Source organism: Acetobacterium sp. (assembly GCF_036508315.1).
GTDB lineage: Bacteria > Bacillota > Clostridia > Eubacteriales > Eubacteriaceae > Acetobacterium.
Map to the genome: position 1 here is coordinate 1 of NZ_DATCHP010000104.1, position 57,671 is coordinate 57,671.

61 protein-coding genes, 1 tRNA gene and 1 riboswitch (1 of these 63 running past the window's edge) are annotated in these 57,671 nt (G+C 39.2%); of the genes, 44 read left to right on the forward strand and 18 right to left on the reverse strand.

Annotated features, from left to right (window positions below; genetic code table 11):
• Nucleotides 1-345: 345 nt before the first annotated feature.
• A complete protein-coding gene (pdxA, locus tag VIK44_RS12365; RefSeq protein WP_331554198.1) occupies nucleotides 346-1,344 on the forward strand; it encodes a 4-hydroxythreonine-4-phosphate dehydrogenase PdxA in 999 nt (332 codons plus the stop codon).
• Nucleotides 1,345-1,481: 137 nt separating this feature from the next.
• Here the strand turns inward: pdxA and VIK44_RS12370 are convergent, their stop codons facing one another.
• Nucleotides 1,482-1,682, reverse strand: a complete 201-nt coding sequence (locus VIK44_RS12370) for a cold shock domain-containing protein (RefSeq protein WP_331554199.1) — start codon at nucleotides 1,680-1,682, stop codon at nucleotides 1,482-1,484.
• A 400-nt stretch (nucleotides 1,683-2,082) separates the two neighbouring features.
• On the opposite strand from VIK44_RS12370, the gene VIK44_RS12375 reads away from it, so the two are divergent.
• From VIK44_RS12375 to VIK44_RS12405, 7 genes are all read left to right on the forward strand, one after another.
• On the forward strand, nucleotides 2,083-3,096 hold the full coding sequence (locus VIK44_RS12375; protein ID WP_331554200.1) for an energy-coupling factor ABC transporter permease: 1,014 nt from the start codon (nucleotides 2,083-2,085) through the stop codon (nucleotides 3,094-3,096).
• A gap of 82 nt (nucleotides 3,097-3,178) precedes the next feature.
• Nucleotides 3,179-3,979: a cobalt ECF transporter T component CbiQ gene (cbiQ, locus tag VIK44_RS12380; protein ID WP_331554201.1), complete on the forward strand. Its 801-nt coding sequence runs from the start codon at nucleotides 3,179-3,181 to the stop codon at nucleotides 3,977-3,979.
• A gap of 6 nt (nucleotides 3,980-3,985) precedes the next feature.
• Nucleotides 3,986-4,726 (forward strand): energy-coupling factor ABC transporter ATP-binding protein, encoded by a 741-nt coding sequence (locus VIK44_RS12385; protein ID WP_414637080.1) that lies wholly within the window; start codon nucleotides 3,986-3,988, stop codon nucleotides 4,724-4,726.
• Nucleotides 4,727-4,959: 233 nt separating this feature from the next.
• Nucleotides 4,960-6,240: a 5-bromo-4-chloroindolyl phosphate hydrolysis family protein gene (locus VIK44_RS12390; protein ID WP_331554202.1), complete on the forward strand. Its 1,281-nt coding sequence runs from the start codon at nucleotides 4,960-4,962 to the stop codon at nucleotides 6,238-6,240.
• 2 nt (nucleotides 6,241-6,242) lie between these two features.
• Nucleotides 6,243-7,394, forward strand: a complete 1,152-nt coding sequence (locus tag VIK44_RS12395; RefSeq protein WP_331554203.1) for a toxic anion resistance protein — start codon at nucleotides 6,243-6,245, stop codon at nucleotides 7,392-7,394.
• A 126-nt stretch (nucleotides 7,395-7,520) separates the two neighbouring features.
• Entirely contained in the window at nucleotides 7,521-8,669 is a 1,149-nt protein-coding gene (locus VIK44_RS12400; RefSeq protein WP_331554204.1) for a glycerate kinase, read from the forward strand.
• 221 nt (nucleotides 8,670-8,890) lie between these two features.
• On the forward strand, nucleotides 8,891-9,097 hold the full coding sequence (locus tag VIK44_RS12405) for a TOBE domain-containing protein (protein WP_331554205.1): 207 nt from the start codon (nucleotides 8,891-8,893) through the stop codon (nucleotides 9,095-9,097).
• Nucleotides 9,098-9,169: 72 nt separating this feature from the next.
• On the opposite strand, the gene VIK44_RS12410 is transcribed toward VIK44_RS12405, so the two are convergent.
• From VIK44_RS12410 to thiC, 6 genes are all read right to left on the reverse strand, one after another.
• Entirely contained in the window at nucleotides 9,170-10,654 is a 1,485-nt protein-coding gene (locus tag VIK44_RS12410) for a radical SAM protein (RefSeq protein ID WP_331554206.1), read from the reverse strand.
• Nucleotides 10,651-11,979: a B12 lower ligand biosynthesis radical SAM protein BzaD gene (gene bzaD, locus VIK44_RS12415; RefSeq protein ID WP_331554207.1), complete on the reverse strand. Its 1,329-nt coding sequence runs from the start codon at nucleotides 11,977-11,979 to the stop codon at nucleotides 10,651-10,653. The genes VIK44_RS12410 and bzaD overlap by 4 nt, the downstream gene beginning before the upstream one ends.
• A gap of 109 nt (nucleotides 11,980-12,088) precedes the next feature.
• The gene (locus VIK44_RS12420) at nucleotides 12,089-13,636 is read right to left on the reverse strand and encodes a DUF2284 domain-containing protein (protein WP_331554208.1); all 1,548 of its coding nucleotides are present in this window, start codon (nucleotides 13,634-13,636) and stop codon (nucleotides 12,089-12,091) included.
• A complete protein-coding gene (gene cobT / locus VIK44_RS12425) occupies nucleotides 13,617-14,705 on the reverse strand; it encodes a nicotinate-nucleotide--dimethylbenzimidazole phosphoribosyltransferase (protein WP_331554209.1) in 1,089 nt (362 codons plus the stop codon). Before cobT ends, VIK44_RS12420 begins: the two co-directional genes overlap by 20 nt.
• Nucleotides 14,706-14,733: 28 nt before the next feature.
• Entirely contained in the window at nucleotides 14,734-16,017 is a 1,284-nt protein-coding gene (gene bzaB / locus VIK44_RS12430; RefSeq protein WP_331554210.1) for a B12 lower ligand biosynthesis ThiC-like protein BzaB, read from the reverse strand.
• Nucleotides 16,017-17,321 carry a phosphomethylpyrimidine synthase ThiC gene (gene thiC / locus VIK44_RS12435; protein ID WP_331554211.1) on the reverse strand — a complete coding sequence of 435 codons (1,305 nt, stop codon included), beginning with the start codon at nucleotides 17,319-17,321 and terminating at the stop codon, nucleotides 16,017-16,019. Before thiC ends, bzaB begins: the two co-directional genes overlap by 1 nt.
• Nucleotides 17,322-17,416: 95 nt before the next feature.
• Nucleotides 17,417-17,593: riboswitch (cobalamin riboswitch) on the reverse strand.
• 138 nt (nucleotides 17,594-17,731) lie between these two features.
• Here thiC and VIK44_RS12440 point away from each other — a divergent pair.
• Nucleotides 17,732-19,504, forward strand: a complete 1,773-nt coding sequence (locus tag VIK44_RS12440; RefSeq protein WP_331554212.1) for an ABC transporter ATP-binding protein — start codon at nucleotides 17,732-17,734, stop codon at nucleotides 19,502-19,504.
• Nucleotides 19,505-19,517: 13 nt separating this feature from the next.
• On the opposite strand, the gene larE is transcribed toward VIK44_RS12440, so the two are convergent.
• Nucleotides 19,518-20,333, reverse strand: coding sequence for an ATP-dependent sacrificial sulfur transferase LarE (gene larE / locus VIK44_RS12445; protein WP_331554213.1), 816 nt, complete (start codon nucleotides 20,331-20,333; stop codon nucleotides 19,518-19,520).
• 145 nt (nucleotides 20,334-20,478) lie between these two features.
• On the opposite strand from larE, the gene VIK44_RS12450 reads away from it, so the two are divergent.
• A complete protein-coding gene (locus VIK44_RS12450) occupies nucleotides 20,479-21,213 on the forward strand; it encodes a GH25 family lysozyme (RefSeq protein ID WP_331554214.1) in 735 nt (244 codons plus the stop codon).
• A 65-nt stretch (nucleotides 21,214-21,278) separates the two neighbouring features.
• On the opposite strand, the gene VIK44_RS12455 is transcribed toward VIK44_RS12450, so the two are convergent.
• The gene (locus VIK44_RS12455; protein ID WP_331554215.1) at nucleotides 21,279-21,665 is read right to left on the reverse strand and encodes a desulfoferrodoxin family protein; all 387 of its coding nucleotides are present in this window, start codon (nucleotides 21,663-21,665) and stop codon (nucleotides 21,279-21,281) included.
• 172 nt (nucleotides 21,666-21,837) lie between these two features.
• Between VIK44_RS12455 and VIK44_RS12460 the strand changes: the two genes are divergently transcribed.
• Nucleotides 21,838-22,455, forward strand: a complete 618-nt coding sequence (locus VIK44_RS12460; RefSeq protein WP_331554216.1) for an NUDIX hydrolase — start codon at nucleotides 21,838-21,840, stop codon at nucleotides 22,453-22,455.
• A gap of 78 nt (nucleotides 22,456-22,533) precedes the next feature.
• Here VIK44_RS12460 and VIK44_RS12465 read toward each other — a convergent pair whose 3' ends face one another.
• From VIK44_RS12465 to VIK44_RS12495, 7 genes are all read right to left on the reverse strand, one after another.
• Complete coding sequence (locus VIK44_RS12465; protein ID WP_331554217.1) at nucleotides 22,534-23,247, reverse strand: hypothetical protein; 714 nt, start codon at nucleotides 23,245-23,247, stop codon at nucleotides 22,534-22,536.
• 285 nt (nucleotides 23,248-23,532) lie between these two features.
• Nucleotides 23,533-24,615, reverse strand: a complete 1,083-nt coding sequence (locus VIK44_RS12470) for an ABC transporter substrate-binding protein (protein WP_331554218.1) — start codon at nucleotides 24,613-24,615, stop codon at nucleotides 23,533-23,535.
• Between the two features lie 42 nt (nucleotides 24,616-24,657).
• Nucleotides 24,658-25,467: an ABC transporter ATP-binding protein gene (locus VIK44_RS12475; RefSeq protein ID WP_331554219.1), complete on the reverse strand. Its 810-nt coding sequence runs from the start codon at nucleotides 25,465-25,467 to the stop codon at nucleotides 24,658-24,660.
• Entirely contained in the window at nucleotides 25,467-26,480 is a 1,014-nt protein-coding gene (locus VIK44_RS12480) for an iron ABC transporter permease (RefSeq protein WP_331554220.1), read from the reverse strand. The genes VIK44_RS12475 and VIK44_RS12480 overlap by 1 nt, the downstream gene beginning before the upstream one ends.
• Nucleotides 26,481-27,161 (reverse strand): Ig-like domain-containing protein, encoded by a 681-nt coding sequence (locus tag VIK44_RS12485; protein WP_331554221.1) that lies wholly within the window; start codon nucleotides 27,159-27,161, stop codon nucleotides 26,481-26,483.
• A 65-nt stretch (nucleotides 27,162-27,226) separates the two neighbouring features.
• Nucleotides 27,227-27,427, reverse strand: a complete 201-nt coding sequence (locus VIK44_RS12490) for a hypothetical protein (protein ID WP_331554222.1) — start codon at nucleotides 27,425-27,427, stop codon at nucleotides 27,227-27,229.
• A complete protein-coding gene (locus VIK44_RS12495) occupies nucleotides 27,420-28,172 on the reverse strand; it encodes a hypothetical protein (protein WP_331554223.1) in 753 nt (250 codons plus the stop codon). The genes VIK44_RS12490 and VIK44_RS12495 overlap by 8 nt, the downstream gene beginning before the upstream one ends.
• A 134-nt stretch (nucleotides 28,173-28,306) precedes the next feature.
• Between VIK44_RS12495 and VIK44_RS12500 the strand changes: the two genes are divergently transcribed.
• Nucleotides 28,307-29,191, forward strand: a complete 885-nt coding sequence (locus VIK44_RS12500) for a hypothetical protein (RefSeq protein ID WP_331554224.1) — start codon at nucleotides 28,307-28,309, stop codon at nucleotides 29,189-29,191.
• An 80-nt stretch (nucleotides 29,192-29,271) separates the two neighbouring features.
• Nucleotides 29,272-29,348 (forward strand) — tRNA-Arg (locus VIK44_RS12505).
• Here the strand turns inward: VIK44_RS12505 and VIK44_RS12510 are convergent.
• Together VIK44_RS12510 and VIK44_RS12515 are read right to left on the reverse strand one after the other, a co-directional pair.
• The gene (locus VIK44_RS12510) at nucleotides 29,336-30,826 is read right to left on the reverse strand and encodes a recombinase family protein (protein WP_331554225.1); all 1,491 of its coding nucleotides are present in this window, start codon (nucleotides 30,824-30,826) and stop codon (nucleotides 29,336-29,338) included. The genes VIK44_RS12505 and VIK44_RS12510 overlap by 13 nt on opposite strands.
• 434 nt (nucleotides 30,827-31,260) lie before the next feature.
• Nucleotides 31,261-31,671: a helix-turn-helix transcriptional regulator gene (locus VIK44_RS12515; RefSeq protein WP_331554226.1), complete on the reverse strand. Its 411-nt coding sequence runs from the start codon at nucleotides 31,669-31,671 to the stop codon at nucleotides 31,261-31,263.
• 146 nt (nucleotides 31,672-31,817) lie between these two features.
• Here VIK44_RS12515 and VIK44_RS12520 point away from each other — a divergent pair, with 146 nt between their 5' ends.
• The 31 genes from VIK44_RS12520 to VIK44_RS12670 all read left to right on the forward strand — a co-directional run.
• Nucleotides 31,818-32,009, forward strand: a complete 192-nt coding sequence (locus VIK44_RS12520; protein ID WP_331554227.1) for a helix-turn-helix transcriptional regulator — start codon at nucleotides 31,818-31,820, stop codon at nucleotides 32,007-32,009.
• A 291-nt stretch (nucleotides 32,010-32,300) separates the two neighbouring features.
• Nucleotides 32,301-32,486 (forward strand): hypothetical protein, encoded by a 186-nt coding sequence (locus VIK44_RS12525; protein WP_331554228.1) that lies wholly within the window; start codon nucleotides 32,301-32,303, stop codon nucleotides 32,484-32,486.
• Nucleotides 32,487-33,718: 1,232 nt separating this feature from the next.
• Nucleotides 33,719-34,654, forward strand: coding sequence for a replication initiator protein A (locus tag VIK44_RS12530; protein WP_331554229.1), 936 nt, complete (start codon nucleotides 33,719-33,721; stop codon nucleotides 34,652-34,654).
• A 383-nt stretch (nucleotides 34,655-35,037) separates the two neighbouring features.
• Nucleotides 35,038-35,454, forward strand: coding sequence for a hypothetical protein (locus VIK44_RS12535; protein ID WP_331554230.1), 417 nt, complete (start codon nucleotides 35,038-35,040; stop codon nucleotides 35,452-35,454).
• Nucleotides 35,447-36,295: a ParA family protein gene (locus VIK44_RS12540; protein ID WP_331554231.1), complete on the forward strand. Its 849-nt coding sequence runs from the start codon at nucleotides 35,447-35,449 to the stop codon at nucleotides 36,293-36,295. The genes VIK44_RS12535 and VIK44_RS12540 overlap by 8 nt, the downstream gene beginning before the upstream one ends.
• Nucleotides 36,282-37,187 (forward strand): ParB/RepB/Spo0J family partition protein, encoded by a 906-nt coding sequence (locus VIK44_RS12545; protein ID WP_331554232.1) that lies wholly within the window; start codon nucleotides 36,282-36,284, stop codon nucleotides 37,185-37,187. The genes VIK44_RS12540 and VIK44_RS12545 overlap by 14 nt, the downstream gene beginning before the upstream one ends.
• Complete coding sequence (locus VIK44_RS12550; RefSeq protein ID WP_331554233.1) at nucleotides 37,188-38,186, forward strand: relaxase/mobilization nuclease domain-containing protein; 999 nt, start codon at nucleotides 37,188-37,190, stop codon at nucleotides 38,184-38,186.
• 151 nt (nucleotides 38,187-38,337) lie between these two features.
• On the forward strand, nucleotides 38,338-38,565 hold the full coding sequence (locus tag VIK44_RS12555) for a hypothetical protein (protein WP_331554234.1): 228 nt from the start codon (nucleotides 38,338-38,340) through the stop codon (nucleotides 38,563-38,565).
• Between the two features lie 13 nt (nucleotides 38,566-38,578).
• The gene (locus VIK44_RS12560; protein WP_331554235.1) at nucleotides 38,579-39,454 is read left to right on the forward strand and encodes a hypothetical protein; all 876 of its coding nucleotides are present in this window, start codon (nucleotides 38,579-38,581) and stop codon (nucleotides 39,452-39,454) included.
• Between the two features lie 242 nt (nucleotides 39,455-39,696).
• Nucleotides 39,697-39,846, forward strand: a complete 150-nt coding sequence (locus VIK44_RS12565; protein WP_331554236.1) for a hypothetical protein — start codon at nucleotides 39,697-39,699, stop codon at nucleotides 39,844-39,846.
• 93 nt (nucleotides 39,847-39,939) lie between these two features.
• On the forward strand, nucleotides 39,940-40,380 hold the full coding sequence (locus tag VIK44_RS12570; protein WP_331554237.1) for a plasmid mobilization protein: 441 nt from the start codon (nucleotides 39,940-39,942) through the stop codon (nucleotides 40,378-40,380).
• 37 nt (nucleotides 40,381-40,417) lie between these two features.
• A complete protein-coding gene (locus VIK44_RS12575; protein ID WP_331554238.1) occupies nucleotides 40,418-40,852 on the forward strand; it encodes a single-stranded DNA-binding protein in 435 nt (144 codons plus the stop codon).
• Nucleotides 40,853-40,961: 109 nt separating this feature from the next.
• The gene (locus tag VIK44_RS12580; protein ID WP_331554239.1) at nucleotides 40,962-41,537 is read left to right on the forward strand and encodes a DUF4406 domain-containing protein; all 576 of its coding nucleotides are present in this window, start codon (nucleotides 40,962-40,964) and stop codon (nucleotides 41,535-41,537) included.
• 2 nt (nucleotides 41,538-41,539) lie between these two features.
• Nucleotides 41,540-42,544, forward strand: a complete 1,005-nt coding sequence (locus VIK44_RS12585) for a DUF3991 domain-containing protein (protein ID WP_331554240.1) — start codon at nucleotides 41,540-41,542, stop codon at nucleotides 42,542-42,544.
• Nucleotides 42,545-42,645: 101 nt separating this feature from the next.
• The gene (locus tag VIK44_RS12590; protein WP_331554241.1) at nucleotides 42,646-43,338 is read left to right on the forward strand and encodes a hypothetical protein; all 693 of its coding nucleotides are present in this window, start codon (nucleotides 42,646-42,648) and stop codon (nucleotides 43,336-43,338) included.
• 5 nt (nucleotides 43,339-43,343) lie between these two features.
• Complete coding sequence (locus VIK44_RS12595; protein WP_331554242.1) at nucleotides 43,344-45,293, forward strand: VirD4-like conjugal transfer protein, CD1115 family; 1,950 nt, start codon at nucleotides 43,344-43,346, stop codon at nucleotides 45,291-45,293.
• 33 nt (nucleotides 45,294-45,326) lie between these two features.
• Nucleotides 45,327-45,569, forward strand: a complete 243-nt coding sequence (locus VIK44_RS12600; RefSeq protein WP_331554243.1) for an Mbov_0395 family pilin-like conjugal transfer protein — start codon at nucleotides 45,327-45,329, stop codon at nucleotides 45,567-45,569.
• Nucleotides 45,570-45,675: 106 nt separating this feature from the next.
• Nucleotides 45,676-45,930, forward strand: a complete 255-nt coding sequence (locus tag VIK44_RS12605) for a DUF6133 family protein (RefSeq protein WP_331554244.1) — start codon at nucleotides 45,676-45,678, stop codon at nucleotides 45,928-45,930.
• Nucleotides 45,931-46,005: 75 nt separating this feature from the next.
• A complete protein-coding gene (locus VIK44_RS12610) occupies nucleotides 46,006-46,854 on the forward strand; it encodes a conjugal transfer protein TrbL family protein (protein WP_331554245.1) in 849 nt (282 codons plus the stop codon).
• 11 nt (nucleotides 46,855-46,865) lie between these two features.
• Nucleotides 46,866-47,090: a hypothetical protein gene (locus tag VIK44_RS12615; RefSeq protein WP_331554246.1), complete on the forward strand. Its 225-nt coding sequence runs from the start codon at nucleotides 46,866-46,868 to the stop codon at nucleotides 47,088-47,090.
• A 16-nt stretch (nucleotides 47,091-47,106) separates the two neighbouring features.
• Nucleotides 47,107-47,421: a hypothetical protein gene (locus VIK44_RS12620; protein WP_331554247.1), complete on the forward strand. Its 315-nt coding sequence runs from the start codon at nucleotides 47,107-47,109 to the stop codon at nucleotides 47,419-47,421.
• A 12-nt stretch (nucleotides 47,422-47,433) separates the two neighbouring features.
• Nucleotides 47,434-48,018, forward strand: coding sequence for a prepilin peptidase (locus VIK44_RS12625; RefSeq protein WP_331554248.1), 585 nt, complete (start codon nucleotides 47,434-47,436; stop codon nucleotides 48,016-48,018).
• 27 nt (nucleotides 48,019-48,045) lie between these two features.
• A complete protein-coding gene (gene cpaB / locus VIK44_RS12630) occupies nucleotides 48,046-48,780 on the forward strand; it encodes a Flp pilus assembly protein CpaB (RefSeq protein ID WP_331554249.1) in 735 nt (244 codons plus the stop codon).
• A gap of 23 nt (nucleotides 48,781-48,803) precedes the next feature.
• Entirely contained in the window at nucleotides 48,804-49,634 is an 831-nt protein-coding gene (locus VIK44_RS12635) for an ATP-binding protein (RefSeq protein WP_331554250.1), read from the forward strand.
• Nucleotides 49,627-50,952 carry a CpaF/VirB11 family protein gene (locus tag VIK44_RS12640; RefSeq protein WP_331554251.1) on the forward strand — a complete coding sequence of 442 codons (1,326 nt, stop codon included), beginning with the start codon at nucleotides 49,627-49,629 and terminating at the stop codon, nucleotides 50,950-50,952. The genes VIK44_RS12635 and VIK44_RS12640 overlap by 8 nt, the downstream gene beginning before the upstream one ends.
• Nucleotides 50,949-51,887 (forward strand): hypothetical protein, encoded by a 939-nt coding sequence (locus tag VIK44_RS12645; protein ID WP_331554252.1) that lies wholly within the window; start codon nucleotides 50,949-50,951, stop codon nucleotides 51,885-51,887. The genes VIK44_RS12640 and VIK44_RS12645 overlap by 4 nt, the downstream gene beginning before the upstream one ends.
• Before the next feature lie 2 nt (nucleotides 51,888-51,889).
• The gene (locus VIK44_RS12650; RefSeq protein ID WP_331554253.1) at nucleotides 51,890-52,771 is read left to right on the forward strand and encodes a secretion protein F; all 882 of its coding nucleotides are present in this window, start codon (nucleotides 51,890-51,892) and stop codon (nucleotides 52,769-52,771) included.
• 12 nt (nucleotides 52,772-52,783) lie between these two features.
• Nucleotides 52,784-53,203, forward strand: a complete 420-nt coding sequence (locus tag VIK44_RS12655) for a DUF4320 family protein (RefSeq protein WP_331554254.1) — start codon at nucleotides 52,784-52,786, stop codon at nucleotides 53,201-53,203.
• The gene (locus tag VIK44_RS12660; RefSeq protein WP_331554255.1) at nucleotides 53,200-53,760 is read left to right on the forward strand and encodes a hypothetical protein; all 561 of its coding nucleotides are present in this window, start codon (nucleotides 53,200-53,202) and stop codon (nucleotides 53,758-53,760) included. Before VIK44_RS12655 ends, VIK44_RS12660 begins: the two co-directional genes overlap by 4 nt.
• Nucleotides 53,761-54,009: 249 nt before the next feature.
• A complete protein-coding gene (locus VIK44_RS12665; RefSeq protein ID WP_331554256.1) occupies nucleotides 54,010-54,555 on the forward strand; it encodes a hypothetical protein in 546 nt (181 codons plus the stop codon).
• A gap of 80 nt (nucleotides 54,556-54,635) precedes the next feature.
• On the forward strand, nucleotides 54,636-57,671 hold the 5' portion of the coding sequence (locus tag VIK44_RS12670; protein WP_331554257.1) for a hypothetical protein. It continues 489 nt past the right edge of the window; only the first 3,036 of its 3,525 coding nucleotides appear in the window; the start codon lies at nucleotides 54,636-54,638; the stop codon falls past the right edge of the window.

Consider the following 57,671-nt stretch of genomic DNA (forward strand, 5'->3'; position numbering starts at 1 on the left):
AAAGTTGATTGTTGAGCCAGAAGACCTGTATGTAGTGAATTCTTAAAACCTCCGATTTAGAGGATTATAAGAGCATTATATTTAAAATTAAATATGATTCTGTTATCCTTCTCCACTGGAGAAGGATTTTTTATTTCTAAAAACTCCTAACCGACGGAATCTCTTTGAATACCCAGGACATCTCCAAGTCAGTATTTAATATTCCTCACCGGGGATAGTGCTTAACATCCCCGGTGAGGAATTGCTTTCATTAATTTAAATTTATGATACAGTAATCCATAATACAGAGAAACTTTGGTGGAAACCTTATTCAAGTGAAAAACATTTACAATGAGGAGATAAATAATGAAGCCTATGATAGCAGTTTCCATGGGGGATGCAGCCGGCATTGGTCCGGAAATTACAGTAAAAGCCTTAGCAGATGCGATGGTACAGGAAAAAGCCAATTGTATCATAATCGGAGATAAAAAAGTATTGCAAAGGGCCATTGATTTTTGCAAACTTGATTTGATTATAAATGTTGTCGATGAACCTGCGGATGGAAAATATGAACCTGGTATTTTAAATTTAATTGATCTTCAGAATATTTCCATGGATCAATTAAAAATGGGTGAAGTCCAGGGGATGACAGGTCGGGCGTCCTATGAATACATCAAAAAAGCCACAGAATTATGCCTGGACGGTAAAGCCGATGTTTTAACAACAACAGCCATTAACAAGGAATCCCTAAAAGCGGGAAAAGTACCTTTTATTGGACATACAGAAATGATTGGCGCTTTAACAAATACAAAGAATCCTTTGACTATGTTTCAAGTACACAATCTGAGAGTCTTCTTTTTAAGCCGTCATTTATCGTTGCGAAAGGCCTGTGATTTCGTAACAAAAGATAATCTGGCCGTATTTATTGATCAGTGTGTTGATGCCTTAGAAACTCTGGGTGTCGAGAATCCCCATATTGCAATGGCAGGGCTAAATCCCCACAGTGGCGAACATGGGCTGTTTGGCAGGGAAGAAGTTGATGGTGTGATACCGGCGATTGAAGAAGCAAGAGCAAAGGGAATTAATATTGATGGACCCATTGGGGCAGATAGTGTTTTTCATTTTGCCCTAAAAGGTGCTTATGATGGTGTTTTATCTTTATATCATGATCAGGGACATATTGCCACAAAAATGGTTGATTTCGAAAAGACCGTTTCCATCACCATTGGGATGCCTGTTTTAAGAACCTCGGTGGATCATGGTACTGCCTTCGATATTGCCGGAAAGGGAATCGCCAGTCCTGTGAGTCTGATTGAAGCCATTCGTTTAGCCGTTGAGTATGCGCCGAAATTCAAGAAAAAATAGTGTGTATGATTTTGAAAAACCCATTTTTCAATTGTTCTTGACCCAGGATCACATGAAACCTAGGTTGTCATATCAAAAAAAGTGCGAAAAAAAACCGGATATAAAATCCGGTTTTTTTCATTTAAGTTCTTAAGTGACTATGCAACCATAACGTTAGTAGCTTGTAAGCCGCGATCAGTTTTTTCTGTGTCAAAAGTAACACGTTGTCCTTCTACAAGGTTTTTACGACCTTCAGCGATAATTGCTGAGAAATGTACAAATACATCTTCGCCACCATCAATCGAAATAAAACCAAAACCTTTTTCCTCGTTAAACCATTTTACTGTACCAGTATTCATTATTGGTACCTCCTGTTTCTAAAATTAATCTTGATGCAAAAATAAAAAAAACACATATTTTTGTAAACCATTTAAAACGCAAATGACTTACAAAAATATGTGAAATCAATCAATACACTTTAATCTACTTCCAATGATACAGCAATAAACCTTATTTGTCAAATAATTTCAATAAAAAATCAATATGCATTAAGAATATCGTAAGATTTATTTTTTTCTTGACAGTACAATCACTTGGGGTTACAATAAATAAATACAAACGAATTGCGAAATAAAAATTGAATTATCATAAACTAACTAATGATGCCATGAAGGTATTGCTTTTACAGAAGTAAAAGACGTACTTCGTGGCCTTTTTTTGAGCCTGTATATAATTATATTATATGAGGAGGATTTTATTATGCATATGGCAGATGCTTTACTTTCACCAGCAGTTGGTGGAATCATGCTTGCAGCAAGTGCTGGAGCGATCGCTTATTCCGCGTATAAGTGTAAAGATGATTTGGACGAAAAGAAGATTCCATTAATGGGAGTTATGGGTGCGGTTATTTTTGCCGGTCAGATGATTAACTTCACCATTCCAGGTACCGGATCTTCAGGACATATCGGCGGTGGTATTTTACTGGCAGCTTTGTTGGGACCGTTTCCTGCATTTCTTGTGATTTCAACTGTACTTCTCATCCAGGCCCTGTTTTTCGCAGATGGTGGATTGTTGGCTTTAGGGGCTAATATTTGGAATATGGGTTTTTACGCATGTTTGCTGGTATACCCCTTAATATTCAAACCCATTGTCAAGAAAGGCTTTACCCCGAGGCGCATTGCCGTGGCAGCCATCCTTTCGGTAACAATCGCTTTATTAGGAGGGGCTTTTTCTGTAGTAATAGAAACGCTTGCTTCGGGAATTACTGAATTGCCTTTTACAGCCTTCCTTGGATTAATGATGCCCATACATTTGGCCATTGGCATTGTTGAAGGAATTGTAACCGCAGGTGTTTTAGTATTTGTTTATAAAATGCGTCCCGAAATCTTAGAATCGTCATTAATTAATAAAAAAATATCCTCTGGGCTTTCTCTAAAAAAAGTATCAGTCACGCTGTTAATATTTGCTGCTCTCCTTGGTGGTGGTTTCTCATTATTTGCATCCTCCAATCCTGATGGTTTGGAATGGGCTATGAATGGGGTAGCAGGAACGACACAAATTATTGCAACAGGCGGAGTTCATGAGAATGCTGCAGATGTTCAAAAAACAACGGCCGTTTTGCCAGGCTATGGTTTTAAATCAACTGATGGACAAGGTTCAGCTGCAGGTAAAAGTGTAGCAGGACTTCTGGGAGGTGGACTTACATTATTATTGGCAGGCGGAACTGGTTACATCATTTACGCGGTTAAACGTAAAAAAGAAAAATCAGCTTAAAAATTAAAAACAAATAATTATTAGAATAATCTCTGTTAATAACAGAGATTATTCTTTATTATAAGCTTGGAAGGAAAATCAAATGTCAGCATTAACGGATTCTATGAATACAATTCACTCCCTGGAAGAAATGGCAGAAGCCAAAACAATTATCCACAGACTCCATCCCATGGTTAAATTAGTGACAACGTTCCTGTATATCATTCTGGTGGTTTCTTTTGACCCCTATAATGTCACGGGTCTGGTTGTTTTTTTATTTTATCCGGTAATTCTTATGGCACTGGCGGAAATCCCGTATAAACCTTTATTAAAACGACTACTCGTTGCACTGCCCTTTTCTTTTTTTGCAGGCATTTCGAATATTTATTTCAATCAAAATGCCGCCTTTATGGTGGGGAACACGCCCATCACATATGGTGTTATTTCATTTTTTTCGATTATGATCAAAACAGTTTTTACCGTGATGGGTGTACTTATTCTTATTGCCACAACGCCATTGCCTCAGATTTCCTATCAGTTGCTGGTTATTAAAGTGCCGAAAATTATTGTGGAACAGATCATGTTAACCTATCGCTACATTTCGGTACTATTAGAACAGGTCTCCAACATGTATACGGCTTATATATTAAGGGCACCGGACGCAAAAGGCATTAAGATGAAAGACATGGGTATTTTTGTTGGACAATTGTTATTAAAAAGCTTTGATCGTGCTGAAAATATTTATTTTGCTATGAAATGTCGCGGATATGATGGCCATTATCTTTATGCCAAACCCGACCCCATGAAAAAAAGCGATTGGATTTTTATGCTGAGCACCTGCGGGATGCTGATACTTCTGAGATTTTTTAATTTAAGCCAGTTCATTGGCAGTTTTCTACAATAAGGAGTTATGATGATATATTTTAAAGATTTAAGCTATTCGTATCCGGATGGTCATGCGGCCATTAAAAATGTAAATTTAGAAATAAAAGACGGTGAAAGTATTGCTCTCGTAGGAGCAAACGGCGCCGGAAAATCAAGCTTATTTAAATTGATTGTTGGTATTTCAGACATTGGTGAAGGGTCGATTCAGGTTGATGGTGTTTCAGTGGAAAAGAAAACCCTAAAAGACATTCGAAGAAAGGTTGGCATGGTTTTTCAAAATCCGGATGATCAGCTTTTTATGACAAAGGTATATGATGATGTGGCCTTTGGACCTAGAAACGAACTCTTATCTGAGACTGAGGTAGAGCAAAGGGTCAACCAGGCACTGGAAGTCCTCGGGATTATCCATCTTAAAGATCGCATGCCGCATCGATTATCTGGTGGGGAAAAACGTATTATTGCCATAGCATCCGTGCTGTCAATGGATCCTAACATTATTCTATTTGATGAACCCACATCGTTTCTGGATCCCAAGGCGCGGCGTAATGTTATGGAAACTTTAGGTAAACTGGCAATGACAAAAATCATTGCCACCCATGATTTAGACATGGCCCTTGATATTTGTGACCGAGTGATTATCCTCCATCATGGCAGCGTTTTTGCTGATGGCAGTGTCAAAGATATTTTACTCAATGAAGAGCTGCTATTGAATTGTCATCTGGAATTACCGTTGTGCATGCAGCGCTGTAAAACCTGTAAAAATTAGAAGCTGCGTTTTCATTAGAAAATATGGTGCTCACAAGGATAATGGATGAACAGTTGCAATGATTACCCATAAAACGAGAGGTTTATATAACCGTTTTATGGGTATTTCTTATATAATGAGATGATTTAACAATGCTTCTGAATGAATTTAAGTTTGGGATGAAGTTTTGGATTCACAATTGAAATTTTTGGTTTTATAAGATATAATTATTCTAATGTTTGGGAGGTTAGGTAATGAAAAAAAAAGATTATTCGAACATTGGGGATGATATTAAAAACATCATTCAAGATGCACTAAATTCCACTGAATTCAATCAGTTAAATAATAATATTTCAAAAACAGTGAACCGGGCACTGGAAGAAGTGAAAAAAGGCAGTCATAATTGGAAACAGCAGATGCAAAATCATAATAAAAATTATGAAAATCCATCCGATGAAAAGCCGAAAACTGCTCAGGAAAATAAAAAAGAAACCAGTAAGGTACAAAATAGAGACTATACAAAACAAAGCATAAGTAATCCATTTAATAAAAATAAAAAAGTGTTGGTGTCAAAATCACCTCATGGTCGAATAGCGGGTCCATTGTTAATCGTTTTCGGTGATATTGGTATTGGATTAACGTTATTGTTTTATATCGGGTGGCTCTTTGTGGCAAATGTTTTTTTTGCGGGTTTATCTTCCCTGGTCGTACCATTATTAGCGCTGTTGCCGATCCTATTGTTATCCGTTTTTATGGTTGCGAAAGGAACCGGACTGCGAAGAAGGGTAAAGCGGTTTTATCAGTATGTGAAAGGGTTAAGCGGACGAACTTTCTGTGAAATCAAAGAGCTGGCGGATCCGATGGGACGAAGTTCGAAATATGTGGTTAAAGACCTTCGAAAAATGATCGCTGTTTTTATGTTTCCGGAAGGAATAATTGATGAAAAAGAAACTTTTCTCTTTATCAGCGATGAGTCCTATAAGGCTTACCTGAAAATGGAAGAGCAAAAGCGGTATTTGGAAGAAATAGAAAAGGATCGAATTGAAATTGCGCAACGTCAGAAAATGATGGATGTACAGAATCCCGAGATGAAAGCGGTTCGGGAAGTGATCACCGAAGGAAAAGACACCATCATAAAAATCAGAGAAGCCAATGAAGCTATTCTGGGAGAAAGTATTTCCGAGAAATTAGAGCGCCTGGAAAAAGTAATCAGTAAAATATTTGAGCACATTAAAGAAAACCCTGAAGAGTTACCGGAAATACGAAAATTTTTGGGGTACTACTTACCAACAACCCTAAAGCTTGTAAAAGTTTATCAGGATTTAGATGGAGAATTGATTCAGGGCGCAAATATTGTAGCAACAAAAAAAGAGATTGAAGAGACACTGGATACGATAAATGATGCCTTTGAAAATCTTTTAGATAGTTTTTATGAAGATACTGCCATAGACGTTTCAACTGATATTTCAGTTTTAAATACCATACTCGCCCAAGAAGGATTAACGAAAAGAGACTTTGAAAATAAAGGAGAATAGATATGGATGACAACGCAAATGATTATTCCCAGGTAACGCCAAGTTTGACTTTTGATCCATTTGAAGAAGAAAAAATGGTTGTTGCAGCTCAACACCAGGAATTAGCACCGGAAAAACAGGTTTTTGATGAAAGTCGATTATCCCCTGAAGAACGTAAAATGGTGGATGATTTTGCCAGTAAAATAGATCTCAACAATTCGAGTCTTATTATGCAGTTTGGAGTAGGGGCACAAAAGAAAATAGCGGATTTTTCTGAAACAGCATTAAACAGCGTTCGAACAAAAGATCTCGGAGAAGTGGGGAAGATGCTTGGAGATATGGTTTCGGAACTGAAAAACTTTGATGTGGAAGAAGAAGATAAAGGGTTTTTCGGCATGTTTAAAAAGAATATCAATAAATTAAATTCCCTGCAGATTAAATACGCAGCAGCTGAGACCAATATTAATCACATCTGCGAATCTTTAGAATTCCATCAGGTCCAACTCTTAAAAGACGTAGCCATGTTGGATAAATTGTATGAAGCGAACAAAACCTATTTTAAAGAATTATCCATGTATATTTTAGCAGGAAAAAAGAAGCTTAAGATTGTTGAAGATACTGATTTGCCGGCCTTGATAAAAAAATCCGAACTGAGCGGCTTACCGGAAGACGCTCAAGCCGTGAATGATTTATCAGCAATGCTCAATCGTTTTGAGAAAAAAATCCACGACCTTGAGCTGACACGGTTAATTTCAATTCAAATGGCTCCTCAGATCCGACTGGTTCAACATAACGATACATTAATGGCTGAGAAGGTTCAATCCTCCATTGTCAATACCATCCCATTATGGAAGAGTCAAATGGTTTTAGCACTTGGGGTTGTTCATTCCGGACAAGCCGCAAAAGCTCAGCGCGAAGTAACCGATATGACCAACAAATTATTACGCAAAAATGCAGAAACATTAAAGGTCGAATCTATTGCCATTGCCAGGGAATCAGAAAGAGGAATTGTAGATATTGATACGCTTCGTTATTCAAATGAAGCCTTGATTTCCACCTTTGATGAAGTACTCCAGATCCAGGCTGAAGGCCGACAAAAGAGGAAAGAAGTAGAAGCTGAGCTGCAGAAGCTTGAGAATGATTTGAAAATAAAAATGCAGGAAATCAGACGATAGTAAGTTAATCAAAGAACCTTAAACAGATCAGTTGATTTGTTTGGGTTCTTTCTTTTATGGGCAGCATTTGTTACCACTGGTCATTACTGCGTTAATTGGAATCGTATTAAGAAAGCGAGCAAAACTATGAAAATTATTATCGCGCCGGATTCGTTTAAAGGGTCTTTATCTGCTGCAGAGGTTTGTGATATCATGGAAAAAGCAATTCTAACAGTACTTCCGTTAACGGAAATTATAAAAATACCAATTTCTGATGGCGGAGAAGGGCTCGTGAATACTCTATTAAATTTAGAAGACGGTAGAAAGATAATAGTTCCGGTGAAAGATCCATTATTCCGGAAAACTAATGCAGCCTATGGCATTTTAAATGGTAAAACAGCAGTGATTGAAATGGCAGCTGCATCGGGTCTGACCTTGCTGACTAATGAGGAACGAAACCCAATGCTAACCACGACTTTTGGAACGGGTGAATTGATTATTGATGCCATAAAAAACCAGGGATGTGACACGGTTATTTTAGGCATTGGCGGCAGTGCAACCAATGACGGTGGAATGGGGGTTGCCACTGCCCTTGGGGTTAAGTTTTATGACAAAAATCATGATGTGCTCAGCCCTTGTGGACAAAGCCTTGAAAAGATAGTCTCCATTGATACCGCACACATAGATCCGATAATATTTCAAAAGGATATTATCATTGCCTGTGATGTTGATAACCCTTTATTTGGGACACAGGGAGCAGCTCAGGTATACGGACCGCAAAAAGGCGCATCCGAAGAAATGACGATATCCCTGGACAAGGGTCTCAAGCACTTGGGAATATTATTGGAAAAGGTATCAGGAAAAGAGCTGATTGATTTACCAGGGTTAGGCGCCGCCGGAGGAATGGCGTTACCTTTAGTGGCATTATTTGACGCCCAATTAAAATCAGGGTTGGAAATTGTATTAGACAGGATAAACTTTAATGAGCTTATCCAAGGTGCGGATCTTATTATCACAGGTGAAGGAAAAACCGACAAACAAAGTACCAGGGGTAAGGTGATTTCAGGGGTAGGAAAAAGGGGAGAAGACCAAAAAATTCCTGTAATCGTTATTTCCGGTGCCCTGGAAAAAGGGTATGAAGTGCTTTTTGATCAAGGGATCACTGCTGCGTTTGCAACTTACAATAATTCAAAAAATCTGGAGTGGCATATGGATCACGCCAAAGAAGAACTGGAAGCCACTGTGATTAACTTATTTCGAAGTTTAGCGGCACTCGATGGTAAAACAAACTCATAAATCCACCAGAATAACTTGTAGGTGAAATCTGGGATGAACATGATGAGGTTATTGATGCCATTCTAAAAGCCGATAACCGGCATGTGATTGCAATAAATGTTATTTGAAGTTGAGTGTAATAGAGAGAGTGATGTACAGTTAGAAAAATAGTTAACTTTTCTTAAGTCAAAATTAAGATTAAGGAAATATAATGATGTAAAATATTTCAATAGGAGGTAAAAATGAAATTAAGTGCAAGAAATCAGTTAAAAGGTAAAGTTGTCGGCATTCAAGAAGGTGCAGTCAATGCCATTGTTACAATCGATATTGGTAATGGCAATGTGATTACTGCAGATATTACAATTGCAGCTGTAAAAGACCTTGGCCTTGCTGTTGGTAAAGAAGCTACCGCAGTAGTTAAATCTACCTCTGTTATGGTATTGGTTTAATTCCGACTAATTAAATTTTAAAATGCTCCTGATGGTAACCCATCAGGAGCATTTTCTGTTTTTAGGCAGAAACTAAGCCATTATTTTATCCACTGCCTCATTAAAATCCTTCACAAAGCTATCACGCTTTTCTTCAGTAAAATCTGCTTTTTTGAGCAATTCTAAAAATGCATGAAAGTTTTCAACTAATAAAGCATTAACCCGTGTGTATTTTTTAAGAATCACAGGATCACCATTAAAACTCAGTGTCCAGGTATTTCTCATATACGCAAAAATATGGTTTGTCATATCCCGCATCATGGAAGCCAGGTTGGCAACCTTTGGGTTGAGGTAATCAGTTTCCGCCTCGTAGGTGGAATGTTCGGAAATATTTAATCGCCCTTGATCCTGAAGTTCTTTATATGATGAACTTCCCTGGAGGATAATCATATGATGGTAGAGAACATTAACGCTGATTTCAAGTTTATCCAATAAATGGTTGCGCCTAAGAAAATCGAAGTTCACCTGGAGATCTTCAAGATCTGAATCCGGTTCGAACATAATAAAACCGACGCTGGGCTCAATGCCATACTTGCGTAAAATGACAAGGGCATTTTCATTATCCTCTACTGTGGTTAATTTATTCAGCCGCTTTAAGGTTTCATTCCGGCCACTTTCCAAACCGATGAGAATCTGCCTGAGTCCGGCATCCACCAGAGCTGCAATGGTTTCATCCTCAATATCGTTGGCCCTGGCTTCAATGCCAAAGGTAATATTTTTATTCTTTAGTAAAGCGGCCAGTTTAAGAACACGATTTTTTCCTCCACGGCCGGGGCCGTAAAAGTTGGGGTCCATAAAATAAAAATAACGAAGGTCAGTTTCAGCCATAACAGCTTCAATTTCGGCAATAATATTTTCAGGACTACGGCCACGCCATTTTCGTTTAGCGTCCCCGTAATAGGGGTTAATGTAGCAAAAAGTGCAACCACCATAACAGCCCCGGCTTCCGGAGATGTTCACTTCACCAAAAGAGTAAGCGCCTTTACTGCGAAGTGGAAAAGGGAGCAGGTTAACATCCGAAATCACTTCTCCTCTGGTGGCAACAATAGCATTGCCATCGCGGTATGCAACACCCTTGAGATGATCTTCCGGGAAATTTTCCACTAACTTTAGAAATGTCAGTTCATTTTCTCCTAAAAGGGCAGAGTCAATGGCTGGACATCGGTTTAAAATTTCTTCATAGGCAAAGGTGGGATAAAAGCCAAAAACCGTGACGTAAGAAATCCCGTAGGTTGACTTAACATGTTCGATAAACTGGTAGAGTGTTTGATTGTTTTCCCAATGATACACTAGGTGTATCCCAAGAATTGTCGGGCGTATTCTGGCGATTTCTGCTTCAATGGCCGGGTAATCCAGTTTTTCAAGGTAACCATCCACAATGGTCACGTCGATATTTTTGGAAGCCAGCATCCCTCCGATATACCCGGTATTTAAACAGGCAGATAAAGGGGCATTGGCAATGTCATTGCAACGGTCGTCCCCGAAGGAACGGGGATGTTCTAAAAGTAAAACTTTCATGAAGTGACCTCCTGCCACATAAAGATATTTTTCTTGGTATGATAGATTTCCAAATCGTAACGCACCCGGTCAAAAGGTTCAGGATTATAATAAGTAGGATAGAGCAAATCAGTTTTAGCAGTGATTACACCATTGTCAAGGGCCTGCTGTTCAATTTTCGTACCGGGGAGAATGCGTATGTTGTTTAATACAATGGTTCCCAAAGTCCTTGACTGATGGTGAATCTCATAGATTGCATCAATCAGATCTCTTGCTTCCTGCATGGTTTCCTCAGTATCTCCAGGCGTGTTTACCAGGAAATGATAAACAGTGACCACACCACTGTTTGCCAGAACCCGGGCCGTGTTCAGGATATCCGCAACCAGCATGTGTTTGTCCATGGCATCCAGCGAGGTTTGGCTGAGGCCATCCGGAGACAGGGAAAAGCATTCACAACCGGATTTCGTATATAAAGCCACATTTTCCTCGGTTAAAAGGTTTTCGCGAAAGAAACCGCTCCAATTTATTTTAAGTCCACGGTTTAGGATTTCCTGACAGATATTATCGAGATGATCCACCGGAATATTGACTACCGAATCGGTGAAATGAATCCGGGTGACCCCATAATGTTTATATAAATACTCAATTTCGTCGACCACCGAATTCGGCGTGCGACACCGCATTTTCTTCCCCTGGAGCAAGGGGTAGGAGCAATAGCCACAGGAAAAACAGCAGCCCCGTTTTGATTCCACGCCAATACTTTCCACGTATTTATTGACTTCCAGATACGGGCGGGGATCCAACAGATCACGGTTTGGCATAATGTAATCCGTCATATTGTAGTCACCGCTGGCAGGTACAACCTTGACAGTGCCATTTTCACGATAGCATAGACCTGGCAGAAGGGGAGGATTATCAAGGTTTTCCAAAAGAGGGGCGATGATTTTTTCGGCCTCTCCGGTCACACCATAATCAATTTCTTCATATTCAGTCATAAGGCGTTTCGGGAATAATGAGAAACCCGTGCCTCCGGCTAAAATTCGTGCGTCCGGGCAATATTTTTTTATAAATGCTAAAGTGACTGCAAAGGGAGGAATCAGTGATGAGGTTTTGTTTCCCAAAGGGTCTACATTCCGAAGGGAAATACAAACCACATCCGGCTTTTGAGTATCCAACTCTTTTCGAAGTTCACTATAGGGGTCCATGGCCATGTTCATATCAAAAAGGTGGAGATCATGGTTGGTTTCACGCTCGACCTGTGATGCCAGAACCACAATACCAATGGGATAGACCCGCTCGATATCGATACCCTCCATTGAGAGGGCCTGAATGAATAATATTTTCATGTTTGCTCCTTGAAATCTATTTTATATAAGCAATTGCGAAAGTGCCATAAACTGCCATCAAAGCTATCTACGGTTGCGTTTATGAATTTTGCAATTAACTTTTGTGTTTTTACTCCAATAATAAGAGGCCATAATATTTCACAATGGCATCTCTGGTGCTAAGGGTTTCCAGGACTTCACCGTTATTTCGAACGGTTTCAAAAACATCAATGCCGGCACCTTCCATTGAAGGACGGCGATTTTTCGTATTTTCACAGGGAATTTCGGGATCACATTTGGAACAAATGCTGCAAGGTCCTGCGAAAAAAACAAATGCTTTGTGATAACCGTTTATAAAAGCAAGCTTTTCAGCTTCCAGTAATTTTTTCTGAAAATCACCGGTGGGAGGTTCACCTTTTAGCAGGAAGGCTTTTTTATAACCGGACAAAAGCTTTGTCGTTTCTTCCAGACTCATGTCATTGGCTTCACAATGTTTCTGATCATAGGACCTGCACCCAAAACGACATTTGTTTTTCGGGAATTCCGAAACGATGACTGATTCAGGAGAAATTTCCAGAACATCATCAAAGCCGAGAGCTTTTATAGGATAGATGAGCTTTTGGAGCGGGGTAATGGCTAAGTGATCTAAAGCTCTGGAAGATTTGGCTGCGAAGATGAGCGCGGTATCGGTTTCCAGGGGAATCAGAGACGTGGTTGCCAATTGATTTCGTTTAAGTTCATTAATGACCCAGGCTCCTGAAAAAACTTTGCCATTATAGGTATTCAGCATCATGTTAACATCGGTAAGTTGCGCTTTCACTGGAAAATGTTCGGTAAAAAAATCATGAATCAGAAGTACGCCATCATCGGCCAGGTGGTCGGCGGCTGTTTTTAATACCAACTCATTTTCGGCTTCGGCATAGGCATGGACGATGTTGGATAAAATAATAAGCTTGTATTTTTTGTCAAGTCCCCACTGAGGGTCAAGAATATTACAGGAATGGTAGTGAACGCGATCTTTGAAGGGTGTTTGGTTCACCATTTTCTGTGTATGGGGAAGGATTTGTTCAATATCCAAAAGGGTGGCAGCAGTACCGGGAAATTTCTTTAAAAAAGCCAGAGCCATAGCACCGGAACCCGTGCCGACATCCAGGATTTCGCCGGATAGATCGTTAAAAAAGCCCGTGCAGTCGGTGGCTTTTAGTTTAGCCACATTGTCCATGGCTTTAATGTAATTTTCCCGCCGGGCATCCATTTCGGTTTCACTAATCTCCTCAGGCAAAAAATTCACACGTCCTCCGGCTTTTAAAGAAGCCTTCAGGGTATCCCAGTCTTCAGTGAGATTTTTACGCCACAGAATAGAGTCCCCTTGGTAAAGGGGACTATTTTTAAGCAAATATTTTTTGGTGAGAAGAGAATTATAATAACTTTTTTGGTACTGACCCAGGAGCCCCAGGCTTACGAGCAGATCAAGGTATCGATCCAACGCGTTAGCATCGCAGAGCATTGACCGGGAAAGCTCTGAAAGGGTTGCTCCCTGGGTGCCAAAGCCATCAATTGTTTCAAAGAGGTTCATTTCCAAAGCAGTGAAAAGGGAATCCGAAACCCAATAGGCGGTGGAAAGATCTTCTAAATACTGGCCGCCATGGGTATGAGGATCATATCCCTTCATGACCATTGGATACTCCTGCATCTTCAAAGGTGAGGACATCACACATGACTCGGGCTGAAGATTCAACCAGGTGCATAGCAACAGCAGCCCCGGTGCCTTCACCTAATTTAAAATTCAAGTTAAGCAGGGGACGTAGACCCAGTGCCTGCCACATTAATTGATGGCCGGGCTCTTCGGATTGATGGGAAGGAATCATATAATCCAGAGATTGAGGACAAAGCCCTTTGGCGATGAGGGCCCCGGCCGTGGAGATAAATCCGTCGACCAGTATTGGTACCTGATGATAGGCGGCTCCAAGAATAACACCGGCAATACCGGCTATTTCAAAGCCTCCAACCTTGGAAAGAACATCAATGGGATCATTCTTATCCGGGCTGTGGAGGTTAATGGCGTCTCGGATCACCTTGATTTTATTGAGAAGGGTAGCATTATCAATGCCGGTGCCTCGGCCGGTAACCGATGAAACCGGGTACTCCGCCATCACTGCCAATATGGCAGCACTGGGGGTGGTGTTTCCGATTCCCATATCACCGGTGGCCAGAAGATTAATGCCCTGTTCTTCAATGACTTTCGAAGCCACGTTAATGCCGGCTTCCAGTGCCTGGATGGCCTGGGCACGGGTCATGGCCGGTTCTTTTGAAAAGTTTTTGGTGCCGTAGGCAACCTTGCAGTCGATAATAGCGCCCTTTTCAACCAGGTGAGGCATGTCAACCGCAACACCCATGTCAACGACGATTACATCTGCGCCAACAGCCTTGGCCAGAACGTTGATGCCGGCACCGCCTTTAACAAAATTTGCTACCATTTGCGGGGTTACTTCCTGGGGAAAGGCAGAAACGCCTTCGGCAACAACGCCGTGATCTCCGGCCATGGTAATAACCATTTTCTTATCGACATTGGGACGGATGGTGCGTTGGATCCCGGAAAGCTGTTCTCCGACAACCAGGAGCTGACCAAGGCTCCATGGAGGAATAGCCAGCTTTTCAATGTGATCCCGGGCAGCAGCCTGCCATTTGGGATCAGCAAGTTCGGTATTTTCAATAACCTGTTTAAGTGTATACTTAGTTTCTATCATTATATTATCCTTTCGAAGGAATTAGCTTTTAGGCAATTCCGAAGAATTCGGCAGCCACATCAGCTGGACAACGGGTGTCTTCGCAGACCACACAGCCATCCGAAGGGTTCTGGGCAGCAAAGGCGGCAATAAGGTTGGCCTGGTTAATGGCATTCTTAACCTGTTCATCCTGGTTTCTGCCAACACGGGCACGGGACATAGCCAAATCACGATTCCAGGCAGCGCCGCCGCGTTTTAATACATTGGCACAATTGGCAGCGATCCGGGTTGTTTCAACGCCGATACGCACGTCTTCTTCATTAGGAAGGCCTAAATGTTCGGCCGGGGTCAGGTAACAAAGAAAATCAGCACCGTGCATTCCGGCAAATGCGCCGCCAATGGCACCGGTGATGTTATCATAGCCGGGAGCAATATCGGTGGCCAGGAAGCCCAGAATATAATAGGGAACATCAAAACAAAGACGTTTTTGCAGGAGCATGGCTGTTGGAATATGATTCAGCGGCACATGGCCGGGACCTTCAACCATAACCTGAACTCCGGCTTCCAGTGCACGTTTGGTCAGCTCACCGGCAACCATGATACCACGAAGGTGAACCTGATCCAGGGAATCGGCATTGGAGCCAGGCCTTATGGCATCCCCAATACTTAAAACCGTATCGGTTGCTTTGAGAATTTCTAAAAGACGGTCAAATTCAGCGTATAATGGATTTTCTTTATCATTATGGAACATCCATCCGGTTAACAGGGAACCGCCACGGCTGACAATATCAGTGACTCGGCCGGTTCTTTTGAGAATTTTAAGAACATCCATATTCAAAGCACTGTGAACAGCCATAAAATCCATGCCTGCCTCACATTGTCTTTCAACCACTTCGAAAAGATCGTCAGAGGTCATATTAACCATCAGGCCTCTTTTTTCAACGGCTTCCATACAGGCCTGGTAAACCGGAACACAGCCGGCAGCGATGTTTGATTTTTCAAGGCTCAGTTTACGCATTTTATCAATATCAGCTCCCATACTTAAATCCATAAAACCATGGGCCCCGGCTGCTTCGATAATCTGTAATTTTTTGACTTCCATTTCCATATCGTCGCGATCCTGAGCGGTTCCCATCAGACCGTTGACTTTTACATCCAGTCCGCCGCCAATACCACAGATTTTTGAGCGATTGCGATTTTTATTTTTAGGAATAACTATATGGCCACAGGCAACGCCTGCTCGTATAAATTCAGGGGTAAAACCTTCTTGAAGGGCTACCATTTCCATTTCTTCGGTAATTTTTCCCGCACGGGCTTTTATCATTTGTGTCATTATTTTATCCTCGCTTCCTTAGGTTCAACTCGTAAATACTGGGCAACAATTTTCATGGCGCAAAAATCACCACACATGCTGCATTCGGATGAGAAGTCGGTGCTGCGATCTTTCCAAACCCGTGAGGCTTGTTCAGGATCAATGGCTAATTCCATTTGTCTTTCCCAGTTCAGCTTTCGCCTTGCAGTAGACATTTCCAAGTCCCAGGCAAGGGCAGCAGGGTGGCCTTTTGCCACATCTGCGGCATGGGCAGCAATTCGGCTGGCCATCACACCCATGTAGACGTCGTCTGCATTTGGCATGCCAATGTGTTCAGCAGGAGTTACATAGCAGAGGAAGTCGGCGCCGTAGTAAGCAGCAATGGCGCCGCCAATGGCTCCGGTAATATGGTCTGAACCTGCACCGGAATCGGTTGGCAGACAACCGAAGACAAAGTAGGGAGCACCGCCACATAATTTTTTCTGTAACTGAACCGTGGTTTGGATTTCATCCAAAGGCACGTGTCCCGGGCCTTTGACCATAACCTGAACGCCGGCTGCTCGGGCTTTTTTAACCAGGCCCCCGAGAATAACCAGTTCATGAACCTGGGCTCCGTCAAGGGAATCAGCAATACAACCTGGGCGCATGCCATCGGCAAAGCTTAAAACCACATCGTATTTCTTGCAAATTTCAAGAACACGGTCATACTGGGTAAAGAAAGGGTTTTCGCATTGGTTGTGAACCATCCAGCCGATGAGGTGGGATCCGCCATAGCTGACTAAAGGATCAATACGGCCTTCTTCTTTGGCACGGTTAATCACATCCATGGTGGTACCGCAATGAAGGGCTAAAAAGCTCACACCTTCGGAAGCATGCTTTTCCATCATTTCAAACATATCATCGGCAGTCATATTAAGAGCTGTGCCATATTTCTTCTGTGCAACGGCCAGGGTCTGATAAAGCGGAAGGGTTCCAACGGGGCGATTCACAGTGGATAAAACCGTTTCACGCATTTCATCAATAGGGCCTCGGACACTTAAATCCATGATGGTATCAGTTTTCGCTTTCATAGCAGACTTAACCTTTGTCATTTCGCCTTCAATGGTGTCATTTTTTTCATACATGCCAACACTGGCAGAAACCTTAACATACAGGCCTTTACCAACAGCCACAGGGTTAATATTTGAACGGGAGCTCTTTAGAATAACAATTTCTCCGGTTGAAATACCCTGACGAATCATCTCAGGATCAATGCCTTCTTTTTCAGCCACATAAATCATTTCTTCGGTGATTTCACCGGCACGCGCTTTTTCTAAAATTGTCATATTTTCTCCTAAACTTTTTTAGTTTCAAAATTTTTGTAATAAAAAAAGCCCATGGCTATTATTAAAATAATAGCCATGAACTTTACCTTCATTCATACATAATCGATACATAGGCAGGTCTCCTGACTTGGGGATCAACGCTTGCCACACCTTCCCATAAAAACAGTGGTGATTGTGGTTCGCTCCTCCCTTACAGTGATGGGTTCGTTCAGGATTTTCACCCGATTCCCTATTCTCCTTAAAATTAAGGCACCATATGTTCGCTTTTTTATTTACTTAACTATAATTATACACGCAAAATTTGAAAGTGCAAGGAAAAAAATGAATAATCTCTTAAAACTTAAGTCAGGCTTTTTATTATTTAGGGTATAATAGTTATAGATAAAAAAACCGGTAGGTGAAAATTGGAAATGCAACAAAAAAATTCAACCTTAATAAAACGTTTTATTCCCTATTATAAAAAGTACAGGTGGATATTAGTACTGGACCTTTTTTGTGCGGGTCTGACCACCATATGTGATTTAGTCCTGCCCCTGATCATTCGATTTATTACTGATAAGGGCATCAATGATATGGCAGGCCTAACCCTTGAAATAATTCTGAGCCTCGGTTCTTTATACCTGGTGCTTCTTATTATTGACGCTGCGGCCAATTATTTCATGGCGGATATTGGCCATGTCATGGGTGCGAAAATTGAAACCGATATGCGCCGGGACCTTTTTGGGCATTTGCAAAAGCTATCATATTCTTTTTACAGTAATACCAAAATCGGGCAGTTGATGTCACGGCTCACCACTGACCTTTTTGATGTGACCGAGTTTGCTCATCATTGTCCTGAAGAATTTTTCATTGCCGGCCTTAAAATTACCGTTGCTTTCGTGATTCTCGGGAACATTAACATCTGGTTAACTCTGATTATTTTCTCGGCGTTACCGATTATGCTGATTACAACCGGTTATTTCAGACGACGGATGCGAAAGGCTTTCAAACAGGCCCGGGTTCAAACCGGGGAAATTAATGCCCAGGTCGAGGATAATCTTCTGGGGATTCGAGTCGTTAAATCCTTTGCCAATGAAGCCATTGAAGAGGAAAAATTTGATGTGGGCAATGGCATCTTTTTAGGAATCAAAAAACAGACTTATCGTTACATGGCTGGTTTCCAAACCACCACACGATTGTTTGACGGACTGATGTATATTTTAGTGGTGGTCGGCGGATCGCTGTTTATGATTAATGGGGCTATTACCCTTGGAGATCTCATGGCATACTTATTGTATGTCTCTACTCTTCTTACCTCTATTCTTAGGATTGTTGAGTTTTCCGAGCAATTCCAAAGAGGAATGACAGGGATTGAACGGTTCGTAGAAATCATGGATGAGCCGCCAGAAATAAAGAATGCGACCGGAGCGAAAGAATTGATCAATGTTAAGGGAGATATCCGATTTGAAGGGGTAGGCTTTAAATATTCTGATGGTAATAAGGAGGTGCTTTCAAACATAGATCTGCATGTTAAACCAGGGGAAAGCATTGCCCTGGTAGGCCCTTCCGGAAGTGGAAAAAGCACACTTTGTCATCTCATTCCACGTTTTTATGACGTCACTTCCGGCCGGATTTGTATCGATGGTCAGGATATAAAAGATTTGACTCTCCATTCTCTTCGTTCCCAAATTGGCATGGTGCAGCAAGACGTCTATTTATTTTCAGGGTCCATTCATGAGAATATTATTTATGGCCGTCCTGAGGCACCGAGAGAGGATGTGATCCTTGCTGCCACCCAGGCAGGCGCCCATGATTTTATTATGCAATTGCCGGAAAAATATGACACTTATGTCGGGGAACGTGGTGTGAAGCTCTCCGGAGGGCAAAAACAACGCATCAGCATTGCCAGGGTATTTTTAAAAAACCCACCTATTTTAATTCTGGACGAAGCGACCTCGGCTTTGGATAATGAAAGTGAGCGGATTGTTCAGAAATCCCTTGAAAAATTGGGCAAAGGGAGAACCACCTTCACCATTGCCCATCGGTTAACGACCATTAGAAATGCGGACATTATTCTTGTGCTGACTGATGAAGGCATTGTTGAACAGGGATCCCATGAAGAACTGCTTAAAGAAGAAGGTGTTTATTTTGATCTGTATCAAATGTATAGTGATCTGGATGATATAGATAGTGAATATAAATAAAATAAGTATCATTTTATTCATTCATATTTCCACAGCCATAGCCGGCCAAATCCAACGTTACTGTTTTAAGTCCCAGTTCTTTCAGGGTATCTACCAGGGTTTGGCGATTGGCGATAATCGATTGGAAATCTTTGGGATCACACTCGATTTTTGCAGTATCTCCGAATAATCGCAGGCGGTATTGGGTTAAACCCAGAGTTTTGAGATAATCCTCACCAATTTCAATACACTTAAGAGCAGCTGGAGTAATGGGGGTGTTGGTAGGAATTCGGGTTGCCAAACAGGCCATCGAGGGCTTTGTGGCAGTGGCCAGGCCAAAATAGGCTGAAAGATCACGGATATCCTGTTTGGTAAGGCCGGAATCTTTCAAAGGGCTATAGACGCCAAGTTCGCCCAGGGCCCGAATCCCCGGGCGGTAGTCCTTGACATCATCCAGATTGGAACCGTCGACGATAATTTTACATTCGTTTTGAATGGCGGCGTTTTTTATCTGGGTGAAAATATATGTTTTGCAATAATAACAGCGATCCGATGCATTTTTAACAAAGTTTTCTAATGAGAAAACATCGGCATCAATGACCATTGGTGTTATACCAATGGTTTTGGCTAAAGCCTGGGCCTCAAAAAATTCAGAATCCGGGAGCATGGCACCGTTAACGGTAATGGCCATCACATCCTTTCCCAGGATGTCAAAAGCGACTTTTAATAAAAGGGTGCTGTCCACTCCACCTGAAAAGGCTATACAGACGCGGTTGAGGTCCTTGATTTTATTTTGCAGCGTGCTCAGCTTTTCTTGAAGAGCCGGGGATAGATTAGTTGCTTTATTCATGAGTTCTCCTAAAATTGCGACAAAAGAATGATTGAGGAAAGGCGTCGCATTAATGATTATATTATAACTGATTAAAAGGCTTTTCTACCAGTAAAAAATTTGATATAATGCAAATAGCATAATATGGATATAGGAGAATTAATTAATGAGTAAACAAAAATGGATGCCTTTTGCTATTGGGATTGGAATTTTAATCCTGATTGCCTTGTTGATCTATGGTTGCAGCAAGTTTTTCGGAGAAAAAAAAGGGGATGACTACGTGGTGAAAGGTGTCGATTTATCTGCTTATCAGGGAGATGTTGACTGGAAGGTATTATCGAAACAAGGCATTGACTTTGCTTATATTAAGGCAACTGAAGGAAAGGATTTTGTGGATGAACAATTTAAGAAAAACTGGGAGGCAAGCCATAAAACTGCATTAAAGGTTGGGGCTTATCATTTCCTCAGTTTTGATAGCCCCGGAAAAGATCAGGCAAAGAATTTTATCAACAATGTGCCTGTTTCCGATAAAAATCTGCCACCGGTGGTTGATATGGAATTGTACGGAGCTTATCTAACAACACCAATGGAAAAAGAAAAAGTTAAGGTCATTTTAGATGATTTTCTTAAAGAAATTGAGAATAATTATAAGGTGAAACCTATTATTTATACCAATCAAAATGTATATAACCTGTACATCGGAACGGATTATAAAGATTATAAAATCTGGATTGTGGATCTTGATAACACCACCCCAAAGACTCTTCCCAATGGCAATGAGTATAAATTCTGGCAATACAGCCAGCGGAATATTTTAGAAGGTTACAAGGGAAGTGAAAAATTTATAGATATGGATATTTATAATGGTACTTACAATGAATTTATAGGCGAATTTTTTTAAATTGACAAAAAGCAAAGAAGCTACCTGTAAAAGGCAGCTTCTTTTTGTTAATACAAAAGATTAAATTATAGGGTTGCTTTCCATAAACCATGAAGGTTACAATATTCATAGGCTGCAATAACCTTTTCTCCAGGTAATAATGCAAATTCAGCATGGGGCTTGCCATCAACTGGAAGACATTTTCGTTGTCCGCCATTTGTTGTTTCAAGATACACCCAAGCAATATGGTGTTCAGGTGTCATTGGATGAGGAACACTTCCAATATCAACACTAACTGTGGTATCATTAACGGTAATCACAGGAACATGTTTTTCTTTGGCAGCATCGGTTGTATTAGGAATCATTTCAGTCATAGGTTCGCCACAACATACCATTGTTACACCAGAATCGTGAATCATAATGGCAATATTGCCACATTTTTTACAAACAACAAATTTCGGTTCTTTACACATAATTGACCTCCTGAGTCATGATCGATGTTATCAACTATATTCCCTAAAAAAATAGATTTAAACATCAATGAATTAGATTTATTCTAATCTGTATTATAGCATAAAACCCTGAAAGGGGAAGAATTATTTATAAAAAAAAGAAAGGGGAGGAGCAAATGCTCCGACTGAATGAATGGAAAAACAATGGCTGCTTTGGGCAAGAGAATTACAGTCAATATCCCAGTCAGGTCTTACCTATTGTAAAAGCGACTATGATTTGGATCGATATAGAGAACTTGAAAAATTATCGCAGGAAATTATTAAAAGGCATACAGATGTACCGGAAGAGTTAATTAAAGAATATTATAAAAAAGAAGATGGTTATTTAACACCGAAGGTGGATGTTCGGGGAGCTGTGATTTCAGATAATAAAATTCTTTTAGTTAAGGAAAAAGTTGATGGGCGTTGGTGTCTTCCCGGAGGTTGGGGCGATGTGAATCGGAGTATCAGTGAAAATGTAAAGAAAGAAGCTTTTGAGGAAGCCGGAGTATTGGTGGAAACGACCCGATTAGTGGGAGTGCTGGATCGGAGTAAGTGGGTGGAGGATGTCTGTCCTTATACAATCTATAAAATATTTATACTTTGTGATTTATTAGAAGGTGGCTTTCAGAAAAACACAGAAACGGATGAAAGCAGATTTTTTTTATTGGATGCGTTGCCACCTCTTTCTAAAGGACGTACAACTGCGGAACAATTGGCATTATGTTTTAAAGCCTATAGCGATCCAAATTTTATTCCCATCTTTGATTAAAAATATCGGAATATTAAAAGAGTAGAACACAATAAAAAATGAACCAGGCGTATGCCTGGTTCATTTTTGTGATTGGTATCAGATTTCATAAGAGAGCTTGATGTTTTTGCAATCAATGGGGGTAGTCAGTATCCGGGAAGCCGCATTTGATCCCTCGCTTTTAAGCATCTCTTCAATGGCTTTCTCTACAGGCAGGGAACCGGGAATCATAGTACCGTCCTCGCTGGCAGGGAAGAAATTTCCGTTATTCCCAAGAAAGGTTGCATAAACCCTAAGCATGGTATTGCCTTTAGCATCGGTAAAGCTGTACACTCCGGGTTGTCCGGTTGGGGAATAAAAAGCTACAGGAAGTTCACCATCATAATTCGTGGGAACGCCGATACCAAGATCAATTTTGCTAATAGGCGCTTCGAGATTTTTTAATGACAGTGATACAAGTCCGTCTTTACGGGAATAATCCACGGCATAAAAGCCCTGCTCTTCGAGGTGGGCCTGGTCATTTACAACCGTTTGTTTTTTTCCATAAACATAGTATTCGATCTCGCCATTCTTATTGGTAAAACCAAAGACACCAAGTTGAACTGCGGGTGGCAGGGCATCGGGCGTTCCGGGATCTTCATTTGTAATACTCAGAATGGAATCAAGTCGGAGTCCATTGGGAATGGTTGCGTCCGTAGGAACTGACATGAGAGAAATAAAGGTGGTCTGGCCTGCTACTTCTTTATTACACCCGGTAAAAACTAGAATAAGAACAATAAAAATGATAAAGATTGGTATTGATTTTTTCAGCATGGCTTTTCTCCTATTTACAGTATCGGTATATCTTATAATACTTTTGACTTAATAGCAATCATACTTTGATTGCAAATATACCTCACTTCATGTTGCGGCTTGCAGTGAGGATGATTTAATCGAAGCCATTGAAATATCTGAGCTTACTTTTGGTTGGCCGTTCAATGGCATCCGGAGTTTCTCTGGAGGGAAGAAGAAACCAACTTGAATTGCTTCAAAGCTTTTGTTGAAGCTTCCAAAGATAAAAATGAGGATACGGTTTGACTTAAGTAAAGGTTAAGAAATTTATTTTGAAAGTCGCATTCCTTTACCTGAGAGAATAGCGGTGACATCTTCGTCTGTTAGCTCAAGATTGAACCATTTTCCATAATAATCCCTGGTGGTTTGGACGAGATCGATATCACTAAACTGTTCGGGATAAAAAAGTTTGGCCATAAAAAGGGCGGCCATTTGGGGCTCAATGGACCCTGGATGGTCCCATCGGGTTACGCCAACGGGCAGGGTGGTGACCCGCTGGTTTTTAACAGCGGCCAGGCCAGTCCATTTGGAATCAGTGAGAATGTAGTTTGTTGTGTTGGCATCGTTGGCAATAATGGCATCAGGGTTCCAGTTGTAAATCTGCTCCAGGGTGGTCATGGTTTTTTCCGCATCGGAAATCAGGTTGCCTCCCTGGGTAGAGACATTGATAAGCCCGGCTGCGTCACTTATCTGGGTACATATATCGCCTTTGAGATCGGTTCGCGCGGCTTCATTGACGGCATGATAAACCCGAACCCGCGAAGCGTCAGGAATTGCCGACACTCTCTGGCTCACGAGAGTTAACGTATCATTTACATAATCGTTATAGCCTTCGGCTTTTGATTGCACATTAAAAATATTGCCAGTCAGGGTAATGGCTTTTTTCAAATCTGCTATACTTGCATAATCCACCACCACCCATGGAAGACCTGCTTTATCAAGTTTTTCAACTTCACCTTTATTTTCAGCGGTGCTTTGGCGAATGAGCACTAAATCGGTGTTGGTTGCCAGGAGTTCCTCAACATTAATGGCGCTTTCTCGAAAGGGAACCGAAACGGATTCAATATCCGGTCTTTTATAGGCCATTAAAACATCGCGTTTAATTCCATTCGGGATACCCACAATCTTATCTTCCTGATTCAGCATCGCCATGATATGTGCCGTAGACGCATAGAGACAGGCCACCCGTTGGGGGTATTTGGGAATCACAACCTCCCGATTCATACAGTCTACCACGGTTTTTGTCGGGACGTCCGACACGGGGGCCTGGGCCTTGCAGCCACAAACCAGTGACATTAATAAGAGGGTGACCAGGAAAAGGCCAAACCATTGGCTCTTTTTTGTTTGCATAGGACTCCTTTCTTTTATCGATTAAACTAAAAACACTGATGATTAATGCTGGTTTCGCAGAGGAACAATATATTTTCGGGTGGAACCATCTGCTACGGTAGTGCCGATGGTTGTAATAATTTTAAAAACATGCTGTAATTTTTCTTTGGTTAAAACCTCGGTGGCGGTTCCAATGGTATCAAATCCACCATGATTCATCAGTGCGACCCGGGTTTTAACCCCGGCATTTTCTAAATAAAAAGCCTGATTTAAATAATGGGTCGCCATAATAATTGAAAGCCCTTTTTCTTTGGCTAGCATGGTGATAATCTCCAAAACCATGAGCTCGTGACGAAAATCCAAGTGAGCAGTAGGTTCATCCATGACCAGGAGTTGTGATTCCTGGGTAAGTGCTCTGGCAATCAATACGAGCTGGAGCTCACCGCCGCTTAACTCAGTATAAAGACGATCTTCAAAACCTTTTAACCCGACTTGGTTGAGACTTGCTCTCGCACAGTTTCGCTGGGTTTCATTCGGGGATGAAAACACTTTTGTTTCAAAGGTGCGCCCCATTACTACCACATCAAGAACGGTGTAGGGAAATGTTTTGGTATGACTTTGGGGAACATAGGCAATGTGTTGGGCGAATTCCCGGGGTTTCATATTTTTCAAATTTCGACCGGACACCTCGATGGTCCCGTCTTTGGGTTGATTGATTCCTAAGATACAGTCAACGAGGGTGGACTTTCCGCAACCATTGGGGCCAATAATACAAAAAACCTCGCCCGGTTTTACTTCAAAGCTGATATTTTCAAAGATTAATTGTTTCTCACGATAACCGAATGAAATATTTTTTACGGATAATAAGGACATTACCAACTCCTCCCTTTTGTTTTTTTCAGGAGATAAATAAAAAATGGACCGCCAATCAGGGCTGTCATAATACCCAATGGGATTTCTCCGCCAGTGATGCTGCGGCAGATCGTATCACAGAAAATGACAAAGCATGCGCCTAGGGACATACTGGCAGGTATCAGCCACTTGTTGTCATTGCCCACCAGCATCCGTCCGATATGGGGAATTATGAGACCAATCCAACCGATGACACCACTGACACAAACCGCCCCAGCGGTGGCTAGGGTTGCAAAGGCGATAATAAAGAGTTTATTGCCAACAACATTGATCCCCAGAGTTCTGGCTTCCCGATCCCCCATGGAAAGGACGTTCAGGCGATAGCGCATGGCCAGCATACCCAATAATCCTAGAAACATGGGAATAGAGGATAAAAACATGTCCGTTGTTTTGGTAGATGCCAGACTCCCCATCAGCCAAAAAGTAATGGCTGGAAGTTGGGTTGCCGTATCCGAGACGTATTTTAAAAGTGATAACAGGGCAGAAAAAATAGATTGGATAATGACGCCCCCAAGGACGAGGGTAATGGCCGGGGAGGTGTTATCAATGCGCCCTGCAAAATAACTAAGAATGACTGCGAGGATGCCGAAGAAAAAGGCAAAAACAGGGGTTAAAAAAACATTGTTGAATATAATAATGGCCAACGCCGCTCCAAACCCCGCACCTGAGGAAACCCCGAGGATACCTCCGGAAACCAGGGGATTACGAAAAAGCCCCTGGAAGGCTGCACCACTGGCCCCAAGAGATGCGCCTACGATGGCACCTAAAAATGCCCGGGGTAACCGTATTTTAAGAACCACAGCAGTGGTTTCAGGGCTGAGACCACTGCTGTGGCCGGTGATTCCCTGCCACAGGCTGAGGAAAACATCCGTTAAAGAAACGTAATAGCGCCCAATACAAATGGTTCCCAAAAAAAAGGCAACGGGAAGAAAGACTAACAGAAGGGTGACAAGTATTTTCTTTCGGCGAGACATTTATGATTTTTTACGTTTCCGCACAATAATGACAATGGCCACAATCAAAATAATACCTAAAACAATAAAAAGGATAATATTTGAAGTTGAGAAAAGGCCCGGTGCAGGAGTCGTCGTTGTATAGGTCAATTCCAAAGGGGCGGCCAGAACTGCGCCGCTTTTGGCAACCAGGGTGTTATCTACTTTAAGGGTATAGCTTGTCCCTGCTTTTAGGTCCTCTTTAGGGGTGATAATAACAAAATTCTTAAGGTCTGGTTCAAGTTGGTCATCGGCCATGGTGACGTCTGCTGGGACCTGGGTGCTGCCTTCCCAAAGAGTAAAGGCTTTGAGATTGCCATCACGAACAGTGACATAAGCAATGTTTTTGTTGAACTCAAGGGTAAAGGTTGAACCCACAAGAATATCATTGGCAGTGGTGGCAGGATTGGAACTGACCATGGCAAGAGGTTCTTCTTTACCGCCACCAGTTCCATCACCAGCGCCAGGATCGGTGGTGGTAACGGCCGGGGTATCAACAACCGGGGTATCAGCCACAGGGGTTTGACCGCCACCAGTCCCATTTCCGCCGCCGCCGCCGGATCCATCACCACCAGCTGCAAGGGCACTGCCGCAAAGGCTTAATGCCAGTAAAAACAGCAATAATAAGGACAGGACAGGTTGAAGTATTCTTTTTCTTTTCATTTTTCTTGCTCCTTCTGAATAAAATATTGCAAAATAATATGTAAATCGGTAAAAAACCAATGGATTCAATGATCAGTGTTTTCCATTGCAGCCTTCATACACTGGATGCCCGTTTGTGTCCAACGGCGATACCGGCAATTGTAACAGGAGATTAGTTCTTCAGCCACCCATTCTTCTTCAACATCCTGTTTGAACTGGGAGCATGCAAGGGCTGTGGCATGGCCTTGACTCCAATCATCAAGGTTAAGATGATTTTCCTTACTCATAAAAGTTTTCCCCCAGCTGTCGTATCTTAGGTTTTGTCAGAGATTCATATTGGCCATTGTCAGCTTTTATGGCAAAAAGAACGGATTGATTTTGATACATCACCGTTTTGCTTCGGCTGCCCATGTTGATTGAAGTTGTTTTACTTAGGGGTTCTTTTGTCTCGAGGTCCAAAACCTGGTCAACTTCAGGAAATTCCATTAACTCAGTGACCGTATAATCACGATTAATTTCAATATGCTTGAGCGCACCTTTGATTTCACCATCATTACCGAAAACTCGCAAACCAACTCCAGCTAATGCACCGATAATCCCTTGACCGGATCCGCCATGCTCGGACAAATGTATGTTATGGGAATGGGCACATTTAATGGCATCCTCTTTGGTTAAGACCGTTTTTTTGGCAGCTTTTCCAAATGCAATGAGATCAGAATAGTCACCTGAAGCATTATATTTTAAAACACAGAGACCAGGGTCCGAACCTTCTGCAGCAACCGTATCTAAATGGTGCGAGGCCAGATCTATAATTGTTGAAAGGCTTTCTTCAGGGGCTTCACTGTAAAAACACATTGAGCTGTTATGGGAGGTATAGGGAATATCCTCATGAATATAAAGCTGATGACGGGTGACCAGGGAACAAGGACCAAAACCATTGGAAATTAATCTTTCAAGAATCTGCTCGGCAATGGTGCCGGTGCCGATGGAGTCGAGGTTGTCGGTATCATCGATACATAAATAAAATTTCATTAAAGGTTACTCCTTATTTTTTGCAGCTTAACTATAAATGCATTATAAGTGATAAAATTATATTTGTAAACAACGGGTAAAAAATGATATAATCGGAAGAAATTAAGACGAATTAATTCAGAAAAGGATGATTGATGAATAAAAAGTCAGGCGAAAAAGAAAAAATAAACGTAAATGAAAGATGGCAGGATTTTTTAAAAGTGGCAAGAGCGAATAAAGCAAAAACATTTGTTTATGTTGCTCTGCGTTTGTTAGTGGTGATTGTTCTAATTGCAGAAATTTTCAACATGAATTATAATAATGTTTTTCTTTGTATTTTAACACTTATTCTTTTTATGAGCCCATCCTTTTTAAATAAACGGTTAAACATTGTCATGCCGGAAACACTGGAAATTATTGTGTTGTTGTTTATTTTTGGAGCTGGTATTCTAGGTGAAATCAATCAATATTATTTAATATTTGACCGTTGGGATGATATGCTCCATATCATTAATGGTTTTCTTTGTGCAGCCATAGGATTTTCACTTGTTGATATTTTAAATCGCCATGAGAAAATCACTTTTTCGCTATCACCGTTTTTTGTAGCAATGGTGGCATTTTGTTTTTCAATGACAGTTGGTGTTATTTGGGAGTTTTTTGAATTTGGAATGGATACTTTTTTCCAAATGGATATGCAAAAAGATACAATCATTACATCCATCAGTTCGGTACTATTCAACCCGGAAGGAAAAAATGTGGCAGTGGTGCTTCCTATTAATTCAGTTATTGTCAATGGTATTCCCTGGAATTATGGGGGATATATTGATATCGGTTTGCATGATACCATGTCAGACCTACTTGTGAATTTCATGGGAGCAGTGATTTTTTCGATCATTGGTTATGTTTATATTAAAAATCGAAAAAAAGGAAAATTCGCTCCTCGGTTTATGCTGCGACGTAAAACAGAGGATGAAAAGAAGAAAGAGCATAAACATCAATATACAAATAAAAAAGAAAAAGAAAAAGAAATAGAAAAATAAAAAAAGCTATGCAAAATATATTGATTGTGCTATAATAAATCTTGTGGCCGACGGAATTATCCTAGGTCACAATTTTCTTGGTGCCCTTAGCTCAGTTGGATAGAGCGTTCGGCTACGAACCGAGAGGCCGTGGGTTCGAATCCCTCAGGGCACACCATGCGTATTCACGACCAGTTCAATCTGGATATTGTCACCATCACTGATGGTGACTTTTTTTATATATTTTTGAAAGCATTCCTTTAATTCGAGTTCATTCATTACCCTTACGTTTTTGCAAGCGATAAGTCCTTTAATTTCATTTAAAGATGGTACAGGGCTTTCAGTGTACTCATAATTATCTAATTCTTTTTCAAGACAAGATTTTTTTATTTCAAGCTCAGTCATTTTTTCTTTCATGGATGAATGGTACATACCATCCATAATTGATTCGAGCATCTTATTGATTTGCAAATTAACCTTTTCAAGTTCAATTTTATAGCTGGATACTTTACTGGTTTTATGCATGCTTAAAGAAATTGCATAATCTCTTATGTAATGAGCTGTTTTGTCCAAACCTTCTGCAGTGAATAATCGTTTTTCAAGTTCTATCATGACTGTTTCTTCAAGAAGTTCTTTGTTTACTAATGGGGCATCACAATCTTTTTTATTGCGTTTCCTACTGCAGGCATAATAAAAATTAATACAACCTCGGGATGTACTATGATGACCACAGTATGAAGCACCACATCTTTCACAATACACTAAGCCTGACAGTGGATAAACATACTTAGTCTTGTATTGGGCTGCTTTTCTTCTATTTCTTTCCATTTTTTCTCTCGCCTTTTTCCATTGTTCATTCGTGATAATTTGGGGAACTCCGCCGGCAATTCTTATAATATCTTCAGCATTTTTATAATTATGATTATTTGCACCATATATTCGACGGTTTTTTACTTTATTATAAATGTAATAACCGATATATTTTTCATTCTTTAAAATTTCATAAAGAGAGTTTTTGCCAAAAGGTTTCCCACGCTTAGTTTGACGACTATTTGCGTTTAGATGCTCAACAATTTCAAGATAACCATAGTCATTTAAGTACAATTCATAAATCTTTCTTACGGTATCGGCTTCATATTCATCAATTACATATTTTTTAGTTACAGGGTCAACTTGATACCCTAAAGCAGGGATACCTCCATTGTGCTGACATTTTAAGGCGTTTTCAGTTAATCCTTTTAAAGTCTCTCTGGCAAGGTTTTTACTGTAATATTCTGCCATGCCTTCTAAAACAGATTCTAAAATGATGCTTTCAGGACTGTCATCAAGACGTTCCAGGACAGAAAATAATTTAACTCCAGCTTTTTTCAATTTTCTTTTATATATGGCACTATCATAGCGATCTCGTGAGAAACGATCTAATTTGTGAACAATGACAGCGTCAAATTTATTGTTTTCAGCATCGTCAATCATTGAAAGGAAGCCAGGGCGTTCATCGGATAGACCTGATTTCACCTCATCTAAGTAAACATTTACAAGTTGATAATTTTCTTTTAAACAATATTCTTTAATTTCTCTTAGTTGAGCATCAATACTTTCTGTTCGTTGGTTATCGCTTGAGAATCGAGCGTAAGCAACAACTTTTATTTTGGGCATATGGAGTTCCTTTCGAGCTAAAGGTGTTATGAAACTAGCATTATTATTTGAAATAATGAATTATAAATTTTCTAAAAATATCCGTCTTCAATTGGGTGACTATAAACTTTTCTGATCAATTTCGTTGCACAATAGTTTTGGGCTAGTAGAGAACTTGCTATTAAAATACTGATTCCAAACAGAATCTAGTATAGATTTGGTGCTTACTGCTAAGATGTGGATGTTTTTAGTTTTAATAGGAAAGTCCTCTATATCATTTAATAAAGATATTACAAGAATATCATGCATTAAACCAGTGGAAAATAGGCAGAGAAAACTAAAATAAAAACAGGTAAATCACAAACAACCCTTGCCCTGCAATCTAAAGCTACTAAAAAACATTCTGAATAACAGAAGAATGTAATATTTAATTGTCGCACTTAAAAACTATGAGTTTATCCAACGTTTTTCTTGGAAGCTGTAGATTGGGCATTGACGGACTTAAAATCACCTATTGTTTTATCTACTATTTCTTCAACCCGTCCAATTAATTTGCACTGCTCACGCTCATCTTTTAGTCGTCGAAAGATAGAGAGTAATTCAGATTCATTTTTCGTTAAGGTTTCATTCGGTGAAATTAATTGATGAGAGGATATGTCTGGATTTTCTGTTCGGCCTAATAAATAGTCAGTAGAAACGTTAAAGTAGTTAGAAAGCCACAGAAGTTTCTGAAAATCAGTTTGTTTACCGCTTGCTTCATAGCCAGCAATGGTAGCTCTACTTACATCCATTTTAGTTGCTAAATCCTGTTGCGTGATTTTTTTAGAATCCCGCAGTAGTTTTAATCTTAAGCCAAAAATAGTCATTATTCCACTCCTTTTAATAGTATTATACTTGATATAGTTACTAGAAGAAACGTATGTTACTAAAAACAACAAAACAGTTGACAATGTTACTTAAAGAAACTATAATTAAAATAAGGGTTTCGTAAAGAAACATTCAAGGTGATGCTATGAGAAAAAATTTAAAAGAAATGCGAATTAAAAAAGACTATACTCAACATGAACTAGCCAAAAAAGTTGGCATAGAACGCTCATTTTATACAAATATTGAGTTGGGTACTAAAAATCCGTCACTACAAGTGGCAATGAGAATAAAACAGGTATTAGATTATTTCAATGATGATATTTTTTTTAATTTATAATGTTTCGAAAAGAAACATATTTGAAAATACTACATGACCTTTCAGATTTAAAAAAGGATTTTATACAAATACTCCATAAGGAATAGAGATTTCGGATTATGGATAGTATGTCAAACGTGATTCTAAAGAAAACAACTTAAATCGTTATCCGGGAAAAGTTATAAAAGAAAATTTATGGCCATTTGAAATATTTAAGTTCCGAGGTGTTGAGCGTGATCAGTAAAAAATAAAAAAATTTGAAGGAATTCGAATGAATATTTTAATGAGATTGATCCTAAGGAGGAATGAAAGATGCTGATGGAAATGACAATTAATATAAATTTAAAAACTGGGTCGTCAACTGTAATCAATGAACGGGAGGTTGAAGGAGATTTTGAAGTGCCTAAATTATTTTGCGACAGGATTCTAGATCAATGGAGGATCAACATGGAGACTGATGAGAACAAAAATGGTGTATTTAATTGCAATTCTAATTAGAGAAAATGAGCAGGAAAACGTATATAGCTAAGAAGATTTAGTCAAGTATATTAGCTACAGCTGTTTGAATAATCTTATTATAGGAAAACGTTTAGATTCGAAGTCAAAAGATTGATATGTTCGTTTTGGTGTAAATCAAAAGCTCCTGATGATATTAAACGAATTTACCAGGGAAAGGTGGAAAAAGTGGAACGCAGGTGTTTTGGTATTTATAGTGAGAAAGATCAGAATGAAAATCGATTAAACGACATTTCAAATTGATTCTGATGAAATGTTAGAAAGATTATTCGTTTGAAAAAATAATATCAACTGTTAATAATTTTCGCAATTTATTATATGGATAGTGTTAGTTGGTAACTGTCGGGTTCAAGCCCCGTGCTTTCCTTTAAATGGTCCTTGACATATAAATATTACATGTTATAGAAATTCCATGATCCCCGATTTAAAAGTCAAGCGACGTAACATAGCGTTAGATTCACGCTGATGACGAAAATATGATCTCGTGGTAGGGAGCAATCGCAAAGATACGGGAAAATGGACAATGCGACCCTTGTTGGGGCTGGCCTATTTGGCGGGATTCAGTTTCGTTTGCTTCTAACCAGAGCAGTTCTTTAATATGCCCAGAGGCTTCCATATGCTCAATAGGTTGGGGGTACGATGTAAAATACAACCGGTGAATAAATAAATTAGGCAGGTGGATGTGACTTTATATCCATCTGCATTTTGATGATTTATCAATGGATCTAAAAAGGTGGGTGTATTAGTAAATTATTAAAAAGAAAGGAGGATCAGTTTTGGGCAAAATAGTAAAAAAATAACAAATATGAAGTTCAATGAGAATAATATATGAATTTATATAAACAAAGAATGGATTAAAAATAAATAATAACATTTTGCAGATAGGCGTATTTGAATATTGATCTGCTTTTAATGTTTACAACGGGGCGACAATAAGTAGGTATATTGGTAAGTTATTGAAAAAAGAATAAAAAGGAGGCTATCATGAATTGTATGATTTAAAATAATAGGCGTTCATTCTCTAGTTTTTGTGTTCCTAGATGCTTGTTAAACGAAAAAAGACTTAAACCACGAGTGGAGGTTTTCTGAAAAATCATCTTAGAATGCATTAATGAATTAAAGACTGTTTTTTTGGTTAAAAGTTTGAATCAGTGTGGAGAGATCCTTCAATATTCCGAAGAAGAGTGTAAAACAGAAATTGATTGGAGGTTAAAATGCAATATTTTACTATGTATGATTCAGATCAATTTTCTTTTTTACGTGTTCCAAAGGAACTCATTACGAATGAAAAATATCGTCAAATGAGTGCAGAAAGTAAGCTTCTATATGGATTGTTATTGGATCGAGTTAGTTTATCTAGAAAGAATGGCTGGGTCGATGATCAGGGCCGGGTATTTATTATTTTTACTCGAGCGGAAATAAGTAATATCTTAGTTTGTGGTGAGAAGAAAATAACAAAGCTTTTTAATGAACTAAAAGAAAAAAAACTGGTCGAAGAAAAGAGACAGGGATTACAGAAACCTAATCTTATTTACGTTGGAAAGTTTTTAGAAGATATATCTGTGATCCATAATAAATCTTCAAATGAGTATGAAATTTCCCTGACCCGTCAAAAAGACGTTTCTGGACCCGTCAAAAAGACGGCTCTGGACCCGTCAAAAAGACGGGCAATCAATACTAATATAAATAATACTAATATAAGTAATACTGATCTATCTATCAATCAGTCAGATTACAAAAAGAATGGTGTAACAAATAAAGAAAAGAAAATAAGTGATCAGATGGATGGATTGAATGAATTTGAAAATGTTGCATTATTTTTCGAAGATCAGTTTTTTTCAGATATAAGAAGCAGCCCCGGGGTTAAGCTTGCATTAATTGATGAAATTAAGCTAAATGTTTTGGATATGTACTTTAGTGAGGCAATAACTATTAATGGAGAACGCAAATGCCAAGAGATCGTAAGAGCTGTTTTAATGCGATTAAAACCATTGCATATTGATAATGTCATCTATAAGTTTAACAACATAAGTGGACGAATAACGAATAGTAAAGCTTATATTCAAACCATGCTTTACAATGAAGCTTTAGAATCCAATTTGTTTATGCTGAATCAGGTAGCAACGGATATGGCGAATTGGAAAGATTAGGGTAGGCTTTAAATTACAAATTAAGAAGATATTGAAAAAAAATGGAGAAAAATTGAATAAAAGCACCATGATATATTGAAATCTTTGGTGGATGTTTCGAACCCATTGCAAATGGTAAGGAGTTCTCATATCGAGTAAATGGGTCTAAATATCAAAATACTTGTGTTGAGTGTTCTCCATATAGGTTATATATCGATTAGGAGGAATTAAAGCTAACTTTGAAAAAGTGGATCTACGTACCGAATAAACTAATGAATTAAACGTAATGGATATATAAAGTACTGGTTTTGAATAATGATGTATTCGAAAAGTGAATCCTGAGGTAATAAATTATATTGAAAAATAGGTATTATGGGTTTTTGGTGAATGTATGAAATAAGGAAATGGATTTTAGACTCAAAAGGGTCTTTTTTATTTTCAATTTAAAAGGAGTGATTATTATTAAAAAAAAATTGGCTTTAATATTTGGGATAGTATGGGCTTCAAGTTATTTAATATTACATCCAAGTACAGATTTAAAGGCTATTAATGAATCAATAAGCAATATTGAGCTAGAGACAGGTTCTGTTACAGAAGAAATTATTGAAAAGATCCATTATCCAACCTACTACAGAAAAAGCATTGGAGTGATTTCTGGCAGAACAATAGAAATCGTTGTCGATAGAGACGAAACCTATCATATTGTCCTGAAAAATGACGACGGAAAAACAAGGGGTATCGATGTTGATGCTGAGGTTTGGAACCAATATGATGTTGGAGACAAAGGTGTATATGAAGGAGGAATAAGCCAAAATGAATAAATGCACAACGATAGCAATACTCAATCAAAAAGGTGGTGTCGGGAAAACAACCACGACCTATAATTTAGGTTGGGAACTGGGAAAGCTTGGAAAAAAGGTCTTGCTTGTGGATTTTGATTCCCAAGGAAACTTAACTATGCAAGCCGGTGTAATGTTGCCGGATAAATTAAATATAACCATTGCGGATTTTATGATGGCTCAAATGAAAGATATCCCTTTGCCGGAGGATGACATTATCATAAAAAAAGAAATGGTGGATGTTCTGCCCTGTAACATAACTTTGTCAGGGGTTGGGGATACGATTAATGGCGTAATGGAGAGAGAATTTGTACTGGATGGCGTTTTAGAAAAGCACAAAGAGGAGTATGATTATATTCTCATTGATTGTCAGCCGACATTGGGTATGCTGCCCATTAATGCAATGGCGACTTGTGACAAGGTCATTATTCCAGTTGTTTGCGAATTGTGGCCGATTAAGGGATTGGAAGCAGTGCTGAAATCAATCGCAAAAGTAAAAAGAAGAATGAACACGAAAATTGAAGTTGCGGGAATACTCATAACAAAGTATGAAGGGAATCTTAGTGAAACAAAATATATTGAAGGTATAATCAATGATGTTTTTTCAAAAAAAGTTCATATTTTTGAAAGTAAAATAGTGAAATGCGCAAAACTTGGGCAAGCCGGGAGAGAGGGATTAAGTGCAAGTGAAAAGATAAAAACCATTGGATCAAAGAGAGAACGCGAAAACATTGAAAAGGTTGTGGATGCCTATGAAACAGTGGCCAAAGAAATTATAATGAGCAATGAAAAACAAAGAGGGATCACAAATGGATGCAAATAATAGCTATGATGAAATGTTTTATGGGAATGATATCCCAGAGGAAAATCAGGAAACCATAATACCAACGGAAAGTCTGGTTGCTTTTTACGATCATATCTTTCCTCCCTACCAAGAGACGGCAATGCTGGAATTAATGAAAAGCATTGAGGACAATGGGTTATGGGAATCATTATTAGTGAGAAAACACCCAATAGAGGATGGCAAGTATGAAATATTATCCGGACACAATCGTGCGGAAGCGTGTCGCCGGCTGAAAATGGAAAATATTTCAGTAAAAATTATTTCAAAAGATATGACTGATAATGCAGCACGACTGATTGTCATTGATACTAACTTAAAACATAGAAGCCTCAATGAGTTGAAATTATCTCAAAGGGCTAGGATTGTTGGTGAATGGTATAAATTAATAAAGGCCCAAGGAACAAGAAAAGATCTGGAAAAAGAAGTTGATGAAGCGAATATCAAAGCTAAGGATAAGGAAGATGAACCGTTTTCATTGGGTTCTGCCCAAATATCACGCTACGTTCGAATCAATGAAAAGCTGATCGATGATTTAAAAGAGTGCCTGGATGATGGGAAATTAAGCATCATTGCCGGTTATGAAATCAGTTATCTGGAAGATGATGAACAAGACGTGGTCTGTGAGGCCATTAATAGTGGGGCAAAAATATCCACCAGTAAAGCAACGGAGATTAAAAAGAAAGGAAAAGAAATTAAAATTACAAAAGAAGTATTGGATGAGATGCTTGTAAAAAAGAAGAAGGAGGAGGATGATAAAAAATTATCGGTCAAGTTGTCCGATCAACTCATCGAAAAGTTTTTCAAAGATGTTCCAGAAACCGAAATAAAAGAAATCCTTGAGTTGGCCCTTGAAAGTTATTTTAAAGCATAAATGGCAATTATTAAAATGATCAATTCTTCCAATCAACAAACAAAGGGTGGAATGAAAAATTGCATTGAATATGCAAAAAAAATGGAAAACAAAGGCGGTTTGGCCCAAGGGATCAATTGCGATAGCAATTCGGCCTTCGAAGAATTTGAGTTAATAAAGAAGATATACCACAAAGAAACTGGACGGTTATATTTCCATATGGAACAAAGCTTTCCCCCGGATGCAAATATTACCCCTGAGCAAGCCCAGGAGATAGGACAGCGATTAATCAATGAGTCACCTATATTTAATGGGTTTCAGGTTGTAATGGGAACACATACGGATTGTGCGCATATACATAACCATTTTTGCATTAACAGCGTTAATGCAGACAATGGTGGAAAATGGCACATATCGTCCAACGACTTAAAAAACATAAAAGAAAAATCATTAAGTTTATGCAAGGAAAAGGACATTGAAATATGGTGGGCAAATAAAGAGAAACCGGATCTTGAAGGCGAACGGTTGCACACTACTAAACAGGGAGAGTGGGAAAAACAAAAAAACGGAATCAGTTGGAAATACGAACTATTCCTATCTGCTAAGGAGGCGTTGAAACATTCCCATAGCCAGGATGAATTTATCTTAAATATGAATAAGTTGGGATACAAAGTCCAATGGGATCATCACAAATACATTGTTTTCACAACCCCTGATGGTAAAAAATGCAGAAACAATAAATTGTATCCTTTAGATAAATGGACAAAAGAAAGCTTGCTGAAACAATTTGAGAAAAACGCTCAAAATAGAAGCGAAAAAACACAGGTCAAACATTTAAAAGAAATGGATGACACCGCCAAAGTGATAAAAAACATTGTGTCAGCCATCAAATATCAGGGTTCAAAAGGAAAGAAAAGTGATTTTCCACTCACCAATCTAAAAAAAGCACTGGAAGGAGAAGCTTTAAAAGAAAAAATGAAACAGAAAGATAATAGTGGATATGAATGGGAATTATATTAAATTTAATTAACATTAAAATATATTCTAACTTCTTATCTTCAAGATAAGAAGTTAAATAAAAGATAACAGTGATACCTGGGAAACTATTCAAGTTTGGAACTTCTTATCTTCGAGATAAGAAGTTCCAAAGATTAATATTTAAGGTGATAATGTGAATGAATTGATTGTTCCTGTTGTTGGGTTTGTGATAATCATTATGGCCTGGCTATTTCAATTTAATAAAAGGTGTGTGAAAAGAAATCCAATAAGCAAAAGATTTGGAATCCGGGAAAGAGGTGAAAGATTAAAGGATATTAAAAACGAAGATGAATTGATAGACCTGGAGTGGAAGAAAATAATAAAAAATATCCGCAAAAAAGAATCGTTTCATAATAATTGATAAAGGAGAAGGTATGGAATCAACTGTAAAAAGAAAACCATTCAGCAAAATGTTTGCGAAACGCGAAAGTGATGATTGGATAAGCCAAGTAAAAGTAGATGGTGATGATGAAGCAGCTACGGAATCAGATGGCATTGATATGAGTCGGGACGTGCAAGATGTAGACTGTGAGGAAGTGGACGCCTTTGATGAATCCCAAGATGAAAGAGCGACATATACAAACCATTCCTCTAAAAACATCTCAAAAAGCAAAGAAGTCCCAGAAGATAGAGCCATTATAAAAGAAGAAATAAAAACCGAAGTATCCACTCAAAACTCCACAAATGTCAGAATTGATGATATAACAACCGCCATGAAAGAGAATGAAAAATTGACTAATACAATAAAACGCCTGGAAGAAAGGCTCGAAACAATTGAAAAGGAAAACGACAAAAACTTATTTTGCCGTAAAGAATTAAAAAGCATTCTAGTTGATATTGGGTTGGGTGAAGAAGTGGATGTTTTCGAAAAGACTAAAATTGAATTAATCGAGAAAAATAAAGTAATTCAACACTTGGAAATGGTGGTTGCTGAAAACGGAAATTTTATAAATAACTTGCACTTAGGAATGTCTCAATTATTCGAACAAAAACCTCAACAAAGCCCAATGATTCAGGAAAACCAAGAGAAAAAAGCATTAATACAGCCCCAGCAAGAGGATAAAACAATAATTCAAGAAAAAACAATTGAAATTAAACCCCAAAAAGAAGTTGAGGTGGTTGAAATAGTAATGAAGATGCATAAAACCGGAAAAACCATTCGCCAAATATCATACAATACCGAGTTAACCATTCAAAACGTGGAAGAAATAATCAGAGACGAGGGAGGAACGCTTGAAAACGTATCTTAATAGCACTAAAAGCCAGGTCTTTTCTTTTTCAATACCCGAAAAAAATGCAAATTACATTTGTTTTAAACATACCATAGGGTTATGTAAGAAGGGCAAGATTCCCGAAAGTATACTAATGTGCTAACGCACCTTATTATACTTTCAGAACTTGCTTTCTCTAGGGAGAAAGTTAAGTATGGGGAGACCCCAAACCCCCTGAAAATTCTCGTTCAAAAATAAGTCAACTGTAAGGCGGTGAGATTGTGGATGTAAAAACAATCACTGAAAGAAGTACAACGGCTTTTGATACTCTATTTAAAAGCTATTTAGAAAAAGGGTGGAAGTTATATGGTGGTATTAGAACAGTACAGGCTAAACATGATATTTACCACTTCGCCACAATGGTTAAATAATAAAAAGAAGGAGGGATTAACATTGATGAAATAAAAACATTGGCTTGTTTGAGAATTGAAAATGGACTTACCCAACAAAGGCTTGCTGACATTATGAAAATTTATCGTTTGAAAATATCTTCATGGGAAAATGGCCGTTCAACGCCAGGGGATATTGAAAAAGAACAACTGTGTTTTATATTGCATATAACAAAAATTGAATTGGAACAGACATTGAATGTTGGTCAAAAGCCGAATCCACCAAGACCAAATTACGTATCATTCAGAGCAACTGATGAGGTTTATAGAAAAATAAAAGAAAACGCTGAAAAGGCTAATCTAAAAATTGGCACTTATGTAGCACTAACCTATGAAGGAGGGGATTTAGTTGTCATCGACGGGCTTAAAGATTTTATGGATGAACAGATGAAAATAGGTCGTAATCTCAATCAGTTAACAAAAATGTGCCATGTTGGAAAAATTACAGCTCCGGATCTAAAATCCATTCAATCAACAATGAATGATATTTACATCAAACTCAATCGTTTGATATAGATGTTTTTATTTACTCAAATTTAAAAAGGAGGATGACATGAATAAAGTAATTTTAGTTGGACGACTTACCAGAGATCCGGAGGTTAAAAACACCACCACCGGAAAAGCGGTGGCCACATTTAGCCTGGCGGTTGATCGGCGGTTTAAAAATAAGGATGGTCAAAAGGAAACTGATTTTGTACCTGTTGTGGTTTGGGGAAAACAGGCTGAACTGGTTGGACAATACTTGAATAAAGGAAGTCAAATTGGTGTATCCGGAAGATTGCAAGTGAGAAATTATGATGGGCAAGACGGCCAAAAACGTTATATAACAGAAGTTGTTGCGGATGAAATAACGTTCTTATCATCAAGCCAAAAAAACAAAAACGAACGACAGCAGCAACCGTCACCCCAGGAAGATTACAACGGTCCGCCACCAATGGGAATTGACGAAGATTTTCAATTGATGCCTGATGACGTTCCTTTTAGATAAATAAATAGTTAAATTCACATACAGGCATGAAGGCCTGTTTTTATTTGCTCAAAACCAAATACATACGAACTTCTTATCTCGAAGATAAGAAGTTAAAAAGGAGAAAGCGATGGAAATACAACAATTGGAAGAAAAACTGATTTATATTTGTTCCCCACTGAAAGGGAATGAAGAAAGAAGTATGGAGGAAAATCAACGGTTGGCTTTAAAGTGGGTGGCGGAAGCGGCTTGCATTCCAGGGATTATACCAATTGCTCCGCACACGTACTTCACTTTGTTTTTAGATGACACGATTTTATCACAGCGAAAAAACGGACTGGCCTTGGGAATTGGACTCTTGAAAAAAAGCGATGAAGTCTGGGTGCATGGAAACACATTGTCCCAAGGAATGATAGCAGAGATCATGTTGGCCTCAAATATGGGAATGCCAATCATTGCAAAACACATGGACCGGGCGGTATATCCGGAGTTGATGGCACACCAACAAGTGTTCAAAGAATCTTTCAACGATTTACAGTGGGAAGAAATATGCAAAGGGTTGGATGCCCAGGCGGATGTTTCCAGTTATTCAAGACCTTCTTTTTCTGTCAGTGAAATGAGAAATATGCGCTTGAGCATTGAGTGGGATAGAGCAAAAGGCAACGCCAGTAGGGAATTGGAAGATGAATGGGATAGGGAGGCGTAACGATGGCTCGATTTTCCGATGAAGTAATGGCACAGGTTAATAAAGTCAATGTGATTGAGTATGCGATACATGAAGGATATGATGTTCTGAAAAAAGGACGCGATTATAAAATTAAAGACGGCAGTGGTTTTATACTTGAACAAAATGGTGAAAAATGGAATCGCACTTCGGATCAATCCAAAGGTGCTGGTGGTGGCATTGTACAGTTTGTTATGTACACCAAAGAAAAATCATGGGTAGATGCAGTTAAGGATCTAATTGCTTACGGCAACATTCAGCATGAGCCTAGTGGTGCCGTTGCTACTTTCAAAAAAACCTTTAAACCTAAAGTTGTTGAGAAAGTCGATTTTAAACCGCCAAAGAAAAATACAACAGTGAAACACGTTTACTCCTATTTAATTAACACACGAAAAATTGACAAAGATATTTTAGCTTGCTATACCAATAGAAATTTGATTTATGAAGATGATCATAGAAATTGTGTTTTTTGTTGTTTCGATGAAAAGGGAGTTATGAAAAACGCTTCGCTCAGAGGAACCTATGATACTAAAGGTGATCCGTTTAAAGGGATGCCCGAAGGCTCAGACAAAATATATCCTTTTGCATTCCCGGGGAAAGGCAATAAGGTTTTCGTTTTTGAGGCCCCTATTGATCTTATGAGTTTTCAAACGATGCAAAAGAGATTTGGTGATCTGGATCAACAGAAAGGAGATCATTACATCGCATTAAATGGTGTTATTAGTGGTCCTTTGATTCACTATTTAGAAGGCCATAAAAACATTGATAAGGTTATATTTTGTCTAGATAACGACCTGGCCGGGACCATGAATACAGCGTGTCTAAGCAATATTCTTGATGAAAAATATCCTCAAAAGTATAAAATTGAAATGAGGGTTCCGGAGGAAGGTGAAAAAGACTGGAATAACAGTCTGGTAAGGATGACGAATAAAGCAGACGAAGTTGTAAATCAAAGGGAAGTAGAAGGTGACTGGGATAGAGAACAATGAAGGGCCAAATGATTTTAGAATATGAGATTGAAACAATGGCGAATTGAAAGATGCAACTTCTTATCTTCGAGATAAGAAGTTAAAACAGAAAGGAAAAGGCTTTGAGATTTCACTATAGAAAACTTGGTCTAGTGTGCTGCTTAATTATTGCTTGTGGAATTGTCACAAGCGGATGTTTTGTAGGTGATATTTTATCAGACATGATGCGTACCCCATCGGTGGCTGGTGATTGGTACAATAAAGAGACAAAAACATATATTTCATTAAAGGATGATGGGAAGTTTACAATGGGATACGGAAAAGGTAATGCCAATACCGGAGGAACGTATACAACTGATAAGAAAGAAATAACCTTGCACCTGGAATACACGATTACAGCTGATGGTAATAAAGAAGACTGGGATAAAAATAGCAACCTTGGTAAAGGCGGTAAAATCGTCATGCCTTATGAATTTAAAAGCGCCAACCAAATGCTCATTAAGTCAGAAGGTGGAAATATACTCTACGATAAAATTGGGGGTGAAAGCGTAGAAGTCACAAATGCGAATCTTATCGGAACATGGAATTATGAAAAAGGAGGATTGACACTTGTTTTTAAAGAAGATAATCAATATTCAATTATTGAAAACACGGAAGGCTCCGAAGATGCAATCGGAAATTATGTCCTTGAAAATAGTCAACTAACACTTAAAGGTATTGGTGAAGATAAAGTATTCACTTGTGAATTTGCAACGAAAGACCGATTGTTATTAACCAATGATGCCGGTCAATTTTACTATGAAAGGAATAAGTGATCCAGATGGAAGAAAAGAAAAAGCAGCTTATTGTTGCGATTTTAATATTCTTTGGTGGATCGTTTTCTTGCCTGTATTTTGCCAGGGTCATTGACGGATTATTAACCGGACAAGGTGTTCTGAATTTATGGGTTCCTTTTGGTCTTGTCTTTGGCGGTGTCCTGGACAGCGAACCACAACGAATGATCTTTTTCCTTTTAATTGGCATCGTCTTTTTATTGGCTGTGTCTTTTTTTGTTTCAAGTAATAAATCATACAGAAGTGATGTTAACCAAATTACTCCGGCGATTAAAACACCAGTTGCCACAGGCCAATACCAATGTGGATCGGCGGTGTGGTTGAGCGAAAAAGAAAAGAAGGAGGCTTTCGAATCATTTATTCTCAAGAAAAACAGCGATTTTATGAAGGGGGTGATGCAAAGCGGGAACGAAGAAAAAATGAAGATCAGAGAAAGGGTTTGTTGGACTGATCCAGTACAGCATTGCGACAAGGAACCACTAAAACATGGGGGCCTCGTGGTAGGTAAAAGTGATCTTAAACATGGTAACGAAGAAATTTATTTTATTGGAGAAGATGTACACGGTTTAATCATTGGTTCTACCCGGTGCGGTAAAACTAGAACGGTTGTATTACAGACTATTGCAACCTTGGTTTTAGCATCGGAATCCATGGTTGTTTGCGATCCCAAAGGTGAACTTCATAATTATACCAGCGCCTTTGCAAAAAAATGTGGTTTTGATGTGTATGCTCTGGATTTCAAAAATCCGCTTAAAAGCGATTGCTATAACTTCTTGCAACCGGTGATTGATGCAATCAATGAAGGGGATGAATCAAGGGCGATAGACATTACCTGGGATATCACAAGAGCCATGGTAGGCGAAGCCAAAGGTGAAAAAATATGGAATCAAGGTGAAGCCAGTATTATTGCCAGTGCCATCCTGGTTGTTGTGATTGAAAACCAAGATCAACCTGATTTACAGAACATGACAAACGTTTATTTCTTCATTTCGAAAATGTGTAAACCGCCAAAACATCCAGATCCAGATATGGCGATCGTTAAATACATGAACGATTTAAAAGGAATAAATCCTACACATCCGGCGGTGGGGTTGTTGGCCATTTCAGAAATTGCGCCATCCCGAACCCGGGGGAGTTTTTACACGGCTGCTTTAGCCACCTTGCGGTTATTCACGAACCCCTTGATTTATGAAATGACACGAAAGAGTGATTTCAGACCTCGACAGCTGGGGGAAAAGAAAACCATCATTTACATGATTTTACCGGATGAAAAAACGACCTATTATTCATTGGCCAGTCTTTTCTGCACACAACAATATGGTGCATTGATTAATCTTGCAGACGGCCTTGGAGGGCGTTTGCCCATACGCACAAACTTTGTGCTTGATGAATTTGGGAACTTTACTTCCATTCCGGATTTTGCCAACCAATTAACAGTTGGTGGTGGACGAGGCATTCGCTTTAATTTGTTTTTACAATCCTTTGCTCAGTTGGAAGAAAAGTATGGGAAAGAAGTTGCCAGAATTATTAAAGGCAACTGTGAAACATGGATTTACTTACAAACCGACGACCCTGAAACGCTCAGAGAGATTAGTGATAAATTAGGAAAATATACCACTTCGGTATACTCATTAAGCAGTTCACAACAACGTTTTGCCGAAGGCTCTTCTTCACAGTCAGTTAATCTGGTTGGGCGTGAATTGCTAATGCCGGATGAAGTCAAAAAAATAAGACGTCCTTACAATTTGGTGACCAGTCGCAATAATCCGGCCATTATGATTTCACCCGATGTTTCAGGATGGGTGTTTAATGATCTCTTTGGCATGGGAAGCGAAAATCATAATACAAAGCTACGCATTATTCGTGATGAGGCAAGACCCAAAAAACGCGAAGAAAAAATAAAACTATGGAGGATCTGGGAAGAATATTCTTTTTAAGCATTCCAATAAAAAATGAAGGGAGGTGATAAAATGGATGGTTTTATAGGTTATACAGGAACAGTATCATTAATTAATGATCTCATTGGGATACTTATTATATTGGCGCCGATTGTGGCAATTGTTTTGACTATTTACTTTGCTATTCAACGTTCTGGCTCTGATGAAATGGATCAGAAAATGTGGGGAAAGCGAATTAAAAACGCCTGGATATGCTGCGGGATTGCGGTTATTGCAAGTGCGTTGGTTAAACTTATTTTTGGTTATTACAGTTAATAAAAGAAAGGGTAAATGAAGATGGGTTTTTGTCGAGCGCCACCTTGGACCATTATAAGATCGCGTTTTGTTAAACAAGTATTCAAAGAAAGAAATGGAGACTAAATTGAAAGAAAAATTATTAAGAAGTTTTGTTGTGGCCAAAAATGAGGTTAATGGATTCGCGAAAAATAAAGCTGCGGATGTTTTAAAAACAGACGGAGGTGAAGCCTATGTTGATACCGGGGTTAAAATTGTTATTGCCATTGTTATTGGCAGCTTGTTGCTGGTTGGTTTAATCGCACTCATGGGTGATAATGTTCTCCCAATGATTACGGATAGCATTACGGATATGTTCGGAAATGCAACTGTTACACCATAATAGTTAAATGAAATGGAGGGGTGGACGTATACGTTCACCCCTCCATTTTTAATAACAACAGAAAGGAGTGTTTAATTGTTTGCTATTTTTGAGGCTTTCATAAAGGAACTCGTGAAGAACAGTCAGATGTTTGCTGAATCAAAGGCTGGTGATATTCAAATGGGCGCCCTCCAATTTTTGGCGGATAATGTATTCTATCTGGAAAACTGGATAGGGGATGGTTCGAAAATGAACTTTTTTTCCGGTGTGAGTACGATTCTTTACTCACTGGCAATATGGCTATTAATATTAAAGTTCACGAAAAAAGGGTTTGAAACCCATATCACATGGACTGATGGGGATCTTGATGCTGATCCGTTTGCTATGTTCACTCGTTTTGTTAAGGCGCTAATTTTAATGATCGCTTTTCCAGTTCTATACAATTTTTTCGCTCGTATTTGTACTGGGGTATTGGCAGCACTTTTGAATAGTGTGACGGATGAATTGGAGTGGGCAGATGGTATGACAAATATCATTGAAACGATGTCTAGCGGGTTGGTGATTTTATTAATTTTCTGGATTGGAAACATTGTCCTTTACTTTCAACTGCTAATGCGTGGTATTGAAATATATATCATGCGCATTGGATTTCCTTTGGCCTGTATTGGGTTATTGGAAAGTGATAATGGAGCATTCGCACCCTACATGATGACGTTTTTTCAATGTGCGGTGACAACGGTGGTTCAATTAACGTTAATGCAATTAGCTTTTTCACTCATGTTAACCGGAGACACATTCATTAGTCTGGGGATGTTGTTTACAGGCATTTCGACACCTAAGCTGCTGCAACAATTTATGGTACCAACCGGCGGTGGGGCTAACCTATCCGGAAAAATGTATTCGGCTGTTCGTATTGTCGATGTGGTTCGTAGTGCGGTCAAGTGAGGGGGTGAAAGATGGATTATCTTGGAGACATACAAACATTGAGAAATATGCTTTTAGTGCTTATTAATGTTGGTGTTATTTTACGTGTGATCTATTGTGCAATCATTGCTGCTTCTTCCTATGAGGAAAAGGATATCTATTTTAAACGGATAAAAAATGCCATTATCTTTGGGATCATGGCAAACTTACTCATTGTATTTAAAGATGTTCTCCTGAGTTATTATCCAGGAGCATAAATAAGGAGGAATAAATTTGGAAAATGAAGAACTATACATTCCCATGGGAATCAAGTCAAAACGAGATAAAATTACAGGGTTTGGAAATAAAGAGCTTTTCATCATAGCGGTCATTTGCGCTATTACCTTGATTCTGGTGTCAATTTATTATGGCATATCTCAGGACAGCTTTGGGGCTGTGTTTACTTGTATGATAGTGGGAGTAACGACACTGGTGATTCTCAAAAAAAGCGAAAGCAATCAATCAGTTCTTGATTTATTAACACACGTCATACATTACTGGAGGGGGCAAAAGAAATATAAATACAGATACTTAAACGAGTGGGAATAATGGAGGGATGACATGATCTGCCTTTCATTTATATTGGTGCTGTTCATTTGGATCTTCCTGGGATGGCTGCTTGGTTGGTGCTTGAATCTTAAAATATTGCCTAAATCATGGCTTATCTGCATTCCAAGTATATTAAGCTTGCTTCTCATTGAAGATCCGACTTTAATCATAAAAACAGGCGTTTTTATGGGGGTGTTATTGTTTGTGGCTTATTACGATTATCAGACAAAAACCATTCCACGTTTTGTGCATTTTGTTTTATTAATAACTGGACTGATTGGCATCAATCTTTCCTGGCTCATTAATCAGGCGATCCCCGGAATGTTGTTTTTACCATTTCCAGTGATGGCTGTTTATTTTTATCAAAAACAAAAAGATCCAATCAAAAACATTGGAATTGGGGATATTAAATTAATTGCAGCTTGCGGTTTTGTGGTTGGAATTAATAAAGGGGTATTGGGGTTGTTTGTGGGTTTGGCATTGGCTTTGCTTTGGTGTTTGATTAAAAGAATGAACCAGTCAACATCATTTCCTTTTGCCCCGTTTCTTTGTTGTGGCTTTATTGTTAGTTACCTGTTAAATGTTTTATCCATATAAAAAATACCTTGAAGGGAAGGTGATGGAGTGAGTAAAAAAGGAAAAATCAGCCGTAGAACCATCTTGGGTGTTTCGGTCCTGATCATATCGGGGTTGCTTGCATTCGTATTATATCCGCTCATCATTGGATTAATCGGCCAGACAACGGAGATTGTAAGAGTTAAAGATACAATCGTTGTGGGGGAAACGATCAGCAAAGAAAATACGGTAACCGTCAAAGTGAGTGGCTACAATTTACCGCCGAATGTCATAAAAAACCAAAAAGATGTTCTTGGAAAATATGCAACGGCTAAATTAGAGCCGGGAGACTATATCCTCAAAAGCAAATTGGTGGAAAACATGATTACAAGCGGAAATTACATGAATGCTTTAGACGGCAATAAGCAGATTATTTCAGTCACCATCAAAGATTTTGCCAATGGCATATCCGGGAAACTCATGCCTGGTGATGTTGTGGCAGTATTAAACAATGCGGAAGTAGTCAACAATCGCAGTGCGGTTTATCCTGAATTGCAATATGTGAAAGTATTAGCGGTCACAAGCCCTACCGGAGTGGATATGGGTGGGGAAAAAGCAACCGATGGAACAGAACTACCGGCAACCGTGTCCTTACTCGTTAATAAATCACAGGCCCAGATGCTTTCAGGGTTAGAGAAAAATGGAAACATCTATTTTACATTGATTTACCGAGGGGATGAAGAAACAGCCAATCAATTTTTAAAGAAGCAAGATGAAACCCTTGCCAGCAGTGGCAACTTGTAGATAAAGAAAGGTGTGATTAAAAAATGGAATTAATTGGAGTTTGGGGAAGTCCGGGGAGTGGGAAATCAACATTAAGTTTGGAATTGGCAAAAAATATTGTTAAGGAAACAAACGAAAATTGCCTTCTTATTTTCTGCGAAGATCAAGGAAGTCCACTTAGCTTCTTTTTTCCCGGATTAAATAAGACGGGTGGAAGCCTTGGCAGAATCATTACATCCGCTGGGTTTTCCCAAGATGAATTAAAAAAATCATTAGTGAATCACCCTAGAAATGATCGTTTAGCTTTTTTAGGGTATCGCAATGAAGAATCAAAGCTAACATACTCAACCGTCAATGAATCACAAGTCATTGATTTATTTATAACCCTTAATCATATATTTAAATATATTGTTGTTGACTGTAAATCTGATTTTACAACCGATCTGATTACCCAGTATATTTTAAAAGAAGGACAATGTCTGATGCTCGGAGGCGGTGATCTGAAAAGCATCGCTTTTTTTAATGGAACCTTACGGCTCATGGAGGATTACCCGGGATTCAGAGACCGCAAAATAAAAGCGGTAAACAATCCCTGGGATTTTGAAACCTGGCGGTTGGTTGCAGAAAAATATGCGGGTACGGAATACTTCTTCCCCTATTGTACTGAGATACAAAAAATGTATTTAGAAGAACAAAGCATTGAAGCCCTTGACAACTCAAAAAAGAACAAAGAATTTATGACGGAAATGACGGATCTTACCTGCCATTTTTTAGGTCTGGAAGTGCAAAATAAAAAAGCTGTAAAAAAAGAAAAAAAGCAAAAGAAAGCATCAAGACGTCAGAGCAATGTGGAGGAGGTTATAGAGTATGATTAATACTGTCCAGAAGCTGGATCGCAATGAAGAACTCGCAAAGGTTGTTGGGAGATGCCAAACTCATATTAGAACAAATTTCCCACTGGCCTTAACGAACAATACGGTTAATGAACGAAACATTAAAAGTTTTATCGAGAAATTCGTGAAAGATCATAAAGTGACCATGGTTGGTTTTACTGGGATACAGTTAATCAATCGGGTTTACTGGGAAATGGTTGAGTATAGCGTGATTACCCCTTATCTTAATGATAAAGATGTGGAAGAAATCAACATCAACTCATGGGATGCCATTAAGATCCATCGGCGTAACGGAACCATCGAAACCTTAGCGGATGGCTTCTTATCAGCAACCCACGCAAGAGATATTATTATCCGATTGTTACAGGCTGAATCAGAGGTTTTGCTTGATGAAGAAAAGCCCATCGTTCGAGGGCATTTAAAAAACAATATTCGTATTTCAGCATCAAGTACACCAGTTCTTGATGCCATCCGAGGTGTACAGGCTTCCATTCGAATCATTAATCCGGGGAACATGAAGCGCCGGGATTTTATTAGGCATGAAACTTTAACCAGTGAAATGTTTGCATTTTTATCCATTTGCCTTTCACATGAAGTGAGTATGTGCATCACCGGGGCCACCAACTCCGGGAAAACCACTTTAATGAGTGGTATTTTAGGTGAAGTTCCAAAAGATCAGCGAATTATCACCATTGAAGAAGAAACACGCGAGTTTGACCTGGTCCATCGAAACGCCGATGGTGTTATTGACAACAATGTGGTTCAGTGGGTTACCTTTGGTGAGTATGACATGAAACGTCTTCTGGAACAGGCTCTCACCAACACCCCGCGTATTATTTGTATGGCGGAAATGAAAAGCGACGAAGCCTATTCGGCACAAGAGGCTGCACGTACGGGCCATGCGGTTATAACAACGACTCATGCCGATTCGTGTCGGGCCACCTATAAACGGATCATTACCCTTTGCAAACTGACAAGTGATATGGATTACGATACCCTGTTTGACTTAGTCACAGAGGCATTTCCGATTATTGTTTTTACAAAGAAATTAAAAAACAATACCAGAAAAGTTATGGAAATCACCGAATGTATCCACCACGATGATGCTCGTTCAATCACCATTCAGACACTGTATGAATATGATATCGAAAGAAACGATATTGATGCTGATGGACAGCCGGTTATTACAGGTAGATTTGTTAAACGCAACAATATCTCAAAGTCACTGCAACGCCGATTTGCAGCTAATGGCGTACCGACTAATCTCATCGAGTCTCTCTTAAGAGGTACAGTGGAATGACCACAATGATGATGGCGCTATTTGTCTTTTTAGTGGTCGGTTCTTTTTTATTATTCAATATCTCCGCTTTTGAAATGACGGAAGATTTGATTCAATCAGCGTCAAACGGTAAAGACGATATTCAAAGTTTGATTAACGAAGCCTTAAACAAAAGAAACAGAGGCCCACTCAAAGGGTTTCAACAACTGATCACCGAGACTCAGACAATCTTAAAAATAACCGGCAGAAAAAATATGTTTTCCAAATTGTGTGCAGTTTCCATGGTTTTATTAGTGGTTGGAGCTACTTTTGGGTTCTTGATTCAGAATGGTTTTTTATCGCTTGTTTTAGGCTTTGGCTTGGCGCTCATTCCATTCTGGTATATAAAATTATCAGAACATACCTTCCAAAAGGAATTGAACGAGGAGCTGGAAACATCATTATCCGTTATTACCACAACGTATACGCGAAATGAAAATATTATAAAAGCTGTGGAGGAAAACATTTACCATATAAAACCACCGGTAGCAGATGTGTTTCAGAGCTTTTTAAACGACACCAAATACATCAGTGCCAGTACTTCAGATGCTTTATTGCGCATGAGTACTAAAATCAACAACAGCGTGTTTAAAGAATGGTGTTACGCACTGATTGCTTGCCAGGACAATCGCAACCTTAAAAATACGTTATCCCCCATCGTTAAAAAACTTTCGGATGTGAGAGTAGTTACTGGGGATTTATCCATGGCCTTGTATGATCCACTAAGAGAAATGCTGATTATGTCAGGATTGGTCGTTGGATTTCCACTACTCATATATTTTGTTAATATCGAATGGTTCCGTATTTTGGTTGACACATACTTAGGAAAAGGGGTTTTGGCCATTGATTGGTTATTGGCTTTTATTGCCGTCAATGCTGGCATTCGTTTAACTAAACCCATAGAATACAAGAGGTAAAAATGAATTTAAATCTATTATTTTATATTGGATTAACTTGTTTATTGAGTTTTGGTTTATTTCAGTTGTTTGCCGGAGTTTTTAATGTACCAAGCAAGCGAGAGATAGATACCATTGTGGCCGTAGGTAAAATCAAAAGAGAAAAATCAAGTGCGTTGGATGTGGCTTTTTTTAAAGGCTCTCACGCCATTGCAAAGCATATTACCATTAATCCATACAAACGCAAAAAAATGAAAGCGATGCTTGAGGCGCTGGGAATTATGAAAACGCCGGAAGTTGTGTATGCAACAGCAATTATTAAAGCCGGTATTTGTTTGTTATGTGCTGTGATTATGGGATTTATTGTTCCGCTCATTGCCATTCCTTTAGTGGTTTTGGCTTTTTTGCTTTATACCAAAGAATTGCAATCACCAACATCATTAATGATGGAGAGAAGGGAAGAAATTGATCGTGAATTACCACGGTTTGTTGGTACCATTGAACAAGAATTAAAAAGTCGACGTGATGTTTTGGGAATATTTACTGATTATCGAAAAAACGCCGGCACTGCTTTTGGTGAAGAATTAGATGTCACGATTGCCGATATGAAATCAAGTAATTATGAAAATGCACTGACTCGAATGGAAAGCCGAATTGGATCTTCGGGTCTGGCTAATATTACAAGAGGCTTAATCGCTGTGTTAAGAGGGGATGATGGTAAAGCGTACTTTGAAATGCTCAATCACGAAATGCGGGCTTTAGAGATTAACCAATTGAAAATGGAAGTGTTAAAAAGGCCGTCTAAAATAAAAAAATATACGGTACTGCTTTTAGTTTCGTTTATTGCTTCCTTTTTCGTCATAATCGGTTATCAAATATTTACTACGCTGCCAACGATATTTTAGAAAGGGGAAAGCGTGAAAAAGATATTAAAATCAGATGATGGTTTTGCTTATATAGATGCTATCCTTGTTTTTGTTTTTGCAATGCTTGGATTAAGTCTTATCCTTGGCGTCTTGCCTGTTTTTATGCAGAAACAAAATCTCGATTATATGGCGCACGAAGTTATTAAAACAGCCGAAGTTCAAGGAAACACCGGGGCAAAGGCTTTGGAACGATACAATGAAGTTCAAGACGATACCGGACTTGAGCCAGAATCAATCAGCTTTGATGGCACTGAACATATCGGGGCTACTAAAAATGTACAAATAAACGATACGATCCGAGTAACATTAATCTCCAATTTTTCTTTATTTAATGGATACCTGATGGATGAGGGCATCAACATTGAATTATCGTCAACAGCAACCGGAAGAAGTGGAGTGTATTACAAATGATGCAAATTATAAAAAGGATCAAAGGAAAGGATGAAGGTTCGATGGCTCCATTGGTTGTTGTCGTCCTGTTGATTTCCCTTTTGCTCTTTTGCGTTGGTTGGGAATATTTGCGCATGGTGACCATTGTTATGCAGTTGGATCATGCGGTTGAATTATCAGTGGAAGGAGTGGCGACAGAAAATTGGGAAAACATTTATCAAGGCGTAAGAGAAGGCTATGCCGGAGCCTATACCAAAAATGATGTATTGGATGGATGGGATGATGTGATGACCAGACAAAATATTCTCAGTCAGTTAAACGAGATGATTGATTTTGAAACCGTTGGAACGTCCTGGGTAAAAAAGGATGATAGCGGAAGGATTTTGTTTCAGCTTGAACCAAAAGAAACAGAAGTGAAAATCATCAACACCGGTCTTGGGGCTACAGAGAGAGAGGCTTTAGTTATTGAAACAACCAATACAATCACTGTTCCCTGGATGTTTGCCGGGCTTTGGCTAGATGCTGAACCGCTGGTTATTCATCGAACAACTGAGTGTCAGTACACACCGAAATTTTAACCTTTTATCTTCGAGATAAGAAGTTAAAATGAAAAAGCACCGATCCCCATTAAGGCAATCAGTGCTTAGACATAAGAATCTGGTAATAGACAAGTAAGCGTCTACTTGAAGTATTATAATTATTAAACAATTGTTTGTCAAGGCAGCACAAAGAGACACCGTGAAAATAATTCAAAGAAGTATTGACAGATGATATCGGTTACTATACAATGATTTAATTTAAAAAAACAAATTGAAGGAGAAGCTAAAATGATGAAAGCAAGAGTAACAACTATTATGAACTGGTTCCAAAATTCAACTACAAAGCAAAAGTTAATTGTCGGTCTTGGTGGATTATTGGCAACCTCGTTAGTGGTGACAGGCGTGTATTTAGCAATTCCTAAAAATACCGGGACCCCGATCTCGGCAACAAGCAATGAAAATGTTACAGTAAAAGATATTGAAACAAAAACACCCACCCCGGTTGTTTCCACTCCGGCAGAAAGCACCGTTGTTCAAGAAGTACAAGCAACCGAAGACTTGAGTACGGTCGTAGAAAACAATGCTGTTACCGTGGACACACCTCAAAGTGTTACAGAAGAATATTATACAACAGAAGATACCGGGGGACGATATGAAGCACCCCAGGAAACCTACAGTGAACCGGCTTACGAAGCACCGGCAGCCAGTGAACCGGCCTATGAAGCACCGGCAGCCAGTGAACCGGCAAGCAGTGGCGGTTGGGATGGAAATTTAGGGGCAACAAAAGGCGACAATTCAGGGGCTGAAAATGGCGGTTGGGGCGTTGGGAATTAACCAAAAAAACTAAATAATTATAACACGAGAACAATTTACGGATTGTTCTTTTTTATTGCCAAAAATTGAAGGAGGAAAGCATGGATTCTATTGTGCTAAAGTGGTTAAAGTCCCTATGGTTGTTTTTAACGATCGTTTTGATAGTAGGTTTTATATGGTCCGTTACGCCAACCATTGCAAAAGCAGAAGATAATTCGTCCACTGTTCCTGGGAATCCCGCATATACGGACGATGCTTTTTATTATTCAGATCAATATATGTGGAAGGTTTCATTGTTTGTGGCCAAATCGGATACGGTGAACAAAGAAACCTCCACAATGGATGATTTTCATCGGATTGGAAGCCATGCAGTATATCTAACCCCAGTATCAAACTGGAATGACTGGTATGCCGGTTCCCGGCCGTCTAACATTTCAGGGTTGTATTTTTCTAAAGAAAATAAAGTGGATACTTTGAATGAACTAAAAAGCAAAGGGGGAAATGTGAACGCACTTGATCCTGTTGAACTTGCAACAGCAAATGGCGTTTATGTGTTAAATCCAACCAATACACCCAAATACGTACCACAACTTAATGATGGGGATGTGTATGACAATGGTGTGATTTACAAGGATTGCATGAATACCATCACTGATGTGACCAAATATTTTAATGATCCTTCAACGATGTTTGATTTGTTGAATTTTTATGCGGGTAAACAAGGAATTTCAAAGGAGGCTTTGATCCAAAACTTGGAGTTTACCATTGATGGGGAAACCCGTACTGGATGGAACCCTGAAGGTATATTGCCTAAGGTAATTAGCGACAATCCCACCAATCAGGTAGAATGGCTGATCGTATACGAACCGGTATCCATTGTTTATGTGAAAAACACTGCCAACCCAGGTTCTTATTATGGTTATGCTTTAACCGCCACCGATTTTGCAGTATCCCAGATTAAACACCAAATGGATTGGCTTTATGATGAAACACGATGGCCGGCGTGGACCGGACTTCAAGCTGATGCCTGGAAGGCCAATGCAAACCGTCAACATGTTTCACGGCTCAGTCATTTGCTTATGGGTAACTCGGTATTAACAAAAAATACATGGTATGGTCTGAAGGCCGGTACCGGTGTAGATCAAAATGCTGCGATACCCAACAACCGATGGACCAGTGCCAATGAGATTAAATATGGCGGTTGGGGTATGACCCGATGGTTAAAACCGGCTGAATTTGGCAAACCAACGGGTAACGATTATCGGCCCAATACGGATGTTATTATCACCACTCCCGTCTACAGTAATATCGATACCACGCCGGGTAGCGAATTGACGGTGACTTATGAAATCAATGGCGAAACCTTTACCGATAAAATCATTTCCCCAATGAAAACCGAATCACTTAGTTACTTTAAGTGGCACTCCCCAGATGTGGACGTGGAAACGGAATATGATTTAAAAATATCCGTATCCCCTTATCCCAAGGGAACCCTGAATAATGGGGGGAATGAATATACCCACCGAAAGATTATTGTGAGGCCGTTAGTAGCAAATAATCCTCCGGACCCCAAGGTTGGTGATAAGATGCCAATTGATTTACCGGCAGATATTATTATCCCAACCATTATTGATTCCGAGGATAAAGCTTATGAAGGGCAAACAGCATTGATTAAAAGCGTTACTGAAATAACACAAGCTCCTCATTATTTAAATGCGTCCATTGTGTTGGAAGTTGTGACAAACAGAGCCACTAAAAACCTCAGCTTTAACAACTTGGATACTGGAGAAGGAAAACAATTAACAATCGAATCTCTAGGTAGTGGAATACTTGCTAAATATACCCTCAACGAATTATCAGACGAAATTACATGGCAACTTGAATTTACACCTAAAGGTTTAGGAATCAACCATTACTCATTTACTCCGAACAATGCCTTAAATGGTGCGGGAAATGCTTATGCCTATAATGCGGATGTTCTCAGTGATCTCTATAACCCTGTGATTAATTCCATAAGCATATCCCAACCGGATGCAGCTTATACAGAGCATGGCATATATACCCAGTATCAGGAAGCCACCATTACTATTATGACAGATAAGAACGTGGATCAGATTGATGTGACGTCACCACAAGGTAATAAAACATTAACGCCTTATACGGAATACAGTGATGAAGATATTCATGGAGACGATCAAAGTATGGATATGAACAATGATTCTTTGATTGACCAAACCGATTATAATATCTTAAAAGCTCATATTGACGGAAGTTGTGAAAACTTCACGGCAAAGGTACCCTGTACTCATTGTGGAGCAAAGGATCTTACCGGAGATAATAAAATTGACAACCGTGATTTAACAGCGATGCAAAAACATTTAGATGGCGATTGTGCCATGGATAACTGCTATTTTCACGGGAAACAAGTTACCCGAACGGAAGTAGGAAATGAATATCAATGGAAGATCCGATGGATTCCAAGAATCGATGGAGAAAGCACCCTGGCTTTTACGCCAAAGCGTTTGGCGATGACCTCAGATATTTATACAGGGAAAACCAAGTCGTTAACATTAACAGCAGAAGAATACAAAAACCCGGTAATTATTACCGCCGGACTGGACCCGGATCTTGATAAATACATGATAAATTCCACGATTAAACTATACGCTGTGACACCACTTGAAACGGATCAGATGGTGTTTAAAACAAGTAAAGGAACGTTTATTATTAAGAGTCCTGACACCATTGATTTGACTAAAAAGGAAAAAGTCTGGAGCAAAAGTTTTAATGCCGACAAAGCGGGATCTGAAACCTTTGCCCTGACAGGTCAAGGCGAACAATCAACTGGTTATTTATCAGGAGAAACAGTATCGTTTACCGCTAACATTGTCAATCCCCAAGTGCTAATTTTAAACTATCACAGTACGGAACACGAATGGACCTATACTGACGGGGAGGGAAATGTAATTGCTTATGTGTACGATAGTGTTGCAGTTACGGCCACAGCCAATGCGGATACAGACTATATCATTTTTAAAACACCAAACGGTGAATATGTCACAGAGGATTCATATTATGTATCTGGTGGTAATCGTATATTTACAACATCCTTCACTGTTGAAAGCGAAGGATCAATT

Coding starts and splice junctions, on each gene's coding strand:
- pdxA (WP_331554198.1), top strand. CDS start 346: ATGAAGCCTATGATAGCAGTTTCCATGGGGGATGCAGCCGGCATTGGT.
- VIK44_RS12370 (WP_331554199.1), bottom strand. CDS start 1,682: ATGAATACTGGTACAGTAAAATGGTTTAACGAGGAAAAAGGTTTTGGT.
- VIK44_RS12375 (WP_331554200.1), top strand. CDS start 2,083: ATGCATATGGCAGATGCTTTACTTTCACCAGCAGTTGGTGGAATCATG.
- cbiQ (WP_331554201.1), top strand. CDS start 3,179: ATGTCAGCATTAACGGATTCTATGAATACAATTCACTCCCTGGAAGAA.
- VIK44_RS12385 (WP_414637080.1), top strand. CDS start 3,986: ATGATGATATATTTTAAAGATTTAAGCTATTCGTATCCGGATGGTCAT.
- VIK44_RS12390 (WP_331554202.1), top strand. CDS start 4,960: ATGAAAAAAAAAGATTATTCGAACATTGGGGATGATATTAAAAACATC.
- VIK44_RS12395 (WP_331554203.1), top strand. CDS start 6,243: ATGGATGACAACGCAAATGATTATTCCCAGGTAACGCCAAGTTTGACT.
- VIK44_RS12400 (WP_331554204.1), top strand. CDS start 7,521: ATGAAAATTATTATCGCGCCGGATTCGTTTAAAGGGTCTTTATCTGCT.
- VIK44_RS12405 (WP_331554205.1), top strand. CDS start 8,891: ATGAAATTAAGTGCAAGAAATCAGTTAAAAGGTAAAGTTGTCGGCATT.
- VIK44_RS12410 (WP_331554206.1), bottom strand. CDS start 10,654: ATGAAAGTTTTACTTTTAGAACATCCCCGTTCCTTCGGGGACGACCGT.
- bzaD (WP_331554207.1), bottom strand. CDS start 11,979: ATGAAAATATTATTCATTCAGGCCCTCTCAATGGAGGGTATCGATATC.
- VIK44_RS12420 (WP_331554208.1), bottom strand. CDS start 13,636: ATGGTCATGAAGGGATATGATCCTCATACCCATGGCGGCCAGTATTTA.
- cobT (WP_331554209.1), bottom strand. CDS start 14,705: ATGATAGAAACTAAGTATACACTTAAACAGGTTATTGAAAATACCGAA.
- bzaB (WP_331554210.1), bottom strand. CDS start 16,017: ATGACACAAATGATAAAAGCCCGTGCGGGAAAAATTACCGAAGAAATG.
- thiC (WP_331554211.1), bottom strand. CDS start 17,321: ATGACAATTTTAGAAAAAGCGCGTGCCGGTGAAATCACCGAAGAAATG.
- VIK44_RS12440 (WP_331554212.1), top strand. CDS start 17,732: ATGCAACAAAAAAATTCAACCTTAATAAAACGTTTTATTCCCTATTAT.
- larE (WP_331554213.1), bottom strand. CDS start 20,333: ATGAATAAAGCAACTAATCTATCCCCGGCTCTTCAAGAAAAGCTGAGC.
- VIK44_RS12450 (WP_331554214.1), top strand. CDS start 20,479: ATGAGTAAACAAAAATGGATGCCTTTTGCTATTGGGATTGGAATTTTA.
- VIK44_RS12455 (WP_331554215.1), bottom strand. CDS start 21,665: ATGTGTAAAGAACCGAAATTTGTTGTTTGTAAAAAATGTGGCAATATT.
- VIK44_RS12460 (WP_331554216.1), top strand. CDS start 21,838: ATGGAAAAACAATGGCTGCTTTGGGCAAGAGAATTACAGTCAATATCC.
- VIK44_RS12465 (WP_331554217.1), bottom strand. CDS start 23,247: ATGCTGAAAAAATCAATACCAATCTTTATCATTTTTATTGTTCTTATT.
- VIK44_RS12470 (WP_331554218.1), bottom strand. CDS start 24,615: ATGCAAACAAAAAAGAGCCAATGGTTTGGCCTTTTCCTGGTCACCCTC.
- VIK44_RS12475 (WP_331554219.1), bottom strand. CDS start 25,467: ATGTCCTTATTATCCGTAAAAAATATTTCATTCGGTTATCGTGAGAAA.
- VIK44_RS12480 (WP_331554220.1), bottom strand. CDS start 26,480: ATGTCTCGCCGAAAGAAAATACTTGTCACCCTTCTGTTAGTCTTTCTT.
- VIK44_RS12485 (WP_331554221.1), bottom strand. CDS start 27,161: ATGAAAAGAAAAAGAATACTTCAACCTGTCCTGTCCTTATTATTGCTG.
- VIK44_RS12490 (WP_331554222.1), bottom strand. CDS start 27,427: ATGAGTAAGGAAAATCATCTTAACCTTGATGATTGGAGTCAAGGCCAT.
- VIK44_RS12495 (WP_331554223.1), bottom strand. CDS start 28,172: ATGAAATTTTATTTATGTATCGATGATACCGACAACCTCGACTCCATC.
- VIK44_RS12500 (WP_331554224.1), top strand. CDS start 28,307: ATGAATAAAAAGTCAGGCGAAAAAGAAAAAATAAACGTAAATGAAAGA.
- VIK44_RS12510 (WP_331554225.1), bottom strand. CDS start 30,826: ATGCCCAAAATAAAAGTTGTTGCTTACGCTCGATTCTCAAGCGATAAC.
- VIK44_RS12515 (WP_331554226.1), bottom strand. CDS start 31,671: ATGACTATTTTTGGCTTAAGATTAAAACTACTGCGGGATTCTAAAAAA.
- VIK44_RS12520 (WP_331554227.1), top strand. CDS start 31,818: ATGAGAAAAAATTTAAAAGAAATGCGAATTAAAAAAGACTATACTCAA.
- VIK44_RS12525 (WP_331554228.1), top strand. CDS start 32,301: ATGCTGATGGAAATGACAATTAATATAAATTTAAAAACTGGGTCGTCA.
- VIK44_RS12530 (WP_331554229.1), top strand. CDS start 33,719: ATGCAATATTTTACTATGTATGATTCAGATCAATTTTCTTTTTTACGT.
- VIK44_RS12535 (WP_331554230.1), top strand. CDS start 35,038: ATGGATTTTAGACTCAAAAGGGTCTTTTTTATTTTCAATTTAAAAGGA.
- VIK44_RS12540 (WP_331554231.1), top strand. CDS start 35,447: ATGAATAAATGCACAACGATAGCAATACTCAATCAAAAAGGTGGTGTC.
- VIK44_RS12545 (WP_331554232.1), top strand. CDS start 36,282: ATGGATGCAAATAATAGCTATGATGAAATGTTTTATGGGAATGATATC.
- VIK44_RS12550 (WP_331554233.1), top strand. CDS start 37,188: ATGGCAATTATTAAAATGATCAATTCTTCCAATCAACAAACAAAGGGT.
- VIK44_RS12560 (WP_331554235.1), top strand. CDS start 38,579: ATGGAATCAACTGTAAAAAGAAAACCATTCAGCAAAATGTTTGCGAAA.
- VIK44_RS12570 (WP_331554237.1), top strand. CDS start 39,940: ATGAAAATTTATCGTTTGAAAATATCTTCATGGGAAAATGGCCGTTCA.
- VIK44_RS12575 (WP_331554238.1), top strand. CDS start 40,418: ATGAATAAAGTAATTTTAGTTGGACGACTTACCAGAGATCCGGAGGTT.
- VIK44_RS12580 (WP_331554239.1), top strand. CDS start 40,962: ATGGAAATACAACAATTGGAAGAAAAACTGATTTATATTTGTTCCCCA.
- VIK44_RS12585 (WP_331554240.1), top strand. CDS start 41,540: ATGGCTCGATTTTCCGATGAAGTAATGGCACAGGTTAATAAAGTCAAT.
- VIK44_RS12595 (WP_331554242.1), top strand. CDS start 43,344: ATGGAAGAAAAGAAAAAGCAGCTTATTGTTGCGATTTTAATATTCTTT.
- VIK44_RS12600 (WP_331554243.1), top strand. CDS start 45,327: ATGGATGGTTTTATAGGTTATACAGGAACAGTATCATTAATTAATGAT.
- VIK44_RS12615 (WP_331554246.1), top strand. CDS start 46,866: ATGGATTATCTTGGAGACATACAAACATTGAGAAATATGCTTTTAGTG.
- VIK44_RS12625 (WP_331554248.1), top strand. CDS start 47,434: ATGATCTGCCTTTCATTTATATTGGTGCTGTTCATTTGGATCTTCCTG.
- VIK44_RS12635 (WP_331554250.1), top strand. CDS start 48,804: ATGGAATTAATTGGAGTTTGGGGAAGTCCGGGGAGTGGGAAATCAACA.
- VIK44_RS12640 (WP_331554251.1), top strand. CDS start 49,627: ATGATTAATACTGTCCAGAAGCTGGATCGCAATGAAGAACTCGCAAAG.
- VIK44_RS12645 (WP_331554252.1), top strand. CDS start 50,949: ATGACCACAATGATGATGGCGCTATTTGTCTTTTTAGTGGTCGGTTCT.
- VIK44_RS12650 (WP_331554253.1), top strand. CDS start 51,890: ATGAATTTAAATCTATTATTTTATATTGGATTAACTTGTTTATTGAGT.
- VIK44_RS12660 (WP_331554255.1), top strand. CDS start 53,200: ATGATGCAAATTATAAAAAGGATCAAAGGAAAGGATGAAGGTTCGATG.
- VIK44_RS12665 (WP_331554256.1), top strand. CDS start 54,010: ATGATGAAAGCAAGAGTAACAACTATTATGAACTGGTTCCAAAATTCA.